Genomic DNA, 55744 nt, shown 5'->3' on the forward strand with positions numbered 1-55744 from the left:
GGCGGCACGAGACACGTCCTTCCCCGTTGGCCCACGGCCAACTCAGGTCACGTGGCCGTGAAACGGGGGGAAGCTCAACAGCTCGTCCACGCTGGTGGCGGTGGCGTACTTGCGAGCGGTGCGGAAGGCCAGGCCGAGCTCGCGGCTGATGGCGTTCAGCGATGCGCCAGTGTTCCGCAGCGCCTGCACTTGGGCGTAGAGCTCCTGGGTCCGTGCCACCATCGGCCGTTCGTTGCCGTAGGAGTCCAGAGTTTTGGGACGCTCGACGGGTTCGACATCGCCGTCGGTCTCGTCCTCGATTGCGGTGTTTGGCCCGTGGGTTTCCTGCAGGCTGGAGCGGTGAGCGCGGACCATATTCTCCAGCGCCTGAGCAAGGTTCTGCCAGAAATGGAATCGATCAGCCACTTGAACAGCATCGGGGGCTCCTGCGCGGGCGCCGTCGGCGTAGTTCCCGGCTCTGTCCCGGCAGATCACCTGCACCCCGGGGTGGTCCTTCAGCCAAGCGGCCAGGTCGTCGGCGGTCCGGCCATCCAGCAGGTCGATCGCAGTACACCTTTCCCTCACGGGTGGGGTGCTCGGTGATGTCGGTGACCCACAGCTGGTCAGGGCCGTGCGGGTGAACTGGCGGTCGACCAGGTCGCTGGCGATCAGGTCTGGCTTGGCGCGGCGCCATTTGGGCCGGCCGGTGACGCCCTGCAGGCTCGAGCGGCGCATCAGCAACTCGGCCTGGCCATGGCTGACACAAATACCGCAGCCGAGGGTCAGCTCGGCGTGGATACACCGGGCACCGTAGATGCTGCGGGAGGCCTGGTGCAGCTCAGTGATGACGTCGGTCAGCCAGGCATGCCGAATCATGCGCGCCGAGGGAGGACGTGTCAGCCAGGCGTAATAGCCCGACACCGACACATCCAGCACCCGGCAGGCCACCTCCACCGGGATATCCTCGCCAGCCATCACCGCGATGGCCTGGAACCTCCTTTTGGGGGCACCACCTCTCGCACCAACTCGATCGCCCGCCGTGTCGCCGCCAGCTCGGTCTCCAACTCGGCGATCCGGGCCTTGGCCGCGGCAAGTTCGGCCTTCTCACCATTGGTCAGCCCCGGCTCAAGGCCACGATCGATGCGGTCCTGCCGCCGCCATAGATAGATCGACTGCTCGCTGATCTCCAAGTTCCGGGCCACATCAGCGACCTTGCGGCCACTCGGTCTACTGAGCCGACCACGCCCCACCGCCGACTGCGGCCGGCCCCGCCTCACACTACGGCGAGCCCGGCCCCTGCGCCCCCCGAAGCGGCCGCTCATCATGGGCGTGAGCTGCGTCGAGGGGGCCGGGGCGGTGGAGGTGGGTGAGTGTCAGGCGGGTGAGGTCGTCGGCGAAGTGTTCGTCGATGGGTCCGGAGCCGGAGAGCAGGCGGTACCAGAGGGTGCCGTAGAACGCCTCGACGGCGAGGTCGAGGCCGGCGTCCGGGGATATGTCGCCGCGGTCGGCCGCGCGGTTGAGGAGGGAGAGCATGATGGAGCGCCGGTGGGCGAGGAAGCCGGCGCGGAAGGCCTCGCCGAAGGCCGGATCTCGCTGCGCTTCGGCCATCAGTGTGGTGAGCAGTCGGGCGACCGGACCGCGTGCGCCCAGGACGCTGCGGTGCGCGAACCGGCGCAGGTCCGCCTCCAGATCGCCGGTCTCCTCCAGCGGCGCGATCTGCTCGGCGCCCTCGTTGAGGGTTTCCAGCAGGATCTTCGCCGGTGAGGACCACCAGCGGTAGAGAGTCTGCTTGCTCACGCCGGCGCGGCGTGCGATGCCCTCCATCGTCAGCGCGCAGTGGCCGTCTTCGGTGATCAGTTCGATGGCCGCGCCTACCGCGGCGAGGTGGGCGGTCTGGCTGCGGGGGCGCCCCGGTGTTCGGCTGGCCATGCATCCACATTACTGGACGGTCCGTTTGATAATGTTTCGAGACGGAGAGTCCATGAATAGGGTGGAGGAGCGGGATGGCGGAGATCCGGCAGGAGCGCATCGAGGTCGATGGGATCGGCACCCGCGTCTTGACGAGTGGGCCCCGGGACGGGCGAGGAGGCGGTCGTGCTGGTGCACGGCGCACCCGGCAACGCCGATGTGCAGGTAATCCGGTCAGAGCCAACACACCCGGCTCGCCCTCATCCGCCGGGCGATCACCACAACCGACGCACCTCTCCCGGTGAACACCGCCGCCTGCGTCATGCTGATCTACGCCCAGCCGCTCACCCGGATAGCAGGCTGACCATCGACGATCTCCTCGACCAAGACGGCGAAGTTTTCATCCGGCTCGGAGAACCGCCCAGCCCGGTCCCCGAACCGGTCGCCGCCCTGCTCCATGAACAGGCCGCCAAGCGCTCGAACATGAACACCGCGACCAACTTCGACACCCAATGGCTGTTCCCCGGCCGCCGCGCCGGCCAGCCCCTCAACCCCGGCACCCTGCGCGAACAACTCCGCCAACACGGCTACATGACCGGCAAAGCCCGCCCCGCCGCCCTCCGCCAACTCGTCCTCCAAGCCCCAGCGCCGGTCATCACCCGCTCCCTCGGCTTCCACGACAAGAGCACCACCCGCATCGTCACCGAAGCCGGAGGAACCTGGAACCGCTATGCCCCCGGCGACCACACCAAGTGACCACCAGAGACGTCACCACCACGAATACGTGCAGAACGATTACGCGAGCTCACCAGCACCGGGGCCGTCCTGAGAAGTGAGTGGCTGGTCGCCCCCCGCAGGTGTGCGGCGAAGCCGAGCTTGACCGGCTCCCCCGCCCGGACCTATTTTCTTTACGTACCAGTTCCGTTTCGTAATCGAGGGGTGGGTGCAGGGGCGGGTGAGGGTTCGCCGCCGCGGGGCAGGCCGCGTGACAGCGGCCGGGACGTCGCCATACTCGACGCGACGCTGCGTCTGCTGACCGAAGTCGGGTACGACCAGCTGTCCATCGAGGCGGTCGCGACCCGGGCCGGGGTCGGTAAGCCGACGGTCTACCGGCGCTACGCCGGCAAGGCCGCGCTGGTGGCCGCGGCGGTCGAGCGCCGCGCGGTGGACACCCCACCGGTCACCTGGACAGGTGATCTTCGCGAGGTCTTGCTGGAGCTCGTGCGGTGGCTGGCGCGACAGATCGGTGAACAGGAGGTCGGGCTGCTCGGCGCCCTGTTCGCGGGCATGCGCAGCGACCCGGAGCTCGCTGCGGCCATGCGGCGGATCCTGCGCCGCGATGGGGCGATGATGACCGAGCAGCCGTTTCGCAGCGCGACCGAGAGCGGCGAACACCTGGTGCCCGGAGCGGCCGGGCTGTTCGCCGAGATCGCCCCCGCCGTCATCGTTCACCGGCTCATCTTCGCCGGCGAGCCCTGCGACCAACGATTCCTCGCTCACCTCGTCGACGACATCCTCCTGCCCCTGCTACGGCGCCGGTGAGGCGGCGCATCACCGTCCTCGCCCCCGCGTGGACGGCCGCAGCCCGGGCCGGCCGCCCCTCGCCTTCGGCACACGTCCTGGCGGCCACCGAACGCTTCGGCGCCCGACCACGCGGTCCAGCGCGAAACATCGAAAGGCATGGTCATGATCGTCATCACCGGTGCGACCGGCGCCCTCAACGGCGCCACCGTCGAGCACCTGCTCAAGCGCATCCCCGCAGAGCAGATCGGCGTCAGCGTGCGCGACGTCGCCAAAGCACAGCACTTCGCCGACCGGGGCGTGCGCGTGCGGCGTGGCACCTACGACGACCCGGCCGCGTTGCGTGAGTCGTTCGAGGGCGCCGACCAAGTGCTGCTGGTGTCCCAGAACGACCCCCACGGCGACGGAGTCGGCCTGCACCGCACGGCGATCGAGGCCGCGGTCGCGGCGGGCGCCCGGCGCATCCTGTACACCGGTCACCAGAACGTGCGCAGCGACAGTCCGTTCGCCCCGGCGCGTGAACACGCCGCCAGCGAGGCGCTGCTCGCGGACTCGGGAACCGCCTGGACCTCGCTGCGCAACGGCTTCTACGCCCACAGCCTCGACTGGCTGCTCGGCCCCTGGCGGCAGACCGGAGTCATCGCCGCGCCGGCGGACGGCCCCGTCTCGTGGACGGACCGCGCCGACGAGGCCGAGGCCGCCGCGATCATCCTCGCCGGGCAGCGCCCGTTCGACGGCCCCGTCACGCTCACCGCCCGCCGCGCCGTCACCTTCGACGACATCGCCACGATCGCCACGCAGATCACCGGCCGCGACATCAGGCGAGTCGTCGTGGACGACGAGCAGTGGATCGCCGACCATGTCGCGGCCGGCATGCCGGAATCCATGGCCCGCTTGCTGCTGCCGTTCTTCGAGGCCGCGCGAAGCGGCCATTTCGCAGAAGCCGACCCGCTCCTGGCCGAACTCCTCGGCCGCGAACCACGCACGGTCGCCGACCTGCTCACCGACCGCATCACCGCCTGAATCAGCGCCGCAGCTCCCGACGCCATCAGCGGACGAACCTCCGCCCTCCGCCACCTCGTTCTCCAAGCCCCAGCCCAGGTCATCGCCCGCATGCTCGGCTACACCGACCAGCAGACCAGACAAGCCTGGCTTCGTTCGTGAGATGGGGCACCGGATGTCTGCGAATTGCGGCACCACTCCGCCCAGTGCCGAATGATCAATGTTCGCGAGGAGCGGCTCCGCCTGTGGTCCTCAGGCGTCCCTGGGCGCGTTCGGCGTGACAACGAACTTCAGTTACCTTGCGTGATGTCGATTCTGCGTTAGACGCACTCTTCTGCCGAATAGGAGAAGCGGCGTGCTGCGGAGGGCGCACGTCGCTCTCGCGAGGCTGATTTGATCGGCCTTACACGGCCGGGCGTTCGGTGTCCGGGCGGCGCCGCAGTGCCGGTGTCGTGACGGCGGGCGGGTTCCACGCCATCTGGAGCTGGCCGATGTCGGTGCCGGGCGGGGCGATCTCGTCGATGCGGTCGAGGATCTCGTCGCTGATCGCGATGTCGGCGCCGGCGAGCAGGTCGTCGAGCTGCTCCATGGTTCGGGGGCCGATGATCGCTGAGGTCACACCGGGGTGGGCGATCACGAACGCCATCGCCATGTGGGTCAGCGACATCCCGGCCTTCTCCGCGAGCGGGATGAGTTGCTCGACGGCATCGAGGCGGCGCTCGTCGCGGAAGTGTTCGAAGAAGGGGCCGCTGCGAGTCAGTTCCGAATGCTGTCCCTTGCGCAGGCGGCCGGTGAGCATCCCTTGCGCCAGCGGACTGAAGACGATGGTTCCCATGCCGTACCGCTGGGTGACGGGCAGGACGTCGCGCTCGATGACCCGGTTCAGGATCGAGTACGGCGGCTGTTCGCAGCGGATCCGCTCGAAGCCGCGGCGCTCGGCGGTCCAGTGCGCCTCCACGATGTCGGTGGCCGGCTGCTTCGAGGTACCGATGGCGCGCACCTTCCCGCTGCGCACGAGATCGGAGAGCGCGGACAGCGTCTCTGCCATGTCGGTCTCGACATCGGGCCGGTGGTACTGGTAAAGGTCGATGTAGTCGGTCTGCAGCCGCCGCAGCGAGCCCTCGACCGCCTTCATGATCCACCGCCGCGAGGCGCCTCGCCGGTTCGGGCCCTCGCCCATCGGGTTGGAGAACTTCGTGGCGAGCACGACATCGTCGCGGCGGCCCTTGAGCGCCTTGGCGACGATCTCTTCGGACTCGCCGAGGGAGTACACGTCGGCGGTGTCGATCAGGTTGATGCCGGCGTCGAGCGCCCGGTGGATGATGCGGATCGCGTCATCGTGGTCAGCATTGGCGATCTTCCCGAAGTTCATGGTGCCGAGGGCATACGGGCTGACCTGGATGCCCGTACGGCCGAGAGTGCGATAGTGCATCGCCGATCTCCTTCTGGCACCTTTCGAGTGCCGTACGCTAATAATCGTGACAACGTCACGGTAAGCATCACAGAACATACGTGACAGGGTCACGTTTAGCAAGGAGGCCTCGTATGCCACGTGCCGATGCGCAGCGGAACGTCGAGGCGCTACTCGCGGCCGCCAAGGAGGAATTCGCGACACGGGGCGTCGACGTGAACGTACGCACCATCGCGGCTCGAGCCGGCGTGACCACCCCGACCCTGTACCGCCACTTCCCGCGGCGGTCGGATCTGATCACCGCGGTGTTCCATCGCGAGGTGGAGGCGTGCGTGGCCCAAGCACCGCAGCTCGCCGCGGCAAACGACCCCGACGAAGCACTCGAACTGTGGATCCAGTACTACGCCCGGTTCATCATGACCAAACGCGGCCTCGCCGCCGCGTTGCACATGGGTGACCGCGCGTTCGAGGCCCTGCCCTCCTACTTCGAACAGGAACTCGGCCCAGTCCTCCAGGCACTGCTCGACGCCGCTGTCGCCACCGGCGCCATCCGCGCCGACGTCGAGCCCCTCGACCTGCTGAGCGCAGTCGCCAAACTCTGCATCCCCCCGATCGGGACCAACGACACCGCGCGCGCGAACCGGATGATCGCCCTGCTCATCGACGGCCTGCGGTACGGCGCCGACCCGGGTCCCACCCAGAGAGAACTTGGGCTCTCCTCCTCGCCTCAGGCATCAGTCGAGTGACGACCTGCCTCGCCGCTGACCAACATCCGCATGGCCGCGAGGCGAGCGCTGCCGCACGTCCGGTGGTGTAACTCACCATCAGCTTTCACACTGGCTCACACGCGCACGACCCGAACGGGCATGGCGCCGCAGCGCGCGGTGCCGCAACTCGCGAACATCGATCCGTGCCGAATTTGGACGGTGCCCGAACTCCCGGACAACTGGTGCCGAGACTCGTGAACAAAGCCAGTTGAGCGATGGACACCGAGATCTATGAGAAGGCGGCCATGGAACAGGTCGCCACCCGCCTGCTGGAGATCTACGGTGACCGCCATAACGCACAGGAGATCACCCAAACGGTCGAGGCCGTCCATCACGACTTCGTTGGACGGCCTATCCGCGATTTCGTCCCCATCCTGGTCGAACGCCGCGTCCACGAACGGTTGTCGAGCTGAGCCATGCGCATGCCGACGATCTGGTCGGCGCAGGTCAAACAGCAGCCGAATGCCTCGACGCTTCACAACACTGCGTTCTTTCCTCGCCGAACCCGTTGACGCGGACTCGACTCGGCCACCGCGAACCGCCAGCAGGACGTCTGCGACCCTTCACGTCCGCGGCGGGCGGGTTCTGGAGCTGCTGTCCGGCGGCTCATAGGCCGAGCAACAGCCCGGCTTGGTAGCTGACCCGGTCGGGAGGAGGCAAAGCAACCGGTCTCGCTAAGAACGACCGCCCGGGGCCCCGCGGTTCAGGCGACCGAATTCAGTCACTTTAGGTGTGCGGGGTGCCATGAAAGGTAGCGACCGTCGCCCGCTGAATCCCCATGGCGGAGCCGAGTGCCGTCCAGAACGTCGGAGTGGTCACCGCCGATCTCGGCTCGCTCGCCCCCGTGACGAACTGGCATCCGGTCGCCTGCACCACCACGTCAAGGCTCGTTCTACCGTCGCGGGCGAAACGAATGGCGTAGGTGATGTCCATGTCTGCCGGGCAACTGTAGGGACCCCGACCCGCAGCAGGAAGGCGGCACACCAGCGCGGAGAGTTCCTCGACAAGCGCCGGATCATTGATCTTCACAGTGCTTGGGAAATCAAATCGCACGTTACTTCCGGCTGGTGCGTGCCGAATGACCAGAATCTTGCGGGCGGCGGCGAGATTCCGGCATGGCCGTGCCGATGCCGTCGCGCCGATGGTCGACCGCGACCGCGATTCGGTGTTTCCGCAGCCTGCGAGTGAGGCGGCCAACGCGAGGCACGCCAGGACGACGAGAACACGACCGAACACATTTGGCTCCTTTCACCTGGGGACTTCCGCCGGCGTCGGCCACTCGTCGCTCCGGTGGAACGTTCGCGGAGGCGGAGGCGTGTGCCACCAGAACCCGTGCCGGCGTCCGAAATCGGCCATCTTCCGCCGGCCTACTTCTAGAAGGAGGCGGACCAGGCTCGCGAAAGGCGATACCGAACTCTGTGGCCTGGAGTTTATCACGCACCGTGCAGAATCAAGATCGAGTGTGCAGTCAGTGACACGGATTTCCTGTACGCAAACCGTTGACCCAACGTTCACTTCTCAAGATCGAGCAGATTTGTTAACACTTGTTGCGACGATCAACTCAAGCAGGGAGCAAATCATGCGTCGTCGCCGCACCCATTCCGTCCTTCTCGTATCCGTAACCGCCGCAGCAAGTATCGGCCCACTGCCGGCGACGTCGATCAGTCACGCGAGGGTGTCGTCGTAGCTGGCCCGGGTGGTGGCGGTCACGTGCAGCTCCGGCCGGTCAGGGAACAGTCTGTCCAGAGCGTGGCAGATCCGCTCGGGGCTCCACCGCATCGTCAGATGGTGCTGAATGGAGTCCCGCAGCCCTGGACTCTGACCGATCTTGCCGGCTTGGGTCGGTGCGGCGTTGGGTGGCGTGCGGCCGGTAGTACCAACTGCCATCGGGAAGAACAGTGCGGTCACAGTGCGGCTGCGGTGGACCTCCCGGCTGACCGTGGACAGGCTGCGGCCCAACTCGACCGCTATGGCCCGGATCGATGCCTTCTCCCTCAGGCGGTCGGCGATGTGGATCCGGTCTTTCTCCCGTAGGTACCGGGACGGACGCCCTGGAGTGGCGCCGAAGGCGTGGGCGACGCCTCAGAACGGTCGATTGGCAGGGCGGCAACCGACCCGCCGGACGCGGTGCGCCCGTTGCGCCACCGCTTGCCCGTCCGCATGTTGATGCCCACGATCCGGGCCGCCTCGACATACCTAACACCTGGATCCACAAGCTGAAGGTAGGATCGACAGCCCTCCATCAGGGCACGGTTCCCTCGGTTGACCGAGCGGTCACGGATCTTGAACTCCATCGCAGTCCCGCATCTGGGGTGTTGCGACGGTCACGAGAACTCAGCTCTCTCTTCGAGGGGAACGCGGGCCGTTTCCTCGTGCCTAGGGTCAGATGCGGTCGAGGAGCTCCTTCTTCTTCGCCTCGAACTCCTCGGGCGTCACCACGCCGGCCTCGCGTAGCTTCCCGAGCTTCTCCAGCGCGGCGAACACGTCGTCCTGTGAAGACGACTGGGTGGGTGGCGCCGGAGCCACCGGGGCGGGCGGAGGAGTGATCGGCTGCGGAGCCGGCGGTGCCTGCGTGCCGGGCGCATACCGCGGCCCAGACGCGAGACGCTCCCGGATCGTGTCCGCCATGACCTTCCCGGTCGCCTTCGACATGTTGCCGATCTCGGTCTTGTTCCCGGACGCGAACACCGTGAGGGTCCCGGTCAGCATCCCGGACCGCCATTCGACGGACGAGATCTTGTCGTACGGGAAGTCAGTGGTGCGCTTGTTCGTCCACCCGTCCTTGACGAAGAACAGCCGCCGGTCGGTCATGACGACAAGGCCGGTGCCGCCGCCGTAGTAGCCCGCCGTCATGTGCCGAACCTCCTCGCCCTCCCACAGGTACTCGATCAGCTTCCGGATTTCCCGCTTCGCTCCGACCTTGTTGTCCATGCGGTCCGCGGCGGCCTGGATGTCCGGGCGGAGGGACGGCTGATCAGCCATGGGGAAGCTCCTTAACGTGCCGATGTCCGAGTAGGACGCGCAGTGCTCGGATGGCGTTCACAGATGGCTGGAATGTGCCCCGAGAAGCCGCCACGATAACGACGGCCCGCCCCCTCTTCGTCTGGGGAGCGGGGCCGTCTCGGCGGGCGTTCGGTCACCGGTGCGGCCGACTGCTGGACGACGTCCGCCAGCGGCTGCTCGACGAGCCGTCCAGCGGGTCCGGGACGCCCTGCGTCGCCGCTGCTGCCGGTGCATCGTCTTGATGTTCTTCTCCGCGTACTTTCCCGCAACGACCGGGACTGTCGAGAACAACGTGATGGGGACGACGCAGAGTGTGGCGAGGACGGCGGCGCCCATCTCCCAGAGGATCCCGGCCGCAGTGAGCGTGGAGACCCCGACGGACGCCCACACGGCACGTGACCACACCCAGCCCGCGGACCGGGTGTGGCTCTTCACGCGGGTGCCGTACTTACGGACGTAACTTGTCACGCGACGTGGCCGCCTCTCGGGCGTGATCTTCCTGAACGGGTTACCTTCTGCGGATCGAGCTAGATCCCTAACCCCCGCACCGTGCGGAGGTCATTAACCGTCGTGAGCTGCGGAAAGTTGGGGCAGTTAGGTGGGCACGGCAGTGAGTTCCTAGCTCCGCAGGCGGCCCCAGGACGCGTTTTCGGGACCGCCCACGCGGGTCACTAACCCTCGTCGTCGAGATCCTTTCAGCGGCGCCGTCGAGAGCACCGTCAACAAGATCAAAACCTGAAACGGCAGATGTTCCGCCGCGCCAACCTCGACCTTCTACGGGCCCGGGTCCTCCACTACCGCTGATCCGGACACCACGCCTAGTCACCTCGATCATCGATAGTGGTCAGAGCCACTTCTGCGCGCGTGGCAAGAGGGTTGGAGTAAGCAGCCCGGCGGCGATTGACTCGAAGGCATGCTGAGAATCGGATCGTTAGTGCTGGGCGTGTCGGGTCTGCGGTGTGCGGCGGCGTTCTGGCCCCGGACTCTCGCGGCCTTAATTTTGGTGTCGGTCGGTGCGCTGAGCGGATGCGGCGGCCATCAGCATGGATTCCATGCCGTCATCAGCGTGGATGCCCCCACCGCGTTGGTCGACCAGCCTGTCCATATCAAGGTGACCGGTCTCCCGCCCGGCAGCAAGGTCACGGTCAGCGCCGAGGCGGCCGACTTCCGTCGGCAGAGCTGGCACGGCCAGGTCACCTTCGAGACCGACGCGCACGGCATCGTCGACCTTGACCGGGCCGTCCCGATCTCGGGTACTTACCACAGGGCAGACGGCATGGGCCTGTTCTGGTCGATGGAGCCCCCACCGGACACCGCAACGAGGAGCGCTTTCTCCCGCGCCTTCCCCCCGACCAGACCGGCTACACGGTCCAGATCAGCGCTGCCGTCGGCAAGCACCAGGTCGCGCAACAAGCCCTGACCCGCCAATGGATGACCACCGGCGTGACCCACAAGACGTTCACGCCCGGTGCCGACAAGATCTCCGGCGAGTTCTTCGCGCCGCCCCTGGGAAAGCGCAAGCCGGCGGTGCTGCTGTTCGGTGGGTCCGAAGGCGGCAACAGCGACGTCTATGACGCCGCGCTTCTGGCCTCCCACGGTTATCCCGCCCTCAGCCTGGCCTATTTCGGCGCTACCGGGCTGCCCTCCGCCCTGCACGACATACCTCTGGAGTACTTCGCCCGCGCCGCCCGCCTGCTGGCTGCCCAGCCGGGCGTCGACCCCGACCACGTGGCTGTCCAGGGCTGTTCACGGGGGACCGAAGCCGCCTTGCTCCTGGCGCAGCATTACCCCGACGTCGTCCACGGCGTTGTCGTCTACTTGCCTTCGGCCACGGTCAATCCTGGGTTCCCCGACATGCGGGTCAATGCCTGGACCGACAATGGCCGGCCCGTCGCCGCCTGGACGATCCCGCTCGACCATCTCAGTGGCCCGCTCCTGGCGCTCGCGGGTGCGCAGGACCGGATCTGGTCGTCCGCGGCCTCCGCTCATCTGATCACGACCGAGCTTGACCGGAGCCGCTTCCCCCACCACGCATTGATCTACCCCGCAGCAGGCCACGGGGTCGGGACCTTCCCCTACCTGGCGGCCGGCGGCACCGCCTCCGACGAGGGCGGCAGCGAAGCCGGCGACGCCCTGGCCAAGGAACAGGGCTGGCCCAAGGTGCTGGCCTTCCTGGCCAACATCGCACACTGACCGAAGGACACGGGACCCACAGCCGCGTGTACGTCAAGGTGATCCGCCTGATGCGCAAATAAGATCAGATTTCTGAAACGGCAGATGTTCGGCCGCGTCAACTTCGACCTCTACGGGCCCGGGTGAGTAATCGTCAAGACCTGTGAATGGGGTGGGATGTCGCCTCGCGTTGTGCCGCGGTCGAGCCGAGGGGGAGCTGGCTGCCTCAGGCGAAGTCTGCTGCGGTGATGCCGTGGGGATGTCCGGGTGGCCACTGCACCAACTCGATCCGGTAGCCATCCGGGTCCGTCAGCCACGAGGTCTTCGGGCCGTGCGGGCCGCCCGGGTACTGGACGGGTTCGGGCCCCAGGCCGGCTTCGGTCAGCGTCTTCAGGGTGGTGGCGAGCGTTTCCACCTGGATCGCGAGGTGGTCGAAACCGCTGCCCACCTCGACCGGTCCGTCGCCGGGGCGGCGGACCAGTTCGAGCGAGGCCGCCGGTTCGTCAGGGAACTTGAGGATCACCAGGCGCGCCCCGTCGCCGATCTCGACCCTGCCCAGTTCGGCGTAGCCCAAGGCGGTGTAGAAACCGAGCGAGCGGTCCAGGTCGGTGACGCGGTAGGAGACAAACAGCGTCTTCACGCGGTTCAACCTTCTTCCTTGGTTCGGTGCACCCGGTAGCGGAGGTGCGTGACGTCTCGGTCCTCGAGCCGTCGGATGAGGTCGAGTTCGATGTGGTCACTGCCCAGGTGGTCGAACAGCCGTCGGCCGTCCCCGAGGAGGACCGGAACCAGGTGGATCTCCATCTCGTCGAGCTGCCCGGCTCGCAGAAGTGCTTGGGCCGCCCCCGCCCCATGGACCATGACCGGCCGGTCCCCCGCGGCTGCACGAGCCTGACGGGCGCAGTCCTCGGCATCGGTGACGAAACGCGCGTGGCCGGGTGGCACGTCCCCGTCCTCCACCTGGTGGGTGAGGACGAAGATCGGCACGCCGTCGTGGTGGTCGCCCTGCCAGCGCCCGGCGAGTTCGAAGGTCCGACGGCCGGAGATCACCGCGCCGGTTGCCAGCGCTTCGCGGTAGACCTGGCCGCTGCGACCGTCGGACTCCCGGTCGTCGAGCCAGTTGAAGAGCCGTCCGCCGTCGCGTCCGAGCTCTTGCCCTGGCCGGTCATCCGGGCCGGCGATATAGCCGTCGAGCGACATCGACATGTACAGCCGAATCGGGTTGTTCATCCTGGTCTCCATCTTTCCTGCATGACACCGGAGCCGGCGTGTTCTGATCCGCCGACGGGCGAGAAGATCACAAGGAAGACTTCAGGCAACCGGCAAACTCATCGGCCTGACGCGCCGACCCTGCTGCCGGGCTGAGGGGGCAGGGGGGCATGGCCCTGCGGATCAGTTGCGGTCGTTCAGGCCGCGTGGCTCGCGGAGCGTTCGACGAGGCGACCGCGCTCGAAGCGGCTCCGGCACGGACCAGGGCGAGGAGGTGGATTGCGTTCACGGTCCGCCACCGCTGCTGGGCGGACTCGACGAGCTTGAAGATCACGGCCAGAGCGGCGGCCGCGCTGCCGGCGCCCCGGGTGACTTTGGTCCGCAGCCGGACGGCGCGAAAGTCGACTCAATCGGGTTCGTGGTGCGCGAGTGCATCCAGTGCTCGGCGGGGAAGCGGCCGAACGCACCGTCCGCCACATCACCGCAGGGTTCCACCCGTCCCGGACACGCACGCTGTACGAGCCCGCCCCCTTCACGGTCGGCGGGTGGGTCACCGTCACCACCGACGACGAGACGTTGACCGGCCAGATGGCCGCCGACAACGTGGTGATCTGGATGCGCGACGACGGGACGACCACGTGCGAGGCGGTCAAGCACTACTCGCGCCGCAGCCACGAGCGCTGGTACATCCGCCGCCGCGTCGATGAGGAAGGCGCAGGACCCAACGGCGACCACGAGGCGGCCTGGAAGGCATGGGAGTTGCGGCTTGCCGCCGCTCCCCCGACGACGAGCCTGTTCTTCCCTGCGCCCCCGATCCCGATGAGGCCGCCCCGGTACCGGACGAGCCTGCATCGGTCCCCTCCGCGCCGATCATCTTCGAGCTGCCTGACCCGTTCGAGTGGCGCTGGCCCGATTTCGACAGCGCGATCCTGACGCTGCCCGATTGAGAAGCGCGTGCGCCCGCAGCGGGGGCCACTGACGTGCTCGCGTCTGCGATCCCGAGTTCGCCCCGGCGCGTCGGCAGAGCCGGATCAGGCCAAGAGTTCCCATTAGTTCCAGGCTTGGCGTTTCTGCAGGTATGTTCAAGGCGACCTGCAGGTCAGCGTAATCGTGATGCAGGGAATCATATCGGCGGCCGACAACCGCTCCGCGGCCGTGGCCAGGGTGCTGTCGGCACCGGCGCCAAACCTGGTAGAGGAGCCGCCGCCCATGCAGCGTCAAAGAGGGACCGGCCTGGCGCCGACCATCGGGGCGTACCGGCTCAAGCAGCTCTGCCGGGCGCTGCCCATTGGGCGAGCCGACTCAGTCTCGGAAACCGGGGATGGAGTGTCCTGGCCGGCCAGGACGAACACCTCCGCCGACAGCCCGCACGTTGCCGCTTGCGATCCAGCCGCCGAAGTTCATCAAGACCGCCGCCCTTGCTGTCGTTCGCCGCGTGCGGGGCAGGCTGGGGTGCTGTTGGGCCGCGGTATCGAGTTCTCACCAGGTCCGGCCGACGTGACACCGGATTGCCGCCGATGACGCGCGCGTCGCGGCTCCAACAGGTGGAGGACTGTCTGCGCCGCACACCCGCGCACTCTCTGCCCGAGGCCGTGGACGAGGTGCTCAGGAGGTGCCTGCCCGCGGTCTCCGCCGTCCGGCTCCTGCTCGCGGACTACCACCTCAACGTCCTGGTTCCGCTCGACGGCCAGGACCAGGCGGGCCCCGTGCGAATGGCGGGGACCTTGGTCGGACGCGCATTCGTGTCCCGCACGCCCACCCTCAATCCCATCGCCGGCGTGAACGCCGCCCCCGATGAGTGTGAGGTCAGTGTGCCGATCACCGCCCGCGGGGAGAGGTTGGGCGTGCTCGCGGTGACCGTCGGTGGCCGCCAGCCCGAAGCCTTCCTCCCCGACCTGATCGAGATAGCGGAGATCACCGGCTGCGCCCTGAAGGTCGCCTGGAACCACACCGACCGCTACGAGCGGGTCCGCCGCCTGCGCCGCCTCACCCTCGCCGCCGAGATCCAGTGGCAACTCCTGCCCGGGCATGGCTGCGCGGGCGAGGAGTTCAGCCTGGCCGGACACCTGGAGCCTGCCTACTCGATCGGCGGGGACAACTTCGACTGGTCGACCGAGCGCGACCACTTGGCGCTGACCGTCACCAACGGGTCCGGGGCGGGCATCCAGGCGGCGCTGCTGACCTCACTCGCCGTCGGCGCGCTGCGCAACGCCCGCCGTTCGGGCGCCGACGTCGCCGAGCAGGCCGCTCTCTCCAGTGACCTGGTCTACGCCCGCTACCGCGGCGCGGAGTTCACCGAAACCCTGGTTCTGAGGGTGAACCTGGCCGACGGTGTCGTCTCCGCCGTCGACGCCGGATCGCCCCGCATCTTGCTGATGCGCGGCGCGACGATGATCCCGATCGAACTCGAACATCAGATGCCGCTGGGGATGTTCGCCGACACCCGGTACCAGATCCAGCAGTTCAAGATCGAGGCCGGTGACCGCCTGATCATCGTGAGCGACGGACTCTACACCGCACCCACCGCGTCCGGCGGCGCCTTCGGGACCACGGCGCTGGAGCGCGTCGCCAGGCAGAGCCGCATGCTGGACGCTGCCGAGGTGCCCCTGGCGGTCATCGCCGAACTCATGGAGCATCTCGGCGGGCAGGACCTCGCCGACGACGCGGTGGCGCTGTGCCTGGACTGGAAGCAGTCGGCCACCGACAGCTCCTCACCAGCGCACCCAGCGGAAACTCAGAAGTCTTCGGAGGCGCGGGGCTGAGCTTCGCCGGGCAGCGGAACCTGCTGCGGCGCGGGCCTTCGTTCCTCAAGAGCCGCAGCGGGGTCGGTCATGCCGCCGAAGCTGCCGTAAGGACAGGGTGGGGCCACGGTCGCCTGGTTGTCTTCGCTCGTCATCCGGGTCATGGGGAGTGTGTGATGTCAGCGCCGGGCGGGGAGCCGGACGACGGTGACGAAGAAGTCATCGATCTGCCGGATGGCGTTGATGAACTGGTCGAAGTCGACGGGCTTGGTGACGTAGGCGTTGGCGTGCAGCGAGTAGCTGCGCAGGATGTCCTCCTCGGCGGCGGAGGTGGTCAGCACCACCACGGGGATGGCCGCGAGGTCGGGCTCGGACTTGATCTCCTGGAGGACCTCGCGGCCGTCGCGCTTAGGCAGGTTGAGGTCCAGCAGCACCAGGTCCGGGCGCGGCGCCTCGGCGTGCTCACCGCGGCGGTACAGAAAGTCCAGAGCCTCGGCGCCGTCGCGGACGACGTGCAGGGTGTTGCCGACCTTGTTTTCCTCGAACGCCTCGCGGGTCATCAGTTCGTCGCCGGGGTCGTCCTCGACCAGCAGGACGGTAATGGGTTGGATGGCGGTGTCGGTCACGAACTGGCTCCCTGCAGGTCAGTAGAGGACGAGGCGGTACCGGAGGTACCGGTGCCGGGTGGTGCGGACGGGTCATCCGGGCGGCCGGCGATGGCCTCCTCAGTAGCTTCGTCAGTCTCTGTCGGGTCGGTGTCGGTCGGGTCGGTGTCGGTCGGGTCGGGGGCGGGGAAGGTGAAGTGGAAGCGGGCGCCGTCGGGGTGCTCGGGGTCGAGCCAGATCCGGCCGCCGTGATACTCGACGATCTTCTTGCACAGGGCTAGACCGATGCCGGTGCCGCTGTAGGCGTCTCGGCCGTGCAGCCGCTGGAAGATGACGAAGATTTTCTCCTGATACTCGGCCGGAATGCCGATCCCGTTGTCGGTGACGGGTCAGATGCCACTGACCGTCCTCCCGCTCGCAGGTGATGCGCACGATCGGGTCGCGGTCGGGGGTGCGGAACTTCACGGCATTGCCGACGAGGTTCTGCCACAGCATCGTCAGCAGTGCGGGATCGCCGGTGACCTGCGGGAGGTCGTCGGGCACCTCGATGCGGGCGCCGGAGGAGGCGAGGGTGTCGTCGAGGTTGGCCATTGCCCGCTCCAGCGGCTCGCGCAAGGTGATTTTCTGCTGCTGCTGGTGCAGGCGTCCGACGCGGGAGAAGGTCAGCAGGTCGTTGATCAGCACCTGCATGCGTTTGGCGCCGTCGACGGCGAACCCGATGTACTGGCGGGCGCGGTCGTCGAGCTGATCGGCGTAGCGGCGTTCCAGCATCTGGCTGAACGAGGCGACCTTGCGGAGCGGTTCCTGCAGGTCGTGGCTGGCGACATAGGCGAACTGCTCCAGTTCGGCGTTGGAACGGCGCAGCTCCACCGTCTGGGCGTCGAGTTCGGCGGTCTGCCGCTGCAGGAGCTGCTCGCGTTCGGTGGTCTGGTCCAGGGCCCGCTTGATCCGGTCACGCATCGCCTCGACGGCACGGGCGACGTCGCGGATGTCCGCCGGGCCGTGCGCGCTGATGACATGGGTGAAGTCGCCGTCAGCGACCCGCCGGGACGCCAGCCGCAGCATCCGCAGCGGCCGCCCCACGGCGTAGTGCAGCAGCACCACCAGCAGCATCCCGACGGTCAGCAACGCCGCGAACAGGGCGGCCAGCGTCCAGTTCCGGGCGGTACGGGTGTCGCGCAGTTCGGCGCGGCCACCGGCGCGCGCCTGCGCCAGGTGCCGGTTCTGCGCCGCCCAGCGGGCGCGGACCGCGTCGAACGCGGGCTTGCCGCGCGCGGCGGTGACCGTCGCGTCCGCTCCGGGACCGTGCTCGGCGACCTGGGAGATGACCACTGTGCCGTAGTCACGGCGCCACGCCCCGATCGCCCGCTGGACGTCCGCCAGGTCCGCCCGGAGTGCGGGCTCGCCGGCCAGCAGGCGCCGGAGCCGCGCCATGGACTGCTGTTCGGTGGCCAGCCCGTCGGTGTAGGGCTGCAGGAACCGCCGGTCGCCGGCCAGGGCGTAGCCGCGCACCCCGGTCTCCTGGTTGAGCGTCGCCATCTGCATCCGGCCCGCCTCGACCTGCGCGGGCGTGATGGTGTCCACCAGCCGGTCGGAGGCCCGGGCCGTATGGCCGAGTTGCCCGTGGACGACCACAGCGGCAGTGACGGTCAGCACGCCGATCAGCACCGCGGCCAGCGTGAACCAGGACCGGACAGTCAGGCCGCGCCGCAGCGGGGCCGGCCGCAGGAGACGCGCCGCGCCTCCTGCGGCCGCGGCGGGATCGGCGGCGTCGGTGGGCTCGTCGGCCGACGCCTGCGGGGGTGAAACGGTCACGTATCGGTCCATCCCAGACGAATGACGGCGACGTCGTCGGCCAGGCCGCCGTGCTCGAGTGAGGCCTGTTCGACGTCGAGGATCAACGCGTCGACGAACTCCTCCGCCGGACGGTCCCGGTGGCGTTGGGCGAGGTGGAGCAGGCCCTCCATGTCCAGGTGGCGCCCGTCCGAGCCTGTCTGCACTTCGAAGAGGCCGTCGGTGAACATCACCAACGACGTTCCGGCCGGTATCTCCAGCTGGTGCTCCTGCCAGGTCTCCATCCCGGGGACCATCCCCACGCCGAGACCGCCGGGCGGTTCCAGCAACCGGACCTGGCCATGGCCGTGCAGCAGGAAACCCGGATGGCCCGCCCGGACCACCCGGGCGATCGGATGGTCCGGGAACAGTGTCACGGTGGTGAGGGTGACGAACATCTCCGTGCCGCCCTGCTCGGCGACGAGCAACTCCTCCAACATCGCGGGAAGCCGCGCCCCGCGCACCCCGGCTAGCACGAACGACCGCCACGCGACCCGCAGGCTCACTCCCAATGCCGCAGCCGCCGGATCGTGTCCGGATACGTCCCCGATGACCGCGTGGACAAGGCCGTCGTCGGTCTCCACCACGTCATAGAAGTCGCCGCCGAGCAGCGAGTGCACCCGGCCCGGCCGGTACCGCGTCACCACCTGCAGGTCCGGGTTGGTGACCCGCGGGCTCGGCAGAAGTCCCCGTTGAAGGCGGGCGTTCTCCTCGGCGCGCAGCTGCTCAGCCTGCAGCGCAGCGACCGCGTGCTGCACCTGCCGGCGCTGGACGGCGTACCGGACGGCTCGCCCAAGGCCCTCGGGCTCCAGCTGCGCCTTGGACAGATAGTCCTGCGCGCCGGCGGCAACCGCGGCCATCCCGGCCTGTGATTCCGCGAGGCCGGTCAGCACGACGACCGCCGTGCCGGGCGCCCACTCCAGCACCTGCCGCAGTACCTGGAGTCCCTGCGCCTCCCCCAGATGGAGGTCCAGCAGCACGCAATCGAGCCTTGGCCCTGCCGTCAGCGGCTCATGCGCCTCGCGGAGGGAGCGCACCCACCGCAGCGACGTCTGCAGCCCGGTCTCGGCAAGAATGTCCTCAACCAGCAGCGCGTCCGCTGGATCGTCCTCCACCAGCAGGATCTCCAGGATCCCCAGGCCAGGCGCGCTGTTCGAAGCGTCGTCGAGGGCGCCGAGCGTACCGGGAGACGGCGGCACGGCTGCCACCGGCATCTCGCGCCACCGCGTCATCAGCTACTCCAACACTCCTGGGGCCACCTCGCCCTGGACGACCATCGATGCGCCGATAATAGTTGCTATCCGACAAATGTATACGGCCGGACCGTTCGGACGCCTAACCCTGGCACCGGTCCGACCTGGAGAAGTTCCCGTCGGACGGTTCTCCACGACCAAGCGAGGACCGCACAGGATCCCGTCGAGCACACCAGCGCCGCCAAGTAGCGGGACCAGGCCCGGCCCCCGCTGCCGAGTTCGTCACGCATAAGACTCTCTGCGCCGGGAACGGTCGACCCAAGCTACAGATCGTGACCGTTCATATGCAGGAGGGTCGGTGCCCTCGTCGCCATGTTCAGCAGCACACCCGGCATTTCGCCCCTCGAAGAAGCCACTCGTGCCCTGCTGGCGGTCTGGCATCGCGCCCGCCGCACCGTAGCCGGGCACCTGTCACCGGTCCAACTGGACGCCATGGAGGTCGTCGCCGACCTCCCCGGCATCACCCTCGGAGAACTCGCCGAGGAACTTCACACCCTGCCCTCCTCCGCTAGCCGCCTGTGCGACCGCCTGGAGAGCGCCTCCCTGCTGAAGCGCGCACCGGCCCTCGCCGACCGCCGGCAGATCGCCCTCCACCTCACCCCGGACGGGGCGGACCTGCTCAACGAACTGCACCAGAGACGCAATAGCGACATACAAGCCGTACTGGAGCACCTGACTGCCGTTGAACGTGCGCAACTCCAGCACGGCCTGAACGCGTTCGCACGACATGCGCACCGCGCCGCTCAGCCCTACTCTCATGAGCCTGTATCCGCACCGCTGCGCAGGCTGCCGCAGCCCGACGCCTAAGCTGACCACGCCACACGCTTCCCCAGTGAAGATCTGCCGTGATCGTCATTGGGACCCCCGCTCAGTCAGGGCCGCCGCTTCACCGTCGGCCCCGCGCACCCGGGCAGGCGCAGTCCGCACAGCATCCAGGTAGTGACGTCAGAAGGCAGCCTCGACGTGATCCACGGCCGACTCGTGGACTCCCACCTCATACAGCAGGCGGATCAGGGTCCTGTGTTGGAATTCTGATCCTGCGGCCCAGACGCAGTACGCGGGTGCTGTCCCCAGGCGTCGCGGCGGATGAGGTCGTAGACGGTCCATGAGCCGATACCCAGGACGGACGCGGCCGTGAGGACGTCGGTGGTGGGCCCGAGCGCCGCGATGCGCTCGCGGCTCCAGGTCGCGTTGGTCAAGTCGTTCATCCCGCCAAGTCGAGGGCGAAGGAGCGCTGGAACACTGCCCCAGGCTTGGGGGCCGGTGCATTCTGGTCGCGTCAAGATTGTTCGGATTATGTCTAGAGCTGTCAACGCGAAACGCGCTTTGTGGCTCATGACACGCTCCTTACCGGCACCCCATTACCGGAGGCGTGGCCTTTATACGCGCGATCATCCACACCCTCGCAACCTGCGAGTGGGTGAAGAAGAGCCAGCCGCTGTGTCTCATCGGCGACAGCGGCACCGGCAAGTCGCATCTGCTGATCGCGCTGGGCACCGAGGCCGCGATGAAGGGTTGCCGGGTCAAGTACACCCTGGCCACCAAGCTGGTGAACGAGCTGGTGGAGGCCGCCGACGACAAGGTGCTGACCAAGACCATCGCCCGCTACGGCCGCGTCGATCTTCTCTGCATCGATGAGCTGGGTTATATGGAGCTGGATCGCCGCGGTGCCGAGTTGGTGTTCCAGATTCTGACCGAGCGGGAGGAGAAGGCATCGGTGGCCATCGCCTCCAACGAAAGCTTCGGCGGCTGGACCAAGACGTTCACCGACCCGCGGCTTTGCGCGGGGATCGTCGACCGGCTCACCTTCGGCGGCAACATCCTTGAGACCGGCACCGACTCTTACCGGCTCGCTCAGACCCGAGCCCGGGGAGACCAGCACATCCCGGCCTGATCAGCGGCCCATCGGTGTTCGTCGACCGTCATCGGGTGTTCCAGAGGGCCCGGTAGTGCCGGGGGTCGGGTGGTTCGCCCGGCAGTGGCTCGGTGTTGTGGGCTTTGAGGCCGTCCAGCGCGATCGCCAGCAGGCGGGACCGCATCTCTTCTTCTCCGGGTGCGGACGGGCCCGGAGCGGGGCGGCTGAACTGTCTGATGAGCAGGAAGATGTCCATGGAGGCCACGTCGATGCGGAGGACTCCGGCGTTGCGGACTCGGGCGATCAGTTTGTCGACCAGGTGCTGGGCCTGTTCGCCGGCCTGCCGCATCTGGGGTGTGACCTCGACTGTTCCGGCCAGCGGGGCCAGAGCGCCGAACCCGAATCGTGCGCACTGTTGGACGTAGTGGACCAGGCCGTGCCACGGGTCGTCGATCACCAGCCCGGCGCGCGTGGCTTCCGCGAGGCGTTCCATGGAGTCGGCACACAGGCGCTGGAGTAGTTCGTTCTCCTGGATGGCGTCCGGGGGTGTCGGAGACGCCTCGCTTCATGTGGGCCGGCCGCGGCGATCTTTGGGCTCAGCGCCGCCAGCCGGTCCAGCGCGGCCATCTGTTCTGACGGCTGTCGGGCGCCGCCCTTCCACCAGCCCCGGCGTGTCACCAGCCTGACGGCCGAGTACAGCTAGAGGGACTGTCTCAAAGTCGGTCAATGGTGCGGGCCCGGCGATCGGGTCCAACGACTTCGGTCCCCCGGGGCCTGCAGGTCCAAGAACCACATCCTCGCCGGGCGGCCCCAATCCCCAAGGTATGAGCAGGCTCCCGGAGCCGGTGGGGACAGACCGTGGCTAGGCGGGGATGCCGGCGTGCAGGGTGACGACGGTCCCGCCGTGGAGTGGGAAGAAGTAGTCGACGCTGTCGGTATAGCGGCTGATGAGCAACAGGCCCCGACCGCCGGGACGCAGCCGACGCGGGGGCGCCAGCGGGTCTGACACCTCGCCGGGGTCGAAACCGGGCCCGTGGTCAGTCACCGTCGCGATAACCTCGTCGCCCGCCGGCGACAGGTGGATGCCCACGGCGGGCGCTGGGGTCCGGCCGTGCACCATGGCGTTGGTGACCGCTTCCCAGACGGCCACCACCAGCCGCCCCGCGGCCGCCGGCGGAAGGCGAAGGCCGGCCAGCAATGAGGTGACCTTCGCCTCGATGGCCTCAGGGGACACCGCCTCAGGGCTCCCACTTGTCACGGCCGCGCCGACCGGAATACCGACCTGGGGCGTGCCGCGCTGCTGGGGGACGTGCGCCGGCAGCGCGGCGTCATCGGCGTCGTCTGCGGTGGCCATGGGCGGATCAGCCCCGTCCGGGATCCTGATCGGGGTCGTGGTCGATGCGTTGTTGGAGTTGGGTGTTGATGCGCTGGGCTTCGGCGAGTTGGTCTTGAAGGATGATGATGCGGCAGGCCGCCTCCAGGGGGGTTCCCTGGTCGACCAGGTCGCGGGCGCGGTGGGCCAGGCGCAGCTGGTAGCGGGAGTAGCGGCGGTGGCCGCCGGCCGAGCGTTGCGGGACGAACAGTTTGGCGGCGTCCAGGCCGCGCAGGAATCCCGGGGTGACGCCGAGGATCTCGGCGGCCCGGCCCATGCTGTAGGCCGGGTAGTCCTCATCGTCCAGCTTGGCGTCCAGCTCGGTACCGGAATCCCCTGGCACCGCAGCGGGCCGGTCGAGGCGCGGGTCACGGTGTGCTGAGTGGGGGCCGGTTCGAACCGGCTGAGGTGCTCTCACAAAACCTTCCGTACTGTCGTCGGGGTGGACGTTCCCGGATGCGTCTGGGAAAACGACGGGCCCCGGCGCCAAAGGGCGGCGCCGGGGCCATGAGGTACAACACCATCTATCCGGCGCTGTGGCCGGTCCTTGTCGACGCCGACCGCCAAAGGCGGAGGCGCCGGGATCGCGGATGCGTGACCGTAGAACCACCGTCCAATCTGTGGGCTGCGGTACCCGCGCGGCATGACTGGAGCCTGCGACGGGCGATCCCGATGGTGCCGAGACCCTCCTTCCGTGTCTTCCCTACCTGCGTTTCCTGCGTTCTTGCCACTTGCCTTCGTACTGCCGGCGGCCCGTTGGCCGCCGGGCACGCGGCCCGCTGCCGGAGTCCCTTGCACTGCGTTGACCCCGGCACGCCCGGCCCGCGTCATCCATCTGTCCGGGCAGTTCGTCATCTGCCGCGTCTGGTGGACTTGTTCCTCTTCGATGACAGGAACAGTACCCGACCTCGTAGCGAATATCTACTTCGGTCACCAGAGGTTTTCGGAGATCAGCTGATGTGGTTGTTCGCCGGAGGTTGCGTGGACATGCGCCGGGGCCGGTTTCAGCGCCGTCCGGGCGGACGGTTCCAGGAGGCGAGGTGGGTGATGAGTTCGTGCACGCCTGCATCACGAAGGCGGACGCCACCGGCGGGGACGAGCCGATACGAGCTCCGCCGCCAGCGGATCTACCAGACGGCCCCCGAGTTGCGCGCCCGTGCGATGCCCCAGGTGGTGTCCACGATCGACAGATGGCGGCCGCGCTCGCCGAACGCGACGGCGAATCGCCGGGCGACGTCAAGTATCAGGTCATCCCGGGCACCATGGCCGGCGCGGTGCTCGCGACCGTTCAGCCGGACGGGGCACAGGAGGGCTTCGAGCCGGCCGACCTCACCAATGGTCCAGGAGGCGCTCGGCATCCTCGAGGAGCAGTTCAGCCGCCGCCGGTCAGCGCCCGGCGGGCGGCCTCGAGCACGCGATCGGAGATCTCCGTGCCAGCGGTCGCGCGGGCGAGCACGAGGGCACCCACGAGCGTGGCCACGTCCGCGAGGCTGCCCAGTTCCCGGGCATAAAGATCAACACCTTCGGCGTAGGCGTCGACAGCGGTCCTCTGGTCATCGTGCGAGAGATCGCCCCCGAAACCGGCCGCGGGGCAGCCCTCGCCGCGCCGGTCACGGTGTTCCGCGGACAGGTAGCCCCGGACGAAGTCCTCCCGGCTCGCCGCCGCCAAGCGCTTTCCGGCCTCGCCGAACGCCTGCCCCACCGCCTCGGCGACCAGCGCGTCCTTCGAGGCGAACTGCCTGTAGAAGCCGCCGTGGGTGAGCCCCACCTCGGCCATCACGTCAGCCACGCTGACCCCGGCCACGCCCCGCTCCCGGAACAGCCGGGCCGCCGTCTCGACGATCCGCTTCCGGTTCTCCCGCGCCTGCGCCTGCGAGACCCGTCCCATACCGCCAAGCATAGATGGTGCGTGTCATCTATTACCTTGCACGATTTAGATGACGTACGTAATCTAACGGGCATGGACCTCACGACCTCCGTAGCCCTCGTCACCGGCGCCAACCGCGGCCTCGGCCGCGTCCTCGCCGCACAACTGCTCGAGCGCGGCGCCAAGGTGTACGCCGGCGCCCGCAACCCGTCCGCCGTCGACCTCCCGGGCGCTGTCCCGCTGCAGCTCGACGTCACCGATCCGGCCTCGGTCCAGCGAGCCGCCAACACGGCCCCCGACGTCACTCTGCTGATCAACAACGCCGGCTCCAGCACCGGCCAGTCCCTGGTCCACGGCGACCTCGACCGGATCCGCCTGGAGATGGAGACGCACTACTTCGGCACGCTCGGCGTGACCCGCGCCTTCGCCCCGCTCATCGAGGCGAACGGCGGCGGCGCGATCCTGAACGTGCTCTCCGTGCTCTCCTGGCTGCACCCGGGCGGGACCGGCGCCTACAGCGCCGCCAAGGCCGCCGCCTGGGCGCTCACCAACGCCGTACGCGACGAGCTCACCCCGCACGGCATCGCCGTCTCCGCCCTGCACGTGGCCTACATGGACACCGACATGGCCGCCCACATCCCGGCCGAGCAGAAGACCGACCCGGCGATCGTGGCCGCGCTCGCCCTCGACGGCATCGCCACCGCGGCCAGCGAAATCCTCGCCGACGACGTGACCCGCCAGGTGAAGGCCGGCCTCGCGGCCTGAGGTCCGTCTCTTTGCCGGGCGAGAGTGAAAGCCGGGCGGTTTCCGATCCGACGGCCTGCAGGAGGCTGCGATGAGGGGGCCGCCGCGGAACTCGGGAAGGATCGGGCGGATATGGCTATCCAGCGGTTGCCGCGGCGGTCGCTTCGTCGTGCTCATCTTCGACCACCGCCCCATCGGATCAGGGGTATCCGGGGCGCTGAAGAACCTCATCTTCGCCGCCATCGGCCCCAAGCCCGAGATCGTGCTCGACGACGCCGTCAACAACGACCTGCGCATCGTCCGCAACTGCCTGGTCTACGACCGGGCCCTGGCCGCGCACGGGCTGACCTGGGCCGATCTGACCGGTTGGTGGGCCGACCGCCAGGGTATGACCGGCGAGCACGCCGACGACATCTTCCGCAGCCTGTACCGCTCGCTCGGCGACAACAACGCCGAACGCCGAATCCTTCGCGCCTACGCCGACCGCTACGACCAGCTCGGTCCCGACACTCCAGCGCTGATCCCGCAGGTCTACCTGCACTACGACCCCCTACACCGCCGAGCGGCGCGCACCCGGCCCGCTCGGGCGCCAGCGCATGGACGACCAGCCGGCCGTGCGGGTCGGTCAAGAACTGGATGTTCACCCCGTGCCGGTGGTGTTTGCCGCTGTAGTACAGCCGGTCGCCCGCCCCCGACAGCCGGTCGATGGGGGCCAGGGTGCCGTCCAGGATGACGTAGGCCTTGCGTGCCGCGATTCGCATCGCCTCGCGCAGGTCGGGTGCCCGCTCGGCGAGCAGCGCGATGACCTCGGTGACGTAGCGGTGCGCGGTCGCCAGGCCGACACCGAACGCGGCGGCCAGACGGGCGAAGGTCTACCCCGTCGGCTGACCCAGCTCTCAGAAACCGTCCGGTGCTGCGCAGGAGTTCTCCAGGCTCTTCGGCCGTCACACCTTGAGCGGTGTTCCGGCCATCCAGGAGCCGAGTTCCTGGCGGCCGACCATCGCGATCCTGCCGTGGCCTTCCGATTGTGCCTGCGCGGTGTAGCCGGCATTGGTGACCAGGACTCCGTGGTGCCCCAGGTAAGTGCTGTGGACGGCTCCGATGAGGTTGCGGATGCGGTCGCCGGGCACGTTCTTGGCCTGGCGCTTGCATTGGACGGCGATCTTGCGGCCGTCGGGGGTGCGTGCGGTGATGTCCACTCCCCTGTCGCCGCTTCGGCCGATGACCTCGACGGCCTGGAATCCGTCGCGGCGGAGGAGCTCGGCGATCAATTCCTCGAAGTCGGTGCCGGTCATCACGTCGACGCGCTCGAACCTGGCGAGGGCCCTCCAGCCGCTCCTCCCGTTGACGGGCCTCATATTCGGCGAGTTCGTTGAGCACCCTGACCGCACCCGCGATGACGATCACAAGGGACAGCACGCCCACCAACCACGGCCAGTAGCCCTGTACGAAGTGGACCAGAAGACGGCCGCCGGTGACGATCAGCCACATGAGCGCCGTGCCCGCGGCGAGCGACCCGCAGGCGATTCCTGTCGTGACCAGCGCGCTGCGGACGAGGGAGGTCTCTCGTGGTCCGGTGGGAGAGGGATGATCCATGGTCGTCTCCGTGTTCAGGCGGCCTGGGAAATGCCGATGACTTCGAGCTCGGCTCGGTGCTGCTGGTGCAGGACCGCCGCGGTGTGTGCCAGCGTTACCTGAGAGAATGGGAAGAGCGTGTCGACGTTCAGTGAGCCTTTTCCAGCTTGATCGTGCTGGTCACAAGGTGGTTGCGGTGGGCTGAGGTGGGCGGTGACGCGGCGAGGCCCCTGGTAGGAGCGAAGTCGACCAAAACAACCGCCCTGCCAGGAGCCTCTGGTGTTGTTCTACCGTGCTGCGCTGGATCTGTCGCCCGCTACCGGTGCCTTCGTGGCCGAGCTGATCGCCGGCCACCGCGACCGGATCGGCCCACGCTGGCGTGCATTGAACCCCGGCCGCCAAGCGCTGCTGGTGCTGGTGCACCTGCGCTGCAACGAGACCTTCGCCCGTCTGGCCGCCGCGTTCGGTGTCGGCCTGGCGACCGCGCACCGCTACGTCACCGAGGTCATCGCGCTGCTCGCCGAGCGGGCACCCGACCTGCGCGAGGCAATGCGGATCGCGGCACACAAGGCCTACGTCATCCTGGACGGCACCCTGGCCCCCATCGACCGGCTGTCGGGGGCGGGCGACCGGCTGTACTACAGCGGCAAACACCACCGGCACGGGGTGAACATCCAGTTCCTGACCGACCCGCACGGCCGGCTGATCTGGGCGTCGCCGGTGCTGCCCGGCTCGACGCACGATCTCACCGCCGCCCGCGTGCACGGCATCATCGACGCGCTCACCAGCCGCGCGATCGCCTGCTACGCCGACAAGGGATACGTCGGCGCGGGCGGCGCGATCGCGACGCCCCACAAGCGCCGAAAGCGCCACCGACTCGGCAAACGCAAGAAGCTGTTCAACCGGCACCACGCCCAGGTCCGGGCACTCGGCGAGCAGGGCGCCGCCACACTCAAGGCCTGGCGCATCCTGCGCAAGGCCCGCTGCTCACCGAGCCGCCTGACCGCCATCGTCCAGGCGATCCTCACCCTGCACCATCACGCCCACTGAAGTTGGAAAGACCTCAGTGCTCCGGAGTACGGCCGGGTCGTCCGCCGCCGTCAGCCATACGGACCTCGCATCGCTGTCCGGGTGTCGTGGCGTTCGTGCGGCGGCGGGGGACGGTAGGTATGGGATGCACGGCCGGGACGTGGGTGCTTGCGGGGCCACTTGATGGCCATGATCAGCGCGATGGGCCAGCCGATGACGGTGGCGCAGCACAGGGCGTTGACCAGCATGATGAGCAGGATCTCGTCCGCGCCGCGGACGAGGGCGATGAAGGTCGGCAGGACGGCGAGGGCCATGAAGACGGTGATGATGGTCAGTCCCCAGATCCAGCCTTCCAGGATTCCGTTGGACACGTGATGCCTCTTCTCGTCGTCAGAGGTTGCGGCGCCTGTTCCGGTCGGGTGTTTGGACGGTGCTCTTGCGTGCGGCCGGCGTCTCGGAGGGTTGCTTCGCGCTGATCTCGAGGGCTTGGTCGATGGTGAAGGGGAAGCCTTCGGCGGCCAGCCGTGCCTGCGTTCCTTGAACGCATGGGGCGGGTGCGGTGGCCTTGGCGATCACTTCGTTCGGCAGGTTGGTGGCGGTGTCCAGGGCTGTTCGCAGTTCATCTGGGCTGGGCTGGTGGAGGCGGTCGCGGAGTTGGCCGGCGATGTGGTGTGCGCGTTGCTCCTGGCGGGCGTTCTCCCAGTCGCTGCGGTGCGGACCGTAGATCGTCGCGGCCCATTCCGCGCCGCTGCCTTCGACGAGTGCGGGCCGTGCAGCCGCGGGCTCCCCGGTGCGGACGTTGGGGTCGCGTGCGAAGAAGGGGGCGGCCTTGCGCATCGCGTCGAGAGGTTCCATGCCGTCGGTGCGGGCTCGGTCGTAGTGGTTCATCGCGTGCGGGTGCAGGTCGCGTAGCCGCTTCTCGCATTTGCGCATGGCCCCGGCCGCTGAGGTGCTGTCTGCGGCATGAGGGACGGCGGCTCCCCATGCTTCGGCCACGTGCAGCAGCCCGGCGTTCTGGAGCCATTTGCGGTCGTGGGCTCGTACCCACCCCGAGCGGGCCTCGGCGAAGGCTGCTTGCTGGGCTGCGGATTCGGCTCGCTCGGCTGCCGCGTTCTGGGCGAGTTCGGCGGCCTGTAACCGAGCCGCGCGGCGTGCGTAGCCCTGTTTGAGGGCGGTCGCCATCGCGATGACCTGGATCACGCGCTCGCCGCTGTGCGAGAACCCTTCGGTGATCGGGTCGGGGTGCTGGTTGGTCATGTCACTTCTCCTTGAGGAGGGCTTTGGTTACTTGGTGCGAGGCGTTCGTGACGGCGGTGTCGCTACTCGTGTCTCGCGGGAAGGCGGCTGAGCCTGAAGATCGGGCGGTGACCAGAAATCGTCCGCTGCCGCTGCCAGGTCCGTGGCCGGGTCCGGAGTGATCGCTGAGGCCACGGCGGCCGTGACTTCTGTTGTCTCCACACGGGTGCGGGACGCGATGCGCGCGACCTGTCTGGCGGCCTGGTCCGGCGGCAGGCCGGCGATGACGGTCGCAGCAGCCCGAACGGCGGCCAGCCGGTTCTCGGCGAACTCCAGCGTTCCTCCGAACCGTTCCAGCTTCTCATCGATCACCAGGTCAGCCAGCGGAAAGGCGGACCATAACGCCGCCTGGACATCTGCAGGTGCCAGGTTTCCGAGTAGGTCGGCGGGGTCTCGGTCGGTGGGCAGCCGGACGGTCTCGACCGGCCCGGTGACCGCGTTCAGGTGGCGCCAGGCGCGGATGGCACCGACTCGTCCAGCAGGGTCGCCGTCGAGTGCGATGACGAGGCCGGAGGTGCCGAGGTCGGTGTAGCGGCTGAGTGCCTCCAGATGGGCTGCGCTGATGGCCGTTCCGCAGGTGGCGACGGCGGCATAGGTCTCTGGCATGACGGTGTTGACCGCGATCGCGTCCAGCGGGCCTTCGACCATGAGCGGACGAATGCCCCGGGCGAGCCGGTCGCTGCTCTCGCGCAGGCCGAAGAGCACCTCATGCTTGTGGAACAGGACCGTGTCCGGAGTGTTGAGATACTTGGGCCCCGTGAGGCTGTCCTGGCGTCGGCCGACGAATCCGACGACCGCGCCGTCGTCATTGCGGAAGGGCAGCAGGACACGGTCGCGGAAGAGGTCGGTCAGGTCACCGTCGGCTCCGGGCTTGCCCAGACCGGCGGCCATGATCGCCTCGTCGCTGTGGCCGCGCTGCCGGAGGTGCTGGACGAGTGCTTGACGTGCCCGGACCGCGTGCCCGACCTGCCACCGTGCCTGGACGTCCGCAGTGAAGCCACGGCCAGCCAGGTAGGAGGTACCCCAGCTCCCGGCGAGGTTTTCGACGAAGAAGCGATGCGCGTCCTCGATGGCCGCAAGCAACTCTTCGCGGGACGCTTGTGCTGCCGGAATTTCCGTTGCCGGGCTCTTCTCGGACGCGGATGGTCTCACCGAGGGCATGTGCTGGACCTGCTCGCCAGCCGGGACGTTGTCCTGCGGGAGGGAAGCGGCCGAATCGACCGGTTGCAGCTTGCTGAGCCGGTACCGCAACCCGGATGCCGTGCGGACCACCTGCTCCCCCACCAGGCGGACGGCTGCCGCCGCGTTGGCGCGCTCGTCGGTCCCCGCCCAGCTGCGCGGCGCGGAGAAGGACAGGTGATCCGTGGGCAGTCCGACCTCTGCCAGCACCAGGAAGGCGACCGAGTCGGCGAAAGCGCGCCTGGCCCCGTGGCATGCGTCCTGGTCCAGGTTCGACGCATCCGGTCGTCCCCGGGCGTCGAGGACGTGTGCGAGCTGGTGGGCGAGGAGGGTGGCCGCCGCCAGGTCTTCCAGCTCGGGAGCGATCGATAGCCGTCGGTCGGGATCTCCCAGGTAAGTCCAGCCCTGTCCGCGGTCCAGGTAGAGACCGAGGTCGGCGATCAGCCGCGCCAGCCTTGCCAGGCCCTCGGACGTCGAGACGGGCGTGAATTTCTCGAGTGCGGCGCCGTCGGTCTGCCCGATGTCGAAGACCGGTCTTGGCTTGCCCGAGCGGGAAAGGATGCGGATGCCGATCTCCCCGCGCCGAACCTGCCGGCCCCGCTCCAGCCAGTCGTCGTAGGAACGCACGTCCGTCGCCGCAGGCCGTTGCGCTGGGATGAGCAGCGTGTTGGTGAACCCGTAGCGTCCGTGCCGACTCGCCTGTTCAAGCCACTGCACCCATCCCAGCCGCCCCTCCAGCAGGCCAGACACGCCATACTCGGCGACCCCGTCCAAGAAGTCGAGCTGACGCTGCCGCTGCTCCTCGCGGCCCGCTTCCTGGTGCCGCGCTGAGGACGTCCCGCTCATGCCCGGCCACCCTGGGCCGAGTCGTCGCGAAGCGCGGCCAGAAGCTTGCGCAGCCGCGTGTTGGCGATCGGATATCCCAGATCCCGCAGCTGGTCACCGAGGTAGTCCCGGGTGAACCGGACCCCTTGCCGCCGCGCCTGCCGCTGGATCCGCCGCGCGACCGCCAACAGCTCATCCTCGCCCTCCTCACCAGTGGACTGCTCAGCAGTTGCAGACGAACCGTCGACGAGCCGGCCATCTGCTTCGAGGCCGGCTGGCAGCCGGCGCAGCGAGAGCCGGTCGGCCAGCGGCGCCTCCCACCGCCACGCCCACCGCCCGTACTCCTCCTGCAGCCGCGACACCGCCAGCAGATGCCGGTACTCCAGCTTCAGTCCGTCCCGGTAGGCGGTGACGTGCCACAGAACCATCCGCCGCCACAGCAGCAGACTCGAGACCGGCGCCAAGACCCACCGAGCCGCCGGCACACGCTCCACCCGGTGCCCGGAAGCCAGCCCCACCCACCGGCGGATCAGATGCCGGACGCCCTCCACCACCGTGATGAACAGCACTGGCATCGCCGCATACATCACGCTGCCGGCCAGCTGACCACGAGCGGCGGACACGTTCACCAGCACGGTGCCACCGATATAGGCCCAGGCGACCCAGCGCAGCACAGGCCACGGCAAGTCCAGGTACTCCATCAGCAGATCCCAGGCCAGCAAGATCAAGATCCCCAGATCCATGCCAACCGGAACGATCCACGCCAGCCCCTTGAAGTGCGGCTCGGCCATCTGCCGCACGGTGGTGAAAGAGCCGACGCCACCGAGCACGGCAAGCGCCATGATGAGCGGAGCCACTACAGCCCCCACGACCAGGACCGCTCGATCTCTCGCCCCTGCTTCCGCCGGTCCATCCGTGAAGCTCGTCGACGGCTCTTGCGGCGCGGGCCGGTGGCGTTCGGGAAGGCGGCGTTGTCTGAAGGTGGTCATCGCTGCCGCCGCTCCACCATCCAGATCAGCAGCCTGGCGACGTACCGGACCTCGCCGGCCGTGCCGAGCAGCCGCCCGTGCGCCGTGACGTAGGCGTACGCGCCGTCGGCGCCCGCACACATGACGGTCTCCGACCAGCCGTCCCGGCGGACTCGCAACCGCCATCGTCCGTTGCGCGGCCGGCGCACCCTCGTGGACGCGCCCAGTCGCTTGAGTTCGAAGTGCAGCCGCAGCAGACGCTCCCGCCGCACCGCCAGTTCTCTCTGCTCGACCGCTACCAGCGTTCCCATCGCTCCCCCGTCGGCCAGTGGTCGACGGATCGAACCGCCGTCAACCAAGGTCAGTGACAAGAACGATGCATCACACAGAGTCGCCAATCAACTACACTAAGCGTTGGGCGTGTTGACTGGCCGCTTGCGATCAATCACCCGGATCTGGGTCTCGCTGACCACACTGGGGCCGCCCCTCCCCCGGTCCAGAGGCCGGCTTCACCGAGTGACCACGGTGCTGGAAGTCGACCCGCAGGGGCTAGAACCTGTAACGGGACCTCTACTCCGCCGCGCTTCGCGCGTCGTCCACCACTCACCGATCCTCGCTGCCGTGTTGAAGAACGCGTCGAACCACTCGTCTTCATCCAGATCGCAATTCCGGATCAACGGGAACACTTCGCCGCCGTGGACGGGGCGATCGCCGATCAAGCAACTCTGCGCCATCCCCAGTATGCGACGCCATCAAGTGCAGCAGACTTCACCCTTCGCCATGACAATTACCTCTCCAAGGCCATGCGCACACCCAGAGGATGACGCGTTCGTCTCGCAACTCCTTGGCCACACCAAAGAAGTAACTCACCACGCAAAATGAAGAAGGAACAAGCTTGAATGTCACCCATATCGACACCCTGCCATCCCTTAACCTCACCGGAAATGCACGGCAAGCGAGAGGCGCTCATTGAATGATTCGGACCGCATCTTGGGCCGCTTTGACGACCTCCGCCCATTCTGGGCGAGAGATCACTTCGGCATCGTCGAGTTCAGCGGGGAAACCATCCAAGAGAGGATCGAGGACGGCAACCAGGCGTTCCATGACCGCCGCTTCCTCATCGCTCTCCAGCGTGACGCCGACCTGCCCGTACGGGTCCTCTGCGACCGACGTGTCATCGTAGAGCAGGTTGATGTTGTGCGTCAGGTCGTCATAGTAGCCAGGCTGCGGGTAGACGCGGTCGACCCACACGCGGCGCTGATAGTCCGGATCAGAAAGCGCCTGCAGCGCGTCGATGACTTCTCGGCGCATATCAGGGAATCGTACGACCACGACGCCAACCTTAGCATCCATCAGGGCGACCTCCAACTACCCCATTTCAACCACTCCGACAACGGAATGTGGGCCTGCTCCCAATTCTGCTTGATCGAGCCCTCCAGAGGCTGGCCGTCCCTGCCGATAACCTTTCCGCCGACGCGAACGACGACATGGTCGACACGTTGAGCAGGCTGCGGGTTGCTCGGGTCGCCCTCGTCTATCCTGATTCCGTTCCCAGGATTTTGGGGATCCGTCCAGCGATAGCCGACACCCTTCTTGTTCGGCTTGCCATCGCCCCATTCGTCGGGGACCTTCTCCAAGGCATCAGCGGGCGGCTTCCCGTTGTCCCATCCGCCCTCCTGTTCTCCGCCCCCGGCGCCCACCTCCTTTTCCAGGGCGCCCTGCAGGGATTGTGTCTCGGCGTCGGTCGGTTGGACGTGGGGTGCGTTGCTCGCGCTGTCTTCGGTGGCCTGGACGATGTGCTCTGCCAGCGCGCCGGCGCCGAGGCCGCCCACGGTCGCCAGGAGTGCGCCGGCGATGGGGACCAGGGTGGCGCGGGCGAGGGCGGCGTCCACGGTGATAGCACCGGCGTCGGACGCCCCGCCGGTCTCCGGGGTCAAGGCTCCGCCGACACCCAGGACGACTGCTCCGAGCAGACCCACGCCAGCCAGTTCCCATTCGGCTTTGCTGCGGGCGTGATCGATCGCATCGGCGTACTTGCCGCAGGCGTCGGCGACGTTGTGGCACAGCCTGGGCAGCGTGTACAGCACCGTGCGTTCGTTGCACGGCGCGTACAACCTGGACCAGACATCGTCGATGGCCCGGGCGTCACCGGTGGTGTTGCCGCCGGTGACCGAGTGGATCGCGGTTCCGAGCTTTCCGGCGGCGGTCGACACATGATCACCGGCGTCCCGCCAGGCCGCGGCGGCGTTCCGCAACTTGCCCGAATCGCCGGTCGGCCACAGGTCAGCCAGCTGTTTGGGCAGCCACGTGGACGCCCCACCGAGCACTGACGGCGGAGCGGGCATCGTCTTGTCGGTGACGACCTGGCGGCCCACCTGCCAGAACGGCACCGACTGCTGCGTTGGAGCCAGGACAAGACCGCTCCCGGCAGGCGTGGTGATGGTGGAGTGACGATCGGCCTTGAGATAGTTGCCGGCCGTCTTGCCCAGGCACAACGAAATGCCGCCGACACTTCTGACTGCGGCTCCGAAGCCGCGCCAGGCGGCGGCCACTGCTTGGTTGTAGCGCGGCGCGAACGCCAGCGCGGCCTTGTCAGGAGCATGGCCGGCCATTCCGTCACAACCGGCGAGCGTCGAGGCCAGGACGTCCCAGCCGCTGCTGACCGTCCATTGCCCGGTGGCGAAAGTGGACGCCGCCTCCTGCACCACCGCAGGGTCGATCCGTACATCGGTCACAGCGGCGTCCACATCCGCTGGTTCGCGGCGTGCGCGGCCCGGAAGTTGGCGTGCGCGACCTGGATGCGGCGGTGCAGGTGATCGATCTTGCGGGTGAGCTCGCGGGCCGCGCGGTGCCAAGAGTCGGCGGCGGCCTGATAGGTGTGCCGGGCGTCGCCGTCCCACTCGTCCAGATGGACGTTCAGCTGATGCTCCAGGTCCGCCAGGACCTGCTCCATCGAGTGCAGTGCCTGCCGGAAGCAGCGCTCGCTCTCCTCGAACTTCTGAAAATCAGCCTCGATCGGCCCCATCTCACCTCCATACTTACGAAGGGTGACAAGCATGGAAAAACTAGACCATTCCAACAACCGCGGCAACCCGTCACCGCTTCCCTGACTGAGCCGCCTTTCGGCGCTGTAAGGCACGTCCGCCGGATCAATGCATGCCCGCCAGTTCCGGTCGTCTCGGGCCATCGAAACAGCACGGCCGAGAAGAGACTTCTGTCGGAGAACCGACCGATTACCTGCGCCCTTGGCCTGGGGCGCGTTGCCGGGACGGGGTCGGTGGTGCTGGTCTGCTTGAGGCAGCCGGGTGTAGCGGCGCCCAAGGAGTCGGAAAACCGGACATGGCCAAGCGCGCCTGTGAGGCCATGGCTGCCGGTCCGCCCGGTTGCGCCGCAGGGTCGCCCGCAGCGGACCTGGCTTGCTGGGTCTGGGTGGCGGCTTTGCGGGCGGCGTCGGCCTGCGCTGCACGGTGCTGAAGTCGACGGAGTTCGGCGATGGTGTCCAGCAGGGTGATGAGGTTGGCGACGAGCAGCATGGTGGAGATGGTCGTCCGGTTCTTGATGGAGCCGGTGAGTGCCAAGAGCCGTGCCGTGGTGCGCAGGGCGTTGCCGGCGGGAGTCGGCCGGGGAATGCGACCGTAGGGTGCGCGGGCCGCGCGGTCGTAGGTGGCGGCGGCGCGGTGGAGGTGGCGGTTGCCGGTGGCTTGGGCCGCAGTGTGGAGGGCGTCGGAGGCAGCCCAGCAGGCGTCCTGTGCGGCGTGCGGGTTGGTAGCCAGGTGGCGGCGGATCTGTGCGGTGGCGTAGGAGGCGGCGCGGGCTGCGTCGTCATAGAAGCCCTGCCGCTCCTCTGGCGTTAGATCGTCGTGATCGGTGGTCGGGGCGTGGTGCTGGGCGGGCGAGGCCCAGTGTTGTTGGAGCTTGGACAGGGAGAGGTCGTCGGCTAGGCGGCTGCCGGGAGACCAGGTCGGTTCGGTGCCGTTGTCGGTGGGGAAGGCGACTGCGTAGCCGGTGATCTGGCCGAGGACGGTCTGGCTGTAGCACGGCTTGACCAGGAGCCCGCCGTCGTGGAGTCGGTGGAAGAACTCGGTGGTGGTCCGGGCTTGGTCCGCGGCGCGGCGGACGGTCGTCCGCAGCACGGCCCGTCTCGTCCGCGCGGACAGGTGGTGCTGGTCCAGCGGACGGACGGCGGACGGGCCGCGGACGGAGCCGTCCGCGGCCGTCCACCGGCTGCGGAGCTTGGGCAGGGTAAGGTCAGCGGCCAGCTTGCTGCCGCCGAACCAGATCGGCTCGCCGCCGGAGTTTGCATCGTCGGCCAGCGCGACCGCGTAACCGGTCACTTCATCGGCCGTCGTCTGACTGAATCGCTGCCGCACCAGAACGCCGTCGGCGCGCAGGCGATCGAAGAACTCGGTTTCGGTGCGGGCGCCGGCTGCTGCGGTCTGGACCTTGCGGTGCAGGAGCGTACGAGACGGCACCGGCCGGCCGCGGCGGACGGCCTTCTCGATCTCGCCGCGGGTGGGACGGCGCGCGGCCGTCCGGTCTGCCGGGGCCGTGGACCTCAGGCCGAGCCGCTGCTCGATCGCCCGGCAGGCGTCCCGGACCCGGTAACCGTCGTTCCACACCTCCGGACGGACGCCGTCCGGGCGCGCGAGGGTGGCCACGATGTGGACGTGATCGTCGGCGTGACGGACGGCGATCCAGCGCACCGCATCGATGTCACCATCGCGGGCCAGTCCCGTCCGTTCCATGATCTCGTTGGCGACCTGTGCCCACTGCGCGTCGGTCAGGATGGGGTCCTCGGGTGCGGCGCGGACGGCGCAGTGCCAGACGGGCTTGCGGTAGTTGCGCTCGCCCAGCACCGCCGGCGGCTGCGTCAGCAGGGAATCCAGACGGCGAAAGTCGCGGCGGCCATCGGGGTCCACGGCTGGTTCCAGGTCGGCCGGAACATCGAAACCGGCCACGATGTGCGGGTCGTGGTGTTGAGCGTCGGTGCCCGGGCCGTACAGGTAGCGCAGCAGCCCTTGGACCCGGACACCGCGCCGAATCTTTCCGATCACACGGATGCTGTCGTCGGCGGAGGAGTCATGGAAGTCGTCTTTGCAGGTCTTGGGCCAGGTCGTCGAGTTTGCCGACCGTCTGTGCCGCGGCCCTGGCGTACCAGCGAAGTGTCGGTGTCAGCTCTCCGGAGTTGAGAGCGGCGACCGCCTGGTTGAGGTTGACGCCGATCCGCTGCGCCTGTCCGCGCGCCTGCAAGACGGCTTCCAGCAGCTCGCGCAGCTCGACGTGATCGGCACGTGTCGTCCCGTAGGCCGCGGCCAGCAGCGTCTGCGCCGCCCAGGCGCCGGTCGCCAGATGCTGCCGCTCGGCCACCATCGACAGCGCCGCGTGTTCCTCGTCCGACAGCGCGATGTACAACGCCCGACTGCGCCGAGGGGTGCGGTGTGTACGGCGGTTGCGTCGCTGCGTCTTTCGACCGTCTTCTGTCATCAGCCTCCTGACCTCGGATCGCGCTCGACCCGATTGGCATGCTTGTGGACCGCGCCCGGTCCGCAGCGAAATCCTTAGGATTTCCATTTCTTGCTCCGCGGCGGCGGAGTCCGTCCCGGACGTTGCTGCCGCCGAGTCGATGCGCCACGCCAAGCGCGTTCGTTGCCGGCCGGGCCGTCGCGCCGATGCCAGATGGACGACTCCGTCAGCACAAGACCGCGTTCGCGGTCCCCTGGGCGCCCAGACGGGTTAGACGGCGATGAGCGCCAGTGTGGGTCCGCCGCCCTACCCGCTATCCAGCCGCCGGCCAGGCGAGTGCTCGCAGGCGCCGACTTCGGCGTCCACAAGCACTCGCCCGGACCAGGACAGGCGACGAACGCATCCCTACGTGATGAGCCTCAACGCGCTAGGGAGCGCTACGGCAGCCTCTGCAGAGCACGGTCTGTCATTCCGCCTGACGCAGCACCGCGCCCGGCCAGTCCCTCCGGCCGGCAACGCCGGGTTACATCTCACGGCGTGGGGGCGGCGGCTTGGGGCCCGGGCGATGCTCCGGAGGGGACGGGGAGGCCGGGGTGTCGGAGAGGACCTCGCTGATGCGGTGCGGGAAGTCCTTGGCAGCCGACTGAACCTCCGCTGACCTCGGCTCGGCGTGCTCGTCCGTCGGTGTCTGCTCCTCGGCGGCTTCCTGCTGCGCTGATGTGGTGTCGTCCTCGGTTCCGTGGATGTCGTCGAGGGCTCTGCACGCACGCCGGAAGGACACACCGAGATCCATGGACTGCTCGGTTGCCTTGGCCAGCGCATCGTGCGCTTTCAGGACGGTTGGAACGGGATCGTCGCCGCGATGATGACCGAGTCGTCCAGCGTCGAGTTCTCTGTTGAGGCAGGCGTCCAGTTCCTCGGCGATCTGAGCGAGGCGGAATGCCGCCTGAGTCAGATTGCCCGCGATCGTGCGGACCGCTTCCGGCTGGGTCAGCCCGGGCGGATCCTGAATCGACTGGACGAGCGTGCGAGCACGTTCATACAGTTCGCCGGCGAGAAGTTCCGTGCGCTCGTTCGCGGGGGTCTCGTGATCGACCATGTTCTGAGGTCCTCCGGTTGGTTGCCGCTCGGGTCATGCAGAGTCCCTCTCTCTTGACGACAGATAACCGTGCCTGGCTCCGATTGGAGTGGAGTCAGACTGTTTGCGCTCCATACTTGCGGATAGGTCGAACCACCGCCAGCTCCCCCGCAGGCGTGTCGCGTCCCTTCCGCCCAGGGAGCCAGAGTCACCTCAAGGCCTTCCGGGCGTTCCCGAGTCGGCGCGCAGACGGAGTTCAGGACGGCATCGGCTCGGTCTGGCGGGGACCAGCCGCCGTCGAGCCGGCGGTCATGACCGACCTGACCGAGAGAAGCGCTAGACCGGTTGCGGCGAGCACGGCGAGGCCTGCGACGAGTGCCGCGTTCTGAGGGCCGACGTCTTCGATCAAGGGCCCTACGGCGACTAGGACGAAGGGGGTCAGCAAGTAGCTGCCAACGATGCTCCAGCTGTTGACCCGGACCAGCACCGCGCGAGCGAATTGGTCCTGCAGGGCGGTCGTCCAGAGGACGTAGTACGCGGCTTGGCAGATGCCGGGTATGAAGATCGCGAGGCTGATGACCGCCCAGGGGACGCCGCCCCACATGAGAGTCATCGGGATGGCCGCAGAAGCCGGAAGTGCCGTGGCGACGAGGACCGGTTTGGGCGTCCTCAGGCGCGCGCCGATGAGAGCACCGACCAGCGCTCCGAGGGCTTCGCAGGCGGCGATGATGCCCCATACGCGTGCGCCGCCGTGGCCGTGCTTCATGTACATCGGTCCGATGACGTCGGTGAAGCAGGCCACGGCGATGATGAGGACGGTGAACTGCAACGCCATCGTCCAGACCCAGCGATGCGCGGCGAACTGTCTCCAGCCGGCTCGCAGATCGCGGAGCATTCCGGAGTCGCGGTCGTGGCGTGCGGTTCTGAGCAGGCTTAGTAGCAGCGCGCTCGCGGCGCACAACACTCCTCGGGCCGAGGCCGCCCATCCGGCGCCCACGGTACTGACGACGACTCCCGACGACGCCAAGCCGATGAGGAGCCCGACCGATTCGGTCTGGTTGACCAGCGCGTTGCCGGCCGGACGGCTCACGCCTGCGAGGAGATCCGCCACGATTCCCCGGATCGTCGGGAGGAACATCGCCGTTGCCACTCCTGAAAGGACGGCGAGTCCGCACAGCAGCGGGAGCGGGGCCGTCCCTGACAGGAAGCAAGCGCCGAGCCCCAACCAGGCCACAGTTGCGAGAAGCTCGGCCGCAAGCAGCACATGGTGCCGCCGGAGCCGGTCGCCGACGATTCCGGTGAGGATCATGAGTATGGCCGGCGCGGCCTTGCAGGCCATCACCATGGAGAGTGCCGCAGGGCCATATCCAAGGCCCATCACACCCCAGGCGAGTGCCAGCTGCCCGAACCCGACACCTGCACTGGAAACGAGCCGCGAGATGAACAGAGGGGCGACCGTCGGGTTCCTAAGTAGCGCCAGGGGCGCAAAAATGCCGGACATGGTCGACCACAGTAGGGCACACCAAAATGATCACATCGGCGCTTTTGACGCGCTCTACTAAAAGCACACAGAGCCCTTGCGTTCCACTTTCCCCGCTCCCCTGCAGACCGGGGTCAATTCGTCAGCAGTAGGTGCCGAGCAAGGAATTCTGCGGCCTCTTCGTAAGCCCGGAGCTCGTTCTTCCGCTGGCTGAATCCATGTCCCTCGTCCTCGAAGACCTCGTAGGCGACCGGCACGCCCCGCCTACGCAACCGGTCCACAAGTTGGCCAGACTCGGCGCGCGGGACGCGAGGATCACGGCCTCCCTGCAGTATCAGTAGAGGCGCGGCGATGGCGTCGGCGTAAGTGACCGGGGACCGTTCGGTGAGGTAGTCGGCGTCCTTATCGGGATCACCCAGCACGGTGGCTACGAAGGTCTTCCAGGTCGGGGGGCATTCTCTGGCGAGAGTGACCAAGTTGGTAGGGCCGCACAAGGAGATGCCCGCAGCCCACCGGTACGGAAGCCTGGACAGGCAAGACAGGGCAGCAAAGCCTCCGTAGGAGGCGCCCATGGCAGCCATGCGGTCGGTGTCGAGATCGGGCGCAGCCTGCAGATAGCGAACCGCGTGGTCGAGATCGTCCAGGTCGACGCCGCCCCAGTCACGGTAGATAAGCTTCTGATGCGCGGTGCCGTATCCAGTGGAGCCGGCGATGTTGGGGGCGAAGACCGCGATCCCTAGGTCGAGCAGGTGCTGGTAGAGCCCGGAGAAGACGTAGCGTGGACGCTCTTGGTCTTCGGGGCCACCGTGAATGGACAGCAGGACGGGATGCGGGCCTGGCTGGTAAGGCCGGTAGAGAAGGCCCTGGATCTGCCGGCCATCAGCCGCGGGATAAGTGATCGACTCCGGTGCGACGGGCTGGACCACGTGCAGTGCGGGTGGGCGGCCATCGGTCAGGTATCGGAAGCCGGAGTCCCGATCGAGTACGGCGATCTCGACGGGGCGGGTTGCGGCATCGATCAGAACGACCGCGGCTCGACCGCCTGGCGTGAGCGCAAGTGAGGTGACGACTCCCGAAGGTATTTCCGGCAGCCCGATCGTGCCGCCACTCTGCGAGGCGTGCAGAGTGGAGCGTCCCGCCTCGTTGACCGACCAGATGAGCGTGTCACCCGAACTGTCGATGAGTTCGACGTCCCAGTCATGCTGGGCGACGGGCTTCAAGGTGCCGTCAAGGCGGTAGCAGGCCGCCGCCGTGAACTCACCCCAGAGATCCGTGAGCAGGTAGAAGCCGGACGAGTCCGCCATCCAAGGACCTGGTTCGAACGCGCCTTCACCGTACTTGGCAGTGACGCATATCGGGTCGCCTCCGGCTTCGAGGTCGATGAGGTAGAGCGCGATGTCGGTATGGGAACGGAAGTCCGCTGCCAGCAGCCATTTCCCATCCGGGGACACCGCCGCCGGTTCGAAGGCGACCTCGGGCGGCGGGACGATGCGGCGCTCGGTGTCGTCGGCAAGGTCCCGGACGATCAGGTCCTGGACGGTCTCGTCGCGATCATTGACGGCGTACGCCAGGTAACGCCCTGCGGCGTCGAAGGGCACTGTCGCGAGTATCCGCTGGCAGTCCGGACCGGAACTGATCTCGGTGAGGTTCGTCCCGTCCACCTCGATCCGGTACAACCGGAACTGCTCATCGCCCTGGCGGTCCGCGGAGAACACCAGCGACTTCCCGTCGGGCGCCCAGGCGATCTGCTGCACCGCTCGATCGCCGAGCTCGGTCAGCCGCCGGGCCTCACCGGTGGCGATCGAGAGCACCCAGAGATCGAAGTTCCCTCCGGCGTTGCCGGAGTACGCCACCGTGCCCCCGTCCGGGGACAGCGCCAGACCGGGGCGGATCCGCTGATTCGGAACGAAGTCCCGGAATGCAGGCATGCGGTTGCCTCTCAAATCGTGGTGACGGACTTCAACCGAGCCAGCCACGTCTCGCCGCCGCGACCCCGGCGGCGAAGCGGCTCTCGAAACCGAGCTTCTCCCTGATGACGGCGGAATGCCGCCGCACTGTCGACAGGCTCACGTCAGCACGTCGAGCGATGCTCTCGTCCGACAGGCCCTCCGCCATCATGCTGAGAATCTTCTGCTGGAGAGGCGACAGCGGGCTGTCGGGCTGTGCGGCTCCGAACGGGATCGCGCGCTCCCACAGGAACTCGAAGTACTCCCGCAACGCCTCGACGATGACCGAGGAACGAACAAGCAAGGCGCCGGACAACCCCGTCGGCGTCAGCGGAAGTAGCGCGATGGCCTCATCGACGATCTGCATCTTCATGCCGATCCGAGGCAGCAGCCGCGCCTCCTCGCCAGCCTCGACAGCGGCCTCGATCGTCTTGACGCCTACCGGATGCTCGGCGCACCGCGTCTCGTAGATCGCGCGGCACCTCACCTCGCCCTCGAACGAAGGCAGCGGCGAGACGGTGATGAACTCATCGACCGACGCCTCCAGGACGTAGTTGTCCAGGGTCATCCAGTCCCGCCGGGCCGTACTGATCAGCGACCGGGACAGGTCGCTGATCTCGTCCCGGTCTGTGACGATCTGCACCAACCGCCCCGCGTCCCCTTCCATCGCCACCGCACTGGACGGGTGCATATCGAGCATCCGCCGATGCCCGTCCAACAGGCGTTCGTGCTCTGCGGTCAACTGCCGCGCGAGATCGGCGAGTGCCCCCCTGCAGAGCCAGGTTCGCCGGCGTGGGCATCACCTTCGGACGCAGCGCAGGACCGCCGCCCCGGACATGAGCCAACCCTGCATCGGTGAGCGCTTTGACCTTCTCGGAGCCGCCAAGCAGCTCGTCGGCCTCTTCCAGCAGGCACCCGGACCGCGCCAGCAGCGCCGTGTACGGGACGAGCAGCTCGTCCGAGACGATGCCTTCCAGAAGCTGCTTCACGTTCTGCTCAGCGGGGATCCCCACCCACACCACCTCCGAACGCAGAGAGTAGCGAGACAACCCTGCTACGTCATCAGATTCGCGCGATGAGCGTTGCACGCCAATGACACGAAGTCACCACTGTCCGCCACAGCAGCAGCCACCGTGTCGAAGCCCCAACGGCAACGGCCGAACCACGCCTCAACCACATCCGCCGTAGAAGCCGGCAGCGGTCACTTCTCACCATGACGGGTTTTGCTCAGCGCGCCGACCAGGCGCTCCCCTGTTTGATCAGGGCTTCCACGACCACCGAACAGGAGCGCTCATGAGCAACGCACCCGTCTCCACCATCCGCCGTCTGATCACGCATCGCATCATCACCCGAGGTCGCCTTGCCCGACGAACCGAGTCGCTGGCCCGGGCCTTCGCCCATCCCGAAGGCGCCGGCGTGATGGGCCCCGATGCCCGGAACCTACTGCGTACCGTGCTGGTCGACGCCCTGGTGGACGGCCCCGAAAGACTCGACGTCGTCATCGCGCGGCCCGACCTGAAGCAACTGCTCGGCAACGCCTCCCTGCCATCCGAACGCCTCACCCCCGCCCTGCACATGCCCGCCACCCTGGAAGACACAATCGAGCACCTCGAGAGCAGGCTCTCGCCAACCAGCCTTACCGAGGCCAGGCCACATCGACCAACCCTGTGGCTGGCAACCCCAGGCCCCGACGCCGATGTCGTCCACCAGACGCTGACCCACCTGCCCACGGCCAACCTCATCGCGCTCTTCCAGGGCCCATGGCCGTACGGGCCCACCCACTTCATCGAGGCGAACGGCCCCAGGCACCTGCCCACACAGAACCTGAACCTTCTGTCCCGCAACCAGGCAGCCGCCAGACTCCACATCCCCAACACGCGCTAGAGGCAAAAGATATGCCTCGGATCAGGAACCATCCCCGCAGGTGCGCGGGGCCGGGTCCGGCGTACCCGGACAGCGGACCATCCCCCGCGGGCGCCAGGCCGACCAGGCATGCCAGCGATGTAGGAGACGAACTCGAAACCATCCCCGCGGGCGCGGGGCCGAAATCCGAGGGTTCCGGGTGACGAAGGACCCACGCGAACCATCCCCGCGGGCGCGGGGCCGACAGCGCGCGGCCGAATGACAGCACAAGGGGATCGGAACCATCCCCGCGGGCGCGGGGCCGACCGGCGGCCGTCCTTGTCGCCTGCCTGCGCGGCCGAACCATCCCCGCAGGTGCGGGGCCGACTTCGTGGTCGCGCCGCTGCTGATCGCCTTCAACGAACCATCCCCGCGGGCGCGGGGCCGACGCGGTGCCGACGCGCACGCCCACCCGGAACGTCGAACCATCCCCGCGGGCGCGGGGCCGACTTCTGGGCGGTGGTGACGGCCGGAGAGTGCGCGGAACCATCCCCGCGGGCGCGGGGCCGACTGAGACGTACTCGGCGTCGTCCTGTAGCTCGTCGAACCATCCCCGCGGGCGCGGGGCCGACGCATGCGTGCACATGTCCCCGTCCCGGCACGCCGAACCATCCCCGCGGGCGCGGGGCCGACCGCGCCCCGGTACCGGGTGTGCAGTGCGGCCGCGAACCATCCCCGCGGGCGCGGGGCCGACTCCCTGGCCGCGGCGACCTCCACGCACGCACCGGAACCATCCCCGCGGGCGCGGGGCCGACCGCGCTACCGCCAGGCCCCGGGCCACCGTCCCGGAACCATCCCCGCGGGCGCGGGGCCGACCGCCCACCGGGTCCCACGGGGACGTGGGTGCGGGAACCATCCCCGCGGGCGCGGGGCCGACGCCACCACCGGCACCCGCGAGGGTGACAACCTGGAACCATCCCCGCGGGCGCGGGGCCGACGGGTCGCCGTTGTGACGGGTGCGGCGGGTGCGGGAACCATCCCCGCGGGCGCGGGGCCGACGCCGGCGTCGCCTACCAGGACAACGGGCTGATCTGAACCATCCCCGCGGGCGCGGGGCCGACGTCCGCCCGGATCTGCGCCAGGCGGTACAGCTCGAACCATCCCCGCGGGCGCGGGGCCGACACGGCCCGCACGACCATGAGCAGACCCGCGCGAGAACCATCCCCGCGGGCGCGGGGCCGACACGGCCCGCACGACCATGAGCAGACCCGCGCGAGAACCATCCCCGCGGGCGCGGGGCCGACAGCAGCAAGGCCCTGCGCCAGGACGAGACGATGGAACCATCCCCGCGGGCGCGGGGCCGACACGTGGGGGCGCGTGCAGAAGATGACGCCCGCGGAACCATCCCCGCGGGCGCGGGGCCGACGTCTGCCAGGACTAGGACCCGGCGGGGTCTGCGGAACCATCCCCGCGGGCGCGGGGCCGACTCCGCCAGCCTCGGGAGCGGTCTCCAGACGATGTGAACCATCCCCGCGGGCGCGGGGCCGACGCCAGCGTCACCGTGTGGGAACTCGCGTCGCCGGAACCATCCCCGCGGGCGCGGGGCCGACTGTGCGGCGCGTCGAAATCATCGCCGCTGCCGCGAACCATCCCCGCGGGCGCGGGGCCGACACTTGTTGACCTGCGGGTTCACCTGGCGGAGGGCGTGTTTTCATTCGGTTGGTTTCGGTAGCGGGCGGAGAGGATGAGACCGTCGAAGTCGACGGGTTTCCAGCGGTCTTTGCCTGCGGTGCGGACGGACCAGCCTTGTTCGTTGGCGGCTGGTTCAACCAGGATGGCTTGGCCGTCGCCGATGCGGGTGGCGAGTAGGTCCCAGAGGCGGTCGCGGATGCGGCGGCTGGGATTGCCGACGAAGACGCCGGCGTGTACTTCGACCATCCAGCGGGTGAGGTGGCCACGGAGTCCTTCTGGCGCGGCGATGAGGACGACGACGGTGGTCATGTTGTGGTGTCGCTGCTGGGTGGGTCGAATTCCGGGCCGATGATGGCGAGGTGTTGGTCGCCCATGCCGGGTTGGATCAGGTCTTCGCTTCCGGAGTAGTTGAGGCCGCCGGAGACGGCTCCGGCTTGTTCGTCCCACAGTTGGTTGACGTCTTCGTCGATCGGGATGTGGGTGGCCTCGTCGGGGGTGAGGAGTGCTTTGACGTCGTGGACGATGCGTCCGAGGAGGCGGTTTTCGGCGATGAGGTCGCGTAGGCCGGTTCGGGCGTCGCGTTCGTCGGTGAGTCCTTGGGCGGCGAGGTCGAAGGCGAGAGGAATGGTGTAGTCGGCTTTGTAGAGGTCGGCGATGTCCAGAACGAAGGAGATGGCTGATCCGGTGTGGACGAAGCCAAGTCCGGGGCTGGCGCCGAGGCCGACGATGACGGCGTGGCAGATGCCGTAGAGGGCGGCGTTGGCGGCGGATAGGAGTCGGTTGAGGTCATCGCCGGCGGCGTGGGCGTCTCCGGCTTTGTATTCGCGGCGGTTCCAGGTGACGCCGGTGCGCTCGGAGTGCGTCTTGTAGAGCTTGCGGATGCGGGTGCCTTCACGTCCGCGGAGTTGTTGCATGGTCGCGGTGGAGACGTCTTCGCCGGGGAAGCGCATGGCGTACATGGCGCGGGCGACGTTGAGGCGTTCTTTGGGTCTGGTGACCAGGTAGGCCTGTTGGTTCAGGAGGCCGGCGCCGCGGGCGGGGCCGAGGCCGGAGGCGTAGAGACGGACGCCTTGTTGGCCGACCCAGCAGATGGCGGTGCTGGAGTCGCCCAGGAGGTTGACGGCGCCGTGGATGATACGGGTGCCGGGCCCGAGCAGGATGACGGCTACCAGGGCGGCGGGGATGCGCACGGTTTCGCGTTTGTTGATGACGACGACGGCGTTCTCATCGCGGTCAACGTGGCTGCGTTCGACGTAGACGCTGGAGATGCGGTCCTGGAGGCGGTGCAGATCGTGCGGGTGGGCCTTCCACCAGATGTCGGGCATTCAGCGTCCCGTCGCAGGCGCGAGGGTGAGAAGGCCGCAGCCGTAGGCTTTGGCCGGTCCAATGCCGTCCAGCAGGGCGCGGGTGAGCAGATCGGTGTCGGTGACCTGCAGCCGTCCTTGGAAGGTCGCGACGTGCAGGACCACGTGCCGCCGGTTGCCTTTGCTGAAGGAGAGCCGGTCGCGATGGATGATCCGCACGTCGGGCGCGGCGGTGGCTTCTTCGAGAGGCAGGATCGGCAGCTCGGGGTCGGTGCGGGCGGAGGGGATCTGGAATCCGTATCGGTCGGTTCGTTGGAGGAACCAGTTCAGTTGGTGGGCGGCGGTTCGGTGTCCGGTGCGGACGGACGTGCGGCGCTTGCGGTCGGGCTGAGTGTCCGCGCTGCTTTGAGCGTCAGTGCGTTTCGGGGGGCGGGGGATGTTCTGAACCGGGTTGACCGTCAGCCGGAAGGTGAACTCACGGCCGATGGCCAGTTGCGCCAGGAGCGGGGTGTAGTCGGCGACGACGCAGTGTTGGTTGTCGTCGGCAGCGGGCCATCCGGCGGCTTCGATCAGGTGGGTCCAGTCAGGCTTGGAGCGGGTGAGGGCGATCAGGTGGGGACGGTGGGGATTGTCGGTGTCCAGTCGCCACAGCCGGCGTTCGGTGTCGGGGGTCGCGGGGACGGCGGCACAGACGTTGCTGTGCATGGCCCGCGGGTTGGTGAGCAGTTCGCGGGATGTCTGCCGAAGGGGGTTGATGCGGACACGGGAAAGATAGGTCATGGTCGGTTCACCAGCCCAGCAGGGCGAAGGGGTCGTGGCCGGCATCGGTGGGCGCATCAGGGTCGGGAAATCCCGTGGGCGCTGAGACCCAGGAGTGGGCGACGCGTCGGCTGGCGAAGCGGCGGTCGCGTAGAGAGAACGACAGAGGGACGTCGTGCACGACGTCGTCGCCGTCGGGGGTCTCGATGGTCACAGGCAGGTCCATGCGGGGTGGGCGCCCGTGGCGACGTTGGAACTCGCGGCGTGCGGCGTGTCCGGCCTGCCATGGCTGTTCGGCGAGGGCGTCGTTCAGTGCCCCGTCGTACATGCCGAGAATAATCGGCTGGGTAGGCGGGCAAGAGCGCCGTCCGAGCGAGAGCGGGAACGCTGGGCGCCGCAGTGCTGCGCCCAAGGCGTCCACCAGCCCGGAAGGGCCTGAGACGCCGATGACGAAGACCGCGTCTTGCAGGTAGTAGCGCTGGGTGACGTGGGTGTGTTTGGCGGGCGAGGTGGGCTTCTGCACGCCTTTGGCGTTGACGGCCGCCTGCGGCAGCGGACGGCCGCGGTAGTCGCTGACCGTGTGGTAGTCGCGTAGGAGCGTCCCGGCTTGGTCGACTCGCACCCCGAGGGCGAGGTCGAGTAGTTCACCGGGCGGGTCTTCGCGGCGGCGGCCCTGTGCAGCGGCCAGCAGCCCGAGCACTCCGGACTTCGTCGGTTCGGGGCGGGTCTCACGCCGGTTGAAGCGGCTTTGATCGCCCCAGGACTGCAGGGGCCCGGCGAGCCGCAGGATCAACACCTGCTGGTGGTCTGCCATCGGTGCGAGCCTCAGTTCTGCCACGTGCGTGCCAGGACCTGGTCCAAGCCCTGCAGCAGGTCGTCGAAGGTCTGGTTGTCGCCGAATGCCCGCGCGATGTCATCGTCGGTGGCGCCGTCGAAGGCGTGCGAGACCGCGGCGTGGGCGGGCTCGTCACCCCATTGGCGGACCGAGCGCAGGTATTCACGGGCCAGGCGGCCGGCCGATTCGGCGGCGACGCCGCAGGCGGCACCAGAGGAGTCGGTGTCGGGAACGGGCCGTTCGAATGCCGAGACCAGGTTGACGGGCTGGTCATTGCGGACGACGACGGCGACCAGGCTGGGCCGGGTGCGGTGGGCGAAGGAGGTGATGTGCCCAGTGGGCATGGACAGCGCGAACGCCCGTCCGAACTGGCGGGTCGCGTCCAGAGCCGCCTCGGTGGAGCCGATGTTGTCGACCAACTGGTGCACGCCGATGGCGGCGTAACGGTAGAGGGTGGCTGAGTTGAAACCGATGCTGCCGATCATGCCCGCGCCGGTCTCGCCGAGCTCGTTGGCGTCATCGACCGCGGTGTAGTAGTCGGCTTCCAGCTCGACGCGGTGGGTCGACAGCGCGTGGGCGACCTGGGCGGCGGCGTCGACGTTGAGGGAGGGGATGTCGGCGACCATCCGTCCGAACAGCGCGACGCCCATCGGGTGGCCGTTCTTGAGTTCGTCGGCGATCTTCAGGTCTTTGACGGCGGCGGCCAGCTCGTCGTCGGACAGCGCGGCGAAGTCGGTGGCGCGGTCGGCGACCAGGTCGACGATGCGGTCGAGCTGACCGTAGCCGTAGTACAGCAGGTAGGCGGTGTCGCCGGCCTTGCGTCCGGCCTTGATTCCCAGGGGCTCCAGCAACGCCCCGGCCAGCCGCTGGGCCTGCTCGGGCTCCAGGCTGGTGCGGTCGTTTAGCCGCCCGGACAGCTGCTTGGCGATCTGCTTGGTGCGGGTTGACTGGTCGGCCTCGGGCAGGTGCCGGTCGAACTCGATGCGGGCCGCACGCTTCCATGCCTGCGAGGAGACACGGGAACGACGGACGCCGCCGAAGAACGCCTCCTTCGGGTTTCCCTGGTCGTCGCGGTTCAGGTTCGCCGGCGGGACGGTCTGCAGGATGTGGAACTCGACGTACTGCTGCTTGGGCATGCGTGACTCCTTGAAAGACGTTCGTGGTGAGGGTGGCCCGGTATCGCCGGTCAGGACAGAAGATTGCTTCCATCGGAGGCCGTGCCGTCGGCGGCAGCGTCATCGTTCCGCTGCGCCCAGACCTGGTACTCCATGGCCCAGCGACGGCGCGCGCCGCGACGGCCGTCCTCGTAGTGCCAGTCCTGGACGAGTCGCATCAGCCCGTCGTAGTCCAGTGGCTCGCCGATGACGCGGAGCTGCTCGATGAGGCCGCGCAGCCGCATGAGCAGCGCGGCGGGGTTGGTCGTCGTGGCGGCCGCGTTGACTCGTGCGTCCACGGCCTGGGCGCTGAAGCGGCCACTGCTGTGCAGGCGGTGCAACGCCATCCCCAGCGGCTTCTTCGGATGGTGCATCGAGCTTCGCTTGGACTGCTGGTGCAACCCGTACAGGGCCAGTGCGGCGTGCTCGGCCCGCTGCTCGACCGAAACCCGGCCGCGTTGGGCGAGTTGGTCGTCTACAGGGCAGGTGTAGAACCGCCACATGGACGGGACCTCGCCCGCTTCACGTCCCAGCCCGGCGCGAAGCGCTGCCAGATCCTCGCCGGGTGGAGGTCCGAGTGGACGGCCCGTGCGCGGGTCGCGGGTGAGCCAGTCGCCGTTGGTGTCAACGCGGTTCCAATAACGCTGAGACATGAGTACCTCGCGAATGAGTGAGGGGTGCGATCTAGCGCTCGTCCTTGGCGCGCGGCAGGACGCGGTTAAGCCGCTGGTAGAAATCGTTCACCGCCCTGCCCAAGGGATAGGGCTCAGCCAGCGTCCCGTCGGGCTTCCTGGTCCTGCGGCCCGCGAACACGTTTTCCGGCACGGCGGCGTGCACCGATTCGGCCACCTCCAGCGCCAGCCGCCGAGCCTCCTGCTCCCACGCCAGCAGCCCACGGTCGAGCATCTCGGCGTTCTGGACGGTCTGAAGGCCGCGCAGCAGACGCCGCATCACCGGGTCCAGCAGGTATAGCAGCCGCTCACCGGGGCGTTGCCCCTTGTCCCAAGGAATGGTTTCCAGGCCGCTGGCGCGACGCAGGTCGGCCGACAGGTAGTTGACGGCCTGCGCCAGCTGCTCGGCCTGCTCAGTGGCGTCCAGCACCGCGAAACGAACGCCGGCGTTGGCGCGCAGTGCCGCGACCGGAAGCGGCGTCAGGTCGTGCAGGACGTCCTCGATGATCGCGGACTGGTTGCCGTAGACCATTCCGAAGGTCTCGGCCCGCAGTGGGTACTGGTCGTCGATCAACTCCTCGGCTTCCAGGCCGCTGATCTGGTCGAGCAGCTCGCTGGTGTGAAACGCCGCGGTTTCGAGGGCCTCCACGGCGAGCAGTGCGTTCATCCCACGCCAGATCGCCTTGCCCGGCGTGTGCCGGAGCGGCCGCTGCGGCACAGGCTTCGCTGACTTCGCCGTCTTCTTGGCGGGTTTGTCGACGCGCCATGCCGTGTGCGGTTCCCAGTCGGGCGTCATCGAGAGCCGGTCGCCCGCCGCAACGAGCACGCTGGTCACGCGAATTCCGCCTGGAGTCTGCTCGGGGACGAGCCGGATCCGTCGCGACTGCCAGGTCCACAGGTCCAACAGCCCCTGCGCCGCCCGGCTCTCCCAGGCGGGGCCGATGGAGCGCCGCCACTGAGGGGACGCGAGCCGCCCCTCCACACCGATCGGGATGTTGAGCATAAGAGTCTCGTAGAGAGTCCGGCCGACCGGCACGACCACCCCCAACTGCCCGAGGGGCCCCGTAGGGTTGCCCGTCGTCTTCCCGGACTTGACCACCGGGTCCCCGACTGCACCGGTCTTGATCGCCGCAGTGTCCCAGCACTGCGCATGCAGCAACCACATCGCCGCATCGGCCGCAGTCAACGGCGGCGGATCACCCTCAGTCCGCGCGGAGAACAACGGCACGTTGTTACCGGTGGCCTCCACAGCGACCAGGAGCCCCGACCCCTTCGTCTCGTCCCTGGCCGTGCGCAGCCCGGCGACTTGAGCGAAGGGTGTCTCTGGATGGAACAGGTCGAACCGGGAACGATGCTCTTCCAGGTAAGCGTCGAGCTTGGCCAGCTCCGCCTCGCTGAAAGCCCCCTGGGCGAACCTTGCCGCCCACACTCGGCGATCGGCCGGAACTCCCAGAGCGTCCACGACGATCGGCAGGAGCACCTGCCGCAGCAACGCCGGCGCCTGCGTCGGAAGGTCGACGACGATCTCGCTGATATCGCCGGCACGGTGCAGGGCCCCTCGCAGCCCCATCGGTTCAATGGTCTGCCCGTCACCGAGCCGCGTACGCAACCATTCCTCGATGACCAGGTCGAATGCAGGCATCGTCGTTTCCTTAAACGGTTCTGTATAGAGGAATCGACCGTAGCTCGGTCAGCCGCGAGCCGTCGGGGATATGACAGGGTTGGCCAGACGCGGCCTTACGGTGGACAGGTCCGGATTGATAGCCCCGCCTCGACGGGGATGGCTCTCGGTTGTGTATGAGCAGCGAGTTGGCCCCGCGGAAGCGGGGAGAAGGCGGGACGGCGATTGCCGTCCCGCCTTCTTCAGCGTGGCCCTGTCACCACCAGGCCCAGCGACGGGTCGTAGCGGAGGGTGTGTTCGCCAAGCCGAGCCGCACCAGACGCGTCCAATGGCAAAGCGCGGCTGTAGCGCAGCCAGGGGTGATCGCGCCACCCGCCCAGCGGCCCCAAGTCCACTTCGGCCGCCTCGGTCAGCTTGGCGGGGAGACGGACGGTTCCGCCGAGCACGTCCTCCAGCACGTCCCGGGAAGCCTCGCCTTGTGTCCCGAGCGATCTGCCCGACAAAGCCCGGTAGGCGCGATCGTCTCGTCGCACCAGCACCACCTCGACGCTCCGGTCTCCGTCGCGCACGACCGCCTGGTGGCGTTCCTCGCTCAGTCCCTCGCTCATTCCGCCACGATGCAGCCCCTCCAAAGTGCGTCGCGTGTGTTCGCCGGCTCGCGCGAGCAGGAAAGGCTCGGCGCTCTCGGCTCGTGCCCGCTGCCGGGTCTCCCAGTCGGTACGTGCTTGACGTTCTGCCTCGGCCCAGGACGCGGGGACCGAATAGCGTTCCCGGCCGTATACGTCAGCGACCAACTGCGGGACCTGCCCGGGGATCGACCAGCGCTCACCTGCGGCTGCGCACACCAGAGCCGCTGTCCGCAACAGCAGATACCGGCCATAGATGGCTTCGGCGGCTGCCGGGAACTCAGGTGGCGCGTCATCTTCAGGGCGAAACCCGGTGATGACGACACGCGGCTCGACAACCGGCCGTGGACGCCGCACACCAACGTGCCGGTGAGTGCGTCCGATTCGCTGCAACAGCAGATCTATCGGAGCCAGATCCGTGACCAGCAGATCGGCGTCCACATCGAACGACTGCTCAGCGAGTTGTGTCGCCACCAGAATCCTACGAGCAGGGCGGCCGGGACCATCTGACTGCGGCGGCCCCAACGCCCGCAGACACTCCTCGGTCCGATCGGCGCGGTCGCTGGCGTTGAGCCGTCCATGCAGCAGGCGCACGTCATCGCCGAACACTCCGTGCAGGGCCTCGAAGGTGTCCTGCGCGCGAAGGACCGTATTACGGATCACCAGGGCACATCCGCCCTCGGCGAGCTGATTCCGCAGTAGCGAGAGCACCTGCGCATCTCCGGTGGACATCCCATCATCCGGCAGCGCCGCAGCATTGATGGGCTCCGGGAGAACCTCCACTTCGACCTGCAGGTCCCCTCGCCAGGAGTCGCAGTTCTCTACCAGGCGCCCGACCGACGTCTCCGTCCTCCACACGGCCGTCACATTCGGGTAGCCGGTGGGCTCGGGTATCGCCGTGCTTTCCGAGGCGTCCGAATCTTCGTGGTGTCCCGCGCCCGCCAGGTAGGCAGCTACCAACTCCCGGCGCTGCGCCGCCGGCAGGGTCGCCGACAGCAGCACGACCGGCACCCGTGCCTGCCCCAGCCAACGCAACCCCTCGGCCAGGAACTGCGACATATAGACGTCGGCCGCGTGCACTTCGTCTAGGACCACGACCTTGCCGGCCAGACCCGCCATGCGCAGCATCACGTGCTTGGTACGAGTGGCAGCGAACAGTAGCTGGTCGATCGTCCCCACCACGAACGGGCTCAGCAGCCCACGCTTGGCTCCAAGGAACCATTCCGCCGGCGCGCGACGCTCCGCAGCCGCCTCTGGACAGCACGAACCGCCGGACACCCCGTAAGGGTCATCGAGACCGAATTCGTCTTCTGCGATACCGGTGTACCGGTCATCTGCGGCAGTCTCATCGTCTCCGAGAAGCCCTTGCCACTGCTTGTTGAACATCCGCTTGCCATGCAGCAGCGCCACCTGGGAAGCCAGCGAAGGCGAGATCGTCTCAACCCAGGACCGAACATTGGTGAACATCGGATCGCACGTCGCCTGCGTGGGCATCCCGACGAACACCCCGTCCATGCCCCACCGGGCGGCCAAGAACTCCGCGGCCACCAGCGCCGCCTTCGTCTTCCCCTCCCCCATCGGCGCCTCGACTACGACCAGGCCAGGCGCCTTCATACGGCTGACGACGTCCACCACCATCGACTGTGAAGGGCGAGGATCGTCCCCGAAACGCTGCTCGAAAACGCTCACAGCGGGCTCATCCAACTGACCCCAACCACCGCGCAGCCCGAGCCTTTGCCACGCTTCCCCAGCGCGATCCCGAGCCCCCTGAAGACTCACCCGCTCGAACTCGTCCACGCCCTCAAAATGGTGTTGGTCGCTGGCGATCCAGTCCGCCATTACGACAAAACCGCTCAACTGCAGTTGCACCGCTCGACTCGGCGACCCCACCGGTTCGACTTCTGCGATGCCTTCGAACCCCAACGCCCTCGTGAAAACATCGATCAACGCCCGACGCGCAGCGTCCCATCCCAGTCCTCTACCGCTCAGCCGCCCTTGGGCGCGCGGAGGCTCTTCCGCATGGCCGAGCGTGGGGAACAGACCATGATGACCCGCGATCAGCGGCCACACCCAATCGATGTTGTCTTCTGCCCAACCTGCCTCGGCGAGGGACCTGCGCATCAGGGCACCGCCTGCCCGATCATGACGCCAGCGGTGGCGCGCAACCACACGCTGATCCCACGTCAGACCAGCACCAAGCACGCGAGCCGCCCCAGCAGCATCCATGTGCTGAAACGCAGGAGTCGCCTTTCCGAAATCGTGGATCCCGCACAGCCAGGCGAACAACTGACGCCCCCCACATTTACCTGCAACGCCATCGAGCACCCTGCGTACCGACGGCGCCAGATAGTGATCCCAGATCAACTCGGCAACCGCAGCCGTGTCCAACAGGTGCTGCAGCAGCAAGTTGGAACGTCCGCCGGCCTGGCCCGCGCTCTTGCCCCACAGAACCGCCAGAGGATTTGGAGCGCTCGTGGTCGACCTCTCGGTACTCACAGCGCGCAAGGTAGCCGAGCCCACTGACAGAACCGTTCGCCCTATAGGCTGGGCCGACCAGCGGCAGAGATACCAAGCCCGAGCATCGTTGATCATGATCACAAAGCAACCGAATGAAAACCGGCCCCTTTGCCGGTAACGCCGCAGGTCAGGAAGTGTCGGCCCCGCGCCTGCGGGGATGGTTCTCGGCGCGCTCGGGCGGCCGGGGCAGCTGTTTGGTCGGCCCCGCGCCTGCGGGGATGGTTCCCGCGCATCACCGGCGGGGACCCCTTCGACCTGGTCGGCCCCGCGCCTGCGGGGATGGTTCCCTGCGCTACCGCACCCACAGCAACGGGCAGCCGTCGGCCCCGCGCCTGCGGGGATGGTTCCTGGTGCGGGGCCGGCTTGACGCGCTGCGCCCAGTCGGCCCCGCGCCTGCGGGGATGGTTCGCACGCCGCGCAGATCGCCCCGGGCGGCGGGACGTCGGCCCCGCGCCTGCGGGGATGGTTCGTAGGCGCGCACGGCGTGCCCGGCCGCGGGTAGGTCGGCCCCGCGCCTGCGGGGATGGTTCGCTCCGGGTGCTGAACAGGCGGGAGTAGGGCGAGTCGGCCCCGCGCCTGCGGGGATGGTTCAGGACGACGGTTCCGCGCCGTCGGGTCGACTCAGTCGGCCCCGCGCCTGCG

The 55744-nt window shown here is 68.2% G+C and carries 55 protein-coding genes, 4 pseudogenes and 2 CRISPR repeat arrays (1 of these 61 cut by a window edge); of the genes and pseudogenes, 14 read left to right on the forward strand and 45 right to left on the reverse strand.

Going from position 1 to position 55744, the window contains the following annotated elements; all coding sequences use genetic code 11:
• Positions 1-42: 42 nt before the first annotated feature.
• The 3 genes from ABD296_RS08180 to ABD296_RS08195 are packed head-to-tail and all read right to left on the reverse strand — an operon-like array spanning position 43 to position 1908.
• Positions 43-954, reverse strand: coding sequence for a transposase (locus tag ABD296_RS08180; protein WP_407061450.1), 912 nt, complete (start codon positions 952-954; stop codon positions 43-45).
• On the reverse strand, positions 954-1304 hold the full coding sequence (locus tag ABD296_RS08190) for a transposase (protein ID WP_344263212.1): 351 nt from the start codon (positions 1302-1304) through the stop codon (positions 954-956). The genes ABD296_RS08180 and ABD296_RS08190 overlap by 1 nt, the downstream gene beginning before the upstream one ends.
• Complete coding sequence (locus tag ABD296_RS08195; protein ID WP_344263214.1) at positions 1258-1908, reverse strand: TetR/AcrR family transcriptional regulator; 651 nt, start codon at positions 1906-1908, stop codon at positions 1258-1260. Before ABD296_RS08195 ends, ABD296_RS08190 begins: the two co-directional genes overlap by 47 nt.
• 165 nt (positions 1909-2073) lie before the next feature.
• Here ABD296_RS08195 and ABD296_RS08200 point away from each other — a divergent pair, with 165 nt between their 5' ends.
• The 3 genes from ABD296_RS08200 (at position 2074) to ABD296_RS08210 (ending at position 4431) form a co-directional block, all read left to right on the forward strand.
• Positions 2074-2643: a hypothetical protein gene (locus ABD296_RS08200; RefSeq protein ID WP_344263216.1), complete on the forward strand. Its 570-nt coding sequence runs from the start codon at positions 2074-2076 to the stop codon at positions 2641-2643.
• 183 nt (positions 2644-2826) lie between these two features.
• Positions 2827-3429: a TetR/AcrR family transcriptional regulator gene (locus ABD296_RS08205; RefSeq protein WP_344263217.1), complete on the forward strand. Its 603-nt coding sequence runs from the start codon at positions 2827-2829 to the stop codon at positions 3427-3429.
• Positions 3430-3573: 144 nt separating this feature from the next.
• The gene (locus ABD296_RS08210) at positions 3574-4431 is read left to right on the forward strand and encodes an NmrA family NAD(P)-binding protein (RefSeq protein ID WP_344263452.1); all 858 of its coding nucleotides are present in this window, start codon (positions 3574-3576) and stop codon (positions 4429-4431) included.
• 382 nt (positions 4432-4813) lie between these two features.
• On the opposite strand, the gene ABD296_RS08215 is transcribed toward ABD296_RS08210, so the two are convergent.
• Positions 4814-5842, reverse strand: coding sequence for an aldo/keto reductase (locus ABD296_RS08215; RefSeq protein ID WP_344263220.1), 1029 nt, complete (start codon positions 5840-5842; stop codon positions 4814-4816).
• A gap of 113 nt (positions 5843-5955) precedes the next feature.
• Between ABD296_RS08215 and ABD296_RS08220 the strand changes: the two genes are divergently transcribed.
• Together ABD296_RS08220 and ABD296_RS08225 are read left to right on the forward strand one after the other, a co-directional pair.
• Positions 5956-6567: a TetR/AcrR family transcriptional regulator gene (locus tag ABD296_RS08220; protein ID WP_344263222.1), complete on the forward strand. Its 612-nt coding sequence runs from the start codon at positions 5956-5958 to the stop codon at positions 6565-6567.
• A 236-nt stretch (positions 6568-6803) separates the two neighbouring features.
• The gene (locus ABD296_RS08225; protein ID WP_344263225.1) at positions 6804-7001 is read left to right on the forward strand and encodes a three-helix bundle dimerization domain-containing protein; all 198 of its coding nucleotides are present in this window, start codon (positions 6804-6806) and stop codon (positions 6999-7001) included.
• A 313-nt stretch (positions 7002-7314) separates the two neighbouring features.
• Here the strand turns inward: ABD296_RS08225 and ABD296_RS08230 are convergent, their stop codons facing one another.
• From ABD296_RS08230 to ABD296_RS08240, 3 genes and pseudogenes are all read right to left on the reverse strand, one after another.
• Complete coding sequence (locus ABD296_RS08230) at positions 7315-7824, reverse strand: hypothetical protein (protein WP_344263227.1); 510 nt, start codon at positions 7822-7824, stop codon at positions 7315-7317.
• A gap of 459 nt (positions 7825-8283) precedes the next feature.
• Positions 8284-8882: pseudogene (locus tag ABD296_RS50820) on the reverse strand (helix-turn-helix domain-containing protein); the annotation flags it as partial.
• Between the two features lie 88 nt (positions 8883-8970).
• The gene (locus ABD296_RS08240) at positions 8971-9570 is read right to left on the reverse strand and encodes a PH domain-containing protein (RefSeq protein ID WP_344263232.1); all 600 of its coding nucleotides are present in this window, start codon (positions 9568-9570) and stop codon (positions 8971-8973) included.
• A 934-nt stretch (positions 9571-10504) separates the two neighbouring features.
• On the opposite strand from ABD296_RS08240, the gene ABD296_RS08245 reads away from it, so the two are divergent.
• Both ABD296_RS08245 and ABD296_RS08250 read left to right on the forward strand, forming a co-directional pair.
• Entirely contained in the window at positions 10505-11011 is a 507-nt protein-coding gene (locus ABD296_RS08245) for an acyl-CoA thioesterase/BAAT N-terminal domain-containing protein (protein WP_344263235.1), read from the forward strand.
• 11 nt (positions 11012-11022) lie between these two features.
• The gene (locus tag ABD296_RS08250; protein WP_344263239.1) at positions 11023-11784 is read left to right on the forward strand and encodes an alpha/beta hydrolase family protein; all 762 of its coding nucleotides are present in this window, start codon (positions 11023-11025) and stop codon (positions 11782-11784) included.
• 205 nt (positions 11785-11989) lie between these two features.
• On the opposite strand, the gene ABD296_RS08255 is transcribed toward ABD296_RS08250, so the two are convergent.
• From ABD296_RS08255 to ABD296_RS08265, 3 genes and pseudogenes are all read right to left on the reverse strand, one after another.
• Complete coding sequence (locus tag ABD296_RS08255; RefSeq protein ID WP_344263242.1) at positions 11990-12403, reverse strand: VOC family protein; 414 nt, start codon at positions 12401-12403, stop codon at positions 11990-11992.
• Positions 12404-12408: 5 nt separating this feature from the next.
• Positions 12409-12993 carry a dihydrofolate reductase family protein gene (locus ABD296_RS08260; RefSeq protein WP_344263245.1) on the reverse strand — a complete coding sequence of 195 codons (585 nt, stop codon included), beginning with the start codon at positions 12991-12993 and terminating at the stop codon, positions 12409-12411.
• 176 nt (positions 12994-13169) lie between these two features.
• A pseudogene (locus ABD296_RS08265) lies at positions 13170-13434 on the reverse strand (IS256 family transposase); the annotation flags it as partial.
• Here ABD296_RS08265 and ABD296_RS08270 point away from each other — a divergent pair.
• Positions 13402-13905 (forward strand): hypothetical protein, encoded by a 504-nt coding sequence (locus tag ABD296_RS08270; protein WP_344263458.1) that lies wholly within the window; start codon positions 13402-13404, stop codon positions 13903-13905. The pseudogene ABD296_RS08265 and the gene ABD296_RS08270 sit on opposite strands and share 33 nt — an antisense overlap.
• A 584-nt stretch (positions 13906-14489) precedes the next feature.
• Entirely contained in the window at positions 14490-15734 is a 1245-nt protein-coding gene (locus tag ABD296_RS08275; protein WP_344263247.1) for a PP2C family protein-serine/threonine phosphatase, read from the forward strand.
• A 158-nt stretch (positions 15735-15892) separates the two neighbouring features.
• On the opposite strand, the gene ABD296_RS08280 is transcribed toward ABD296_RS08275, so the two are convergent.
• From ABD296_RS08280 to ABD296_RS08290, 4 genes and pseudogenes are all read right to left on the reverse strand, one after another.
• Positions 15893-16339, reverse strand: a complete 447-nt coding sequence (locus ABD296_RS08280) for a response regulator (RefSeq protein WP_344263249.1) — start codon at positions 16337-16339, stop codon at positions 15893-15895.
• Positions 16336-16689 carry a sensor histidine kinase gene (locus ABD296_RS50525; protein WP_407061451.1) on the reverse strand — a complete coding sequence of 118 codons (354 nt, stop codon included), beginning with the start codon at positions 16687-16689 and terminating at the stop codon, positions 16336-16338. Before ABD296_RS50525 ends, ABD296_RS08280 begins: the two co-directional genes overlap by 4 nt.
• 337 nt (positions 16690-17026) lie before the next feature.
• Positions 17027-18145 (reverse strand): annotated as a pseudogene (locus tag ABD296_RS08285) (sensor histidine kinase); the annotation flags it as partial.
• Positions 18130-19383, reverse strand: coding sequence for a PP2C family protein-serine/threonine phosphatase (locus ABD296_RS08290; RefSeq protein WP_344263253.1), 1254 nt, complete (start codon positions 19381-19383; stop codon positions 18130-18132). The gene ABD296_RS08290 and the pseudogene ABD296_RS08285, both read right to left, overlap by 16 nt.
• Before the next feature lie 333 nt (positions 19384-19716).
• Here ABD296_RS08290 and ABD296_RS08295 point away from each other — a divergent pair, with 333 nt between their 5' ends.
• Positions 19717-20211: a MarR family winged helix-turn-helix transcriptional regulator gene (locus ABD296_RS08295; protein ID WP_344263255.1), complete on the forward strand. Its 495-nt coding sequence runs from the start codon at positions 19717-19719 to the stop codon at positions 20209-20211.
• A 203-nt stretch (positions 20212-20414) separates the two neighbouring features.
• Here the strand turns inward: ABD296_RS08295 and ABD296_RS08300 are convergent, their stop codons facing one another.
• Entirely contained in the window at positions 20415-20612 is a 198-nt protein-coding gene (locus ABD296_RS08300) for a hypothetical protein (RefSeq protein ID WP_344263258.1), read from the reverse strand.
• A 164-nt stretch (positions 20613-20776) separates the two neighbouring features.
• Between ABD296_RS08300 and ABD296_RS08305 the strand changes: the two genes are divergently transcribed.
• Positions 20777-21298, forward strand: coding sequence for an ATP-binding protein (locus ABD296_RS08305; protein ID WP_344263261.1), 522 nt, complete (start codon positions 20777-20779; stop codon positions 21296-21298).
• A gap of 28 nt (positions 21299-21326) precedes the next feature.
• On the opposite strand, the gene ABD296_RS08310 is transcribed toward ABD296_RS08305, so the two are convergent.
• From ABD296_RS08310 to ABD296_RS08330, 5 genes are all read right to left on the reverse strand, one after another.
• Positions 21327-21752 carry an SbtR family transcriptional regulator gene (locus tag ABD296_RS08310; RefSeq protein WP_344263264.1) on the reverse strand — a complete coding sequence of 142 codons (426 nt, stop codon included), beginning with the start codon at positions 21750-21752 and terminating at the stop codon, positions 21327-21329.
• A 369-nt stretch (positions 21753-22121) separates the two neighbouring features.
• A complete protein-coding gene (locus ABD296_RS08315) occupies positions 22122-22613 on the reverse strand; it encodes an ATP-binding protein (RefSeq protein WP_344263267.1) in 492 nt (163 codons plus the stop codon).
• A 7-nt stretch (positions 22614-22620) separates the two neighbouring features.
• The gene (locus ABD296_RS08320) at positions 22621-22908 is read right to left on the reverse strand and encodes a helix-turn-helix domain-containing protein (RefSeq protein ID WP_344263454.1); all 288 of its coding nucleotides are present in this window, start codon (positions 22906-22908) and stop codon (positions 22621-22623) included.
• Between the two features lie 850 nt (positions 22909-23758).
• Positions 23759-23989 carry a hypothetical protein gene (locus ABD296_RS08325; RefSeq protein WP_344263270.1) on the reverse strand — a complete coding sequence of 77 codons (231 nt, stop codon included), beginning with the start codon at positions 23987-23989 and terminating at the stop codon, positions 23759-23761.
• Between the two features lie 14 nt (positions 23990-24003).
• Positions 24004-24519, reverse strand: a complete 516-nt coding sequence (locus tag ABD296_RS08330) for a TetR/AcrR family transcriptional regulator (protein ID WP_344263273.1) — start codon at positions 24517-24519, stop codon at positions 24004-24006.
• 72 nt (positions 24520-24591) lie between these two features.
• On the opposite strand from ABD296_RS08330, the gene ABD296_RS08335 reads away from it, so the two are divergent.
• Positions 24592-25263, forward strand: coding sequence for an SDR family oxidoreductase (locus ABD296_RS08335; RefSeq protein ID WP_344263275.1), 672 nt, complete (start codon positions 24592-24594; stop codon positions 25261-25263).
• Positions 25264-25441: 178 nt separating this feature from the next.
• On the opposite strand, the gene ABD296_RS08340 is transcribed toward ABD296_RS08335, so the two are convergent.
• The 3 genes and pseudogenes from ABD296_RS08340 to ABD296_RS08350 form a co-directional block, all read right to left on the reverse strand.
• Positions 25442-25783: a hypothetical protein gene (locus tag ABD296_RS08340; RefSeq protein WP_344263277.1), complete on the reverse strand. Its 342-nt coding sequence runs from the start codon at positions 25781-25783 to the stop codon at positions 25442-25444.
• Between the two features lie 61 nt (positions 25784-25844).
• Positions 25845-26114, reverse strand: a pseudogene (locus ABD296_RS08345) (transposase family protein); the annotation flags it as partial.
• Between the two features lie 72 nt (positions 26115-26186).
• A complete protein-coding gene (locus tag ABD296_RS08350) occupies positions 26187-26537 on the reverse strand; it encodes a restriction endonuclease (RefSeq protein WP_344263279.1) in 351 nt (116 codons plus the stop codon).
• Positions 26538-27096: 559 nt separating this feature from the next.
• Here ABD296_RS08350 and ABD296_RS08355 point away from each other — a divergent pair.
• Complete coding sequence (locus ABD296_RS08355) at positions 27097-27867, forward strand: transposase family protein (RefSeq protein WP_344263281.1); 771 nt, start codon at positions 27097-27099, stop codon at positions 27865-27867.
• Between the two features lie 50 nt (positions 27868-27917).
• On the opposite strand, the gene ABD296_RS08360 is transcribed toward ABD296_RS08355, so the two are convergent.
• The 14 genes from ABD296_RS08360 to ABD296_RS08425 all read right to left on the reverse strand — a co-directional run bounded on the left by ABD296_RS08360 (position 27918) and on the right by ABD296_RS08425 (position 42823).
• Positions 27918-28217 (reverse strand): superinfection immunity protein, encoded by a 300-nt coding sequence (locus ABD296_RS08360; protein WP_344263283.1) that lies wholly within the window; start codon positions 28215-28217, stop codon positions 27918-27920.
• A 19-nt stretch (positions 28218-28236) separates the two neighbouring features.
• Complete coding sequence (locus ABD296_RS08365; protein WP_344263285.1) at positions 28237-29103, reverse strand: hypothetical protein; 867 nt, start codon at positions 29101-29103, stop codon at positions 28237-28239.
• A gap of 27 nt (positions 29104-29130) precedes the next feature.
• On the reverse strand, positions 29131-31167 hold the full coding sequence (locus tag ABD296_RS08370) for a toprim domain-containing protein (RefSeq protein WP_344263287.1): 2037 nt from the start codon (positions 31165-31167) through the stop codon (positions 29131-29133).
• On the reverse strand, positions 31164-32135 hold the full coding sequence (locus ABD296_RS08375) for a DUF2637 domain-containing protein (protein WP_344263288.1): 972 nt from the start codon (positions 32133-32135) through the stop codon (positions 31164-31166). Before ABD296_RS08375 ends, ABD296_RS08370 begins: the two co-directional genes overlap by 4 nt.
• The gene (locus ABD296_RS08380) at positions 32132-32425 is read right to left on the reverse strand and encodes a hypothetical protein (RefSeq protein WP_344263290.1); all 294 of its coding nucleotides are present in this window, start codon (positions 32423-32425) and stop codon (positions 32132-32134) included. The genes ABD296_RS08375 and ABD296_RS08380 overlap by 4 nt, the downstream gene beginning before the upstream one ends.
• Positions 32426-33080: 655 nt before the next feature.
• Positions 33081-33482 (reverse strand): SCO4402 family protein, encoded by a 402-nt coding sequence (locus tag ABD296_RS08385; RefSeq protein ID WP_344263292.1) that lies wholly within the window; start codon positions 33480-33482, stop codon positions 33081-33083.
• Positions 33467-34849: a WXG100-like domain-containing protein gene (locus ABD296_RS08390; protein ID WP_344263294.1), complete on the reverse strand. Its 1383-nt coding sequence runs from the start codon at positions 34847-34849 to the stop codon at positions 33467-33469. The genes ABD296_RS08385 and ABD296_RS08390 overlap by 16 nt, the downstream gene beginning before the upstream one ends.
• A complete protein-coding gene (locus ABD296_RS08395; RefSeq protein WP_344263296.1) occupies positions 34846-35139 on the reverse strand; it encodes a WXG100 family type VII secretion target in 294 nt (97 codons plus the stop codon). Before ABD296_RS08395 ends, ABD296_RS08390 begins: the two co-directional genes overlap by 4 nt.
• A gap of 208 nt (positions 35140-35347) precedes the next feature.
• Complete coding sequence (locus ABD296_RS08400; protein ID WP_344263298.1) at positions 35348-37168, reverse strand: relaxase/mobilization nuclease domain-containing protein; 1821 nt, start codon at positions 37166-37168, stop codon at positions 35348-35350.
• Positions 37169-37193: 25 nt separating this feature from the next.
• Positions 37194-37526: a hypothetical protein gene (locus ABD296_RS08405; protein WP_344263300.1), complete on the reverse strand. Its 333-nt coding sequence runs from the start codon at positions 37524-37526 to the stop codon at positions 37194-37196.
• A 574-nt stretch (positions 37527-38100) separates the two neighbouring features.
• Positions 38101-38676, reverse strand: coding sequence for a hypothetical protein (locus ABD296_RS08410; RefSeq protein WP_344263302.1), 576 nt, complete (start codon positions 38674-38676; stop codon positions 38101-38103).
• A gap of 235 nt (positions 38677-38911) precedes the next feature.
• Entirely contained in the window at positions 38912-40156 is a 1245-nt protein-coding gene (locus tag ABD296_RS08415; protein ID WP_344263304.1) for an MFS transporter, read from the reverse strand.
• Between the two features lie 113 nt (positions 40157-40269).
• Complete coding sequence (locus ABD296_RS08420) at positions 40270-42063, reverse strand: S9 family peptidase (RefSeq protein WP_344263306.1); 1794 nt, start codon at positions 42061-42063, stop codon at positions 40270-40272.
• A gap of 31 nt (positions 42064-42094) precedes the next feature.
• The gene (locus ABD296_RS08425) at positions 42095-42823 is read right to left on the reverse strand and encodes a helix-turn-helix transcriptional regulator (RefSeq protein ID WP_344263308.1); all 729 of its coding nucleotides are present in this window, start codon (positions 42821-42823) and stop codon (positions 42095-42097) included.
• A gap of 551 nt (positions 42824-43374) precedes the next feature.
• Here ABD296_RS08425 and ABD296_RS08430 point away from each other — a divergent pair.
• Positions 43375-43965, forward strand: a complete 591-nt coding sequence (locus ABD296_RS08430) for a hypothetical protein (protein ID WP_344263310.1) — start codon at positions 43375-43377, stop codon at positions 43963-43965.
• Between the two features lie 135 nt (positions 43966-44100).
• Positions 44101-45594: direct repeats of the CRISPR family, unit length 28 nt; unit sequence GAACCATCCCCGCGGGCGCGGGGCCGAC.
• 18 nt (positions 45595-45612) lie between these two features.
• On the opposite strand, the gene cas2e is transcribed toward ABD296_RS08430, so the two are convergent.
• From cas2e to cas3, 8 genes are all read right to left on the reverse strand, one after another.
• On the reverse strand, positions 45613-45924 hold the full coding sequence (gene cas2e / locus ABD296_RS08435; RefSeq protein WP_344263312.1) for a type I-E CRISPR-associated endoribonuclease Cas2e: 312 nt from the start codon (positions 45922-45924) through the stop codon (positions 45613-45615).
• The gene (gene cas1e, locus ABD296_RS08440) at positions 45921-46940 is read right to left on the reverse strand and encodes a type I-E CRISPR-associated endonuclease Cas1e (RefSeq protein ID WP_344263314.1); all 1020 of its coding nucleotides are present in this window, start codon (positions 46938-46940) and stop codon (positions 45921-45923) included. Before cas1e ends, cas2e begins: the two co-directional genes overlap by 4 nt.
• Positions 46941-47699: a type I-E CRISPR-associated protein Cas6/Cse3/CasE gene (cas6e, locus tag ABD296_RS08445; RefSeq protein WP_344263316.1), complete on the reverse strand. Its 759-nt coding sequence runs from the start codon at positions 47697-47699 to the stop codon at positions 46941-46943.
• A 7-nt stretch (positions 47700-47706) separates the two neighbouring features.
• Positions 47707-48492 (reverse strand): type I-E CRISPR-associated protein Cas5/CasD, encoded by a 786-nt coding sequence (cas5e, locus tag ABD296_RS08450; RefSeq protein ID WP_344263318.1) that lies wholly within the window; start codon positions 48490-48492, stop codon positions 47707-47709.
• 11 nt (positions 48493-48503) lie between these two features.
• On the reverse strand, positions 48504-49649 hold the full coding sequence (gene cas7e, locus ABD296_RS08455; RefSeq protein ID WP_344263320.1) for a type I-E CRISPR-associated protein Cas7/Cse4/CasC: 1146 nt from the start codon (positions 49647-49649) through the stop codon (positions 48504-48506).
• Positions 49650-49699: 50 nt separating this feature from the next.
• Positions 49700-50320 (reverse strand): type I-E CRISPR-associated protein Cse2/CasB, encoded by a 621-nt coding sequence (casB, locus tag ABD296_RS08460; RefSeq protein WP_344263323.1) that lies wholly within the window; start codon positions 50318-50320, stop codon positions 49700-49702.
• Between the two features lie 31 nt (positions 50321-50351).
• On the reverse strand, positions 50352-51980 hold the full coding sequence (gene casA, locus ABD296_RS08465) for a type I-E CRISPR-associated protein Cse1/CasA (RefSeq protein ID WP_344263324.1): 1629 nt from the start codon (positions 51978-51980) through the stop codon (positions 50352-50354).
• Between the two features lie 221 nt (positions 51981-52201).
• The gene (cas3, locus tag ABD296_RS08470; protein WP_344263325.1) at positions 52202-55177 is read right to left on the reverse strand and encodes a CRISPR-associated helicase Cas3'; all 2976 of its coding nucleotides are present in this window, start codon (positions 55175-55177) and stop codon (positions 52202-52204) included.
• A 61-nt stretch (positions 55178-55238) separates the two neighbouring features.
• Positions 55239-55744: direct repeats of the CRISPR family, unit length 28 nt; unit sequence GTCGGCCCCGCGCCTGCGGGGATGGTTC (it continues 1355 nt past the right edge of the window).

It is taken from the genome of Actinomadura napierensis (genome assembly GCF_039529375.1).
Lineage (GTDB): Bacteria > Actinomycetota > Actinomycetes > Streptosporangiales > Streptosporangiaceae > Spirillospora > Spirillospora napierensis.

What these genes read in the sequence shown, in the direction of transcription:
- ABD296_RS08180 (WP_407061450.1), bottom strand. Translation starts at nt 954, where the DNA reads ATGGCTGGCGAGGATATCCCGGTGGAGGTGGCCTGCCGGGTGCTGGAT.
- ABD296_RS08190 (WP_344263212.1), bottom strand. Translation starts at nt 1,304, where the DNA reads ATGATGAGCGGCCGCTTCGGGGGGCGCAGGGGCCGGGCTCGCCGTAGT.
- ABD296_RS08195 (WP_344263214.1), bottom strand. Translation starts at nt 1,908, where the DNA reads ATGGCCAGCCGAACACCGGGGCGCCCCCGCAGCCAGACCGCCCACCTC.
- ABD296_RS08210 (WP_344263452.1), top strand. Translation starts at nt 3,574, where the DNA reads ATGATCGTCATCACCGGTGCGACCGGCGCCCTCAACGGCGCCACCGTC.
- ABD296_RS08215 (WP_344263220.1), bottom strand. Translation starts at nt 5,842, where the DNA reads ATGCACTATCGCACTCTCGGCCGTACGGGCATCCAGGTCAGCCCGTAT.
- ABD296_RS08220 (WP_344263222.1), top strand. Translation starts at nt 5,956, where the DNA reads ATGCCACGTGCCGATGCGCAGCGGAACGTCGAGGCGCTACTCGCGGCC.
- ABD296_RS08225 (WP_344263225.1), top strand. Translation starts at nt 6,804, where the DNA reads ATGGACACCGAGATCTATGAGAAGGCGGCCATGGAACAGGTCGCCACC.
- ABD296_RS08240 (WP_344263232.1), bottom strand. Translation starts at nt 9,570, where the DNA reads ATGGCTGATCAGCCGTCCCTCCGCCCGGACATCCAGGCCGCCGCGGAC.
- ABD296_RS08245 (WP_344263235.1), top strand. Translation starts at nt 10,505, where the DNA reads ATGCTGAGAATCGGATCGTTAGTGCTGGGCGTGTCGGGTCTGCGGTGT.
- ABD296_RS08250 (WP_344263239.1), top strand. Translation starts at nt 11,023, where the DNA reads ATGACCACCGGCGTGACCCACAAGACGTTCACGCCCGGTGCCGACAAG.
- ABD296_RS08260 (WP_344263245.1), bottom strand. Translation starts at nt 12,993, where the DNA reads ATGAACAACCCGATTCGGCTGTACATGTCGATGTCGCTCGACGGCTAT.
- ABD296_RS08275 (WP_344263247.1), top strand. Translation starts at nt 14,490, where the DNA reads ATGACGCGCGCGTCGCGGCTCCAACAGGTGGAGGACTGTCTGCGCCGC.
- ABD296_RS08290 (WP_344263253.1), bottom strand. Translation starts at nt 19,383, where the DNA reads ATGACGCGGTGGCGCGAGATGCCGGTGGCAGCCGTGCCGCCGTCTCCC.
- ABD296_RS08295 (WP_344263255.1), top strand. Translation starts at nt 19,717, where the DNA reads ATGTTCAGCAGCACACCCGGCATTTCGCCCCTCGAAGAAGCCACTCGT.
- ABD296_RS08300 (WP_344263258.1), bottom strand. Translation starts at nt 20,612, where the DNA reads ATGAACGACTTGACCAACGCGACCTGGAGCCGCGAGCGCATCGCGGCG.
- ABD296_RS08310 (WP_344263264.1), bottom strand. Translation starts at nt 21,752, where the DNA reads ATGGAACGCCTCGCGGAAGCCACGCGCGCCGGGCTGGTGATCGACGAC.
- ABD296_RS08315 (WP_344263267.1), bottom strand. Translation starts at nt 22,613, where the DNA reads ATGGCCACCGCAGACGACGCCGATGACGCCGCGCTGCCGGCGCACGTC.
- ABD296_RS08320 (WP_344263454.1), bottom strand. Translation starts at nt 22,908, where the DNA reads ATGGGCCGGGCCGCCGAGATCCTCGGCGTCACCCCGGGATTCCTGCGC.
- ABD296_RS08325 (WP_344263270.1), bottom strand. Translation starts at nt 23,989, where the DNA reads ATGCCGAGCGCCTCCTGGACCATTGGTGAGGTCGGCCGGCTCGAAGCC.
- ABD296_RS08330 (WP_344263273.1), bottom strand. Translation starts at nt 24,519, where the DNA reads ATGGGACGGGTCTCGCAGGCGCAGGCGCGGGAGAACCGGAAGCGGATC.
- ABD296_RS08335 (WP_344263275.1), top strand. Translation starts at nt 24,592, where the DNA reads ATGGACCTCACGACCTCCGTAGCCCTCGTCACCGGCGCCAACCGCGGC.
- ABD296_RS08350 (WP_344263279.1), bottom strand. Translation starts at nt 26,537, where the DNA reads ATGACCGGCACCGACTTCGAGGAATTGATCGCCGAGCTCCTCCGCCGC.
- ABD296_RS08365 (WP_344263285.1), bottom strand. Translation starts at nt 29,103, where the DNA reads ATGACCAACCAGCACCCCGACCCGATCACCGAAGGGTTCTCGCACAGC.
- ABD296_RS08370 (WP_344263287.1), bottom strand. Translation starts at nt 31,167, where the DNA reads ATGAGCGGGACGTCCTCAGCGCGGCACCAGGAAGCGGGCCGCGAGGAG.
- ABD296_RS08375 (WP_344263288.1), bottom strand. Translation starts at nt 32,135, where the DNA reads ATGACCACCTTCAGACAACGCCGCCTTCCCGAACGCCACCGGCCCGCG.
- ABD296_RS08380 (WP_344263290.1), bottom strand. Translation starts at nt 32,425, where the DNA reads ATGGGAACGCTGGTAGCGGTCGAGCAGAGAGAACTGGCGGTGCGGCGG.
- ABD296_RS08395 (WP_344263296.1), bottom strand. Translation starts at nt 35,139, where the DNA reads ATGGGGCCGATCGAGGCTGATTTTCAGAAGTTCGAGGAGAGCGAGCGC.
- ABD296_RS08410 (WP_344263302.1), bottom strand. Translation starts at nt 38,676, where the DNA reads ATGGTCGATCACGAGACCCCCGCGAACGAGCGCACGGAACTTCTCGCC.
- ABD296_RS08415 (WP_344263304.1), bottom strand. Translation starts at nt 40,156, where the DNA reads ATGTCCGGCATTTTTGCGCCCCTGGCGCTACTTAGGAACCCGACGGTC.
- ABD296_RS08420 (WP_344263306.1), bottom strand. Translation starts at nt 42,063, where the DNA reads ATGCCTGCATTCCGGGACTTCGTTCCGAATCAGCGGATCCGCCCCGGT.
- ABD296_RS08430 (WP_344263310.1), top strand. Translation starts at nt 43,375, where the DNA reads ATGAGCAACGCACCCGTCTCCACCATCCGCCGTCTGATCACGCATCGC.
- cas2e (WP_344263312.1), bottom strand. Translation starts at nt 45,924, where the DNA reads ATGACCACCGTCGTCGTCCTCATCGCCGCGCCAGAAGGACTCCGTGGC.
- cas1e (WP_344263314.1), bottom strand. Translation starts at nt 46,940, where the DNA reads ATGCCCGACATCTGGTGGAAGGCCCACCCGCACGATCTGCACCGCCTC.
- cas6e (WP_344263316.1), bottom strand. Translation starts at nt 47,699, where the DNA reads ATGACCTATCTTTCCCGTGTCCGCATCAACCCCCTTCGGCAGACATCC.
- cas5e (WP_344263318.1), bottom strand. Translation starts at nt 48,492, where the DNA reads ATGGCAGACCACCAGCAGGTGTTGATCCTGCGGCTCGCCGGGCCCCTG.
- cas7e (WP_344263320.1), bottom strand. Translation starts at nt 49,649, where the DNA reads ATGCCCAAGCAGCAGTACGTCGAGTTCCACATCCTGCAGACCGTCCCG.
- casB (WP_344263323.1), bottom strand. Translation starts at nt 50,320, where the DNA reads ATGTCTCAGCGTTATTGGAACCGCGTTGACACCAACGGCGACTGGCTC.
- casA (WP_344263324.1), bottom strand. Translation starts at nt 51,980, where the DNA reads ATGCCTGCATTCGACCTGGTCATCGAGGAATGGTTGCGTACGCGGCTC.
- cas3 (WP_344263325.1), bottom strand. Translation starts at nt 55,177, where the DNA reads ATGATCAACGATGCTCGGGCTTGGTATCTCTGCCGCTGGTCGGCCCAG.